The 47,785-nt window shown below is 40.0% G+C and carries 46 protein-coding genes, 2 tRNA genes and 4 pseudogenes; 30 read left to right on the top strand and 22 right to left on the bottom strand.

Annotated features, from left to right (window positions below):
* On the top strand, positions 1-278 hold a 278-nt coding region (locus tag D3222_RS17480), incomplete at its 5' end, for an ISAs1 family transposase (protein ID WP_118987293.1).
* Positions 279-282: 4 nt separating this feature from the next.
* Here the strand turns inward: D3222_RS17480 and D3222_RS17485 are convergent.
* Positions 283-690 (bottom strand): POTRA domain-containing protein, encoded by a 408-nt coding sequence (locus tag D3222_RS17485; protein WP_157975348.1) that lies wholly within the window; start codon positions 688-690, stop codon positions 283-285.
* 207 nt (positions 691-897) lie between these two features.
* Here D3222_RS17485 and D3222_RS26995 point away from each other — a divergent pair, with 207 nt between their 5' ends.
* Positions 898-1,386: an IS66 family transposase gene (locus D3222_RS26995; RefSeq protein ID WP_157975349.1), complete on the top strand. Its 489-nt coding sequence runs from the start codon at positions 898-900 to the stop codon at positions 1,384-1,386.
* Positions 1,387-1,978: 592 nt separating this feature from the next.
* Here D3222_RS26995 and D3222_RS17495 read toward each other — a convergent pair.
* Together D3222_RS17495 and D3222_RS17505 are read right to left on the bottom strand one after the other, a co-directional pair.
* Positions 1,979-2,600 (bottom strand): annotated as a pseudogene (locus D3222_RS17495) (GDP-mannose 4,6-dehydratase); the annotation flags it as partial.
* 409 nt (positions 2,601-3,009) lie between these two features.
* Positions 3,010-3,138, bottom strand: a pseudogene (locus D3222_RS17505) (transposase domain-containing protein); the annotation flags it as partial.
* Between D3222_RS17505 and D3222_RS17510 the strand changes: the two are divergent.
* Positions 3,130-3,717 (top strand): annotated as a pseudogene (locus tag D3222_RS17510) (aldehyde dehydrogenase family protein); the annotation flags it as partial. The pseudogenes D3222_RS17505 and D3222_RS17510 sit on opposite strands and share 9 nt — an antisense overlap.
* Before the next feature lie 361 nt (positions 3,718-4,078).
* On the opposite strand, the gene D3222_RS17515 reads toward D3222_RS17510, so the two are convergent.
* Positions 4,079-4,738, bottom strand: a complete 660-nt coding sequence (locus tag D3222_RS17515; protein WP_118987296.1) for a response regulator transcription factor — start codon at positions 4,736-4,738, stop codon at positions 4,079-4,081.
* Positions 4,739-5,186: 448 nt separating this feature from the next.
* On the opposite strand from D3222_RS17515, the gene D3222_RS17520 reads away from it, so the two are divergent.
* A complete protein-coding gene (locus D3222_RS17520; RefSeq protein ID WP_118987297.1) occupies positions 5,187-6,680 on the top strand; it encodes an APC family permease in 1,494 nt (497 codons plus the stop codon).
* Positions 6,655-7,275 carry a DUF3156 family protein gene (locus tag D3222_RS17525; protein ID WP_232832561.1) on the top strand — a complete coding sequence of 207 codons (621 nt, stop codon included), beginning with the start codon at positions 6,655-6,657 and terminating at the stop codon, positions 7,273-7,275. Before D3222_RS17520 ends, D3222_RS17525 begins: the two co-directional genes overlap by 26 nt.
* A 73-nt stretch (positions 7,276-7,348) precedes the next feature.
* On the opposite strand, the gene D3222_RS17530 is transcribed toward D3222_RS17525, so the two are convergent.
* The 10 genes from D3222_RS17530 to D3222_RS26485 form a co-directional block, all read right to left on the bottom strand.
* A complete protein-coding gene (locus tag D3222_RS17530) occupies positions 7,349-8,797 on the bottom strand; it encodes a pyridoxal phosphate-dependent decarboxylase family protein (RefSeq protein WP_118987298.1) in 1,449 nt (482 codons plus the stop codon).
* A gap of 20 nt (positions 8,798-8,817) precedes the next feature.
* Positions 8,818-10,119, bottom strand: coding sequence for a SidA/IucD/PvdA family monooxygenase (locus D3222_RS17535; RefSeq protein ID WP_118987299.1), 1,302 nt, complete (start codon positions 10,117-10,119; stop codon positions 8,818-8,820).
* 2 nt (positions 10,120-10,121) lie between these two features.
* Positions 10,122-11,087 (bottom strand): ABC transporter substrate-binding protein, encoded by a 966-nt coding sequence (locus D3222_RS17540; protein ID WP_118987300.1) that lies wholly within the window; start codon positions 11,085-11,087, stop codon positions 10,122-10,124.
* 10 nt (positions 11,088-11,097) lie between these two features.
* The gene (locus D3222_RS17545; RefSeq protein WP_118987301.1) at positions 11,098-12,225 is read right to left on the bottom strand and encodes an NAD(P)/FAD-dependent oxidoreductase; all 1,128 of its coding nucleotides are present in this window, start codon (positions 12,223-12,225) and stop codon (positions 11,098-11,100) included.
* A gap of 2 nt (positions 12,226-12,227) precedes the next feature.
* Positions 12,228-13,721, bottom strand: a complete 1,494-nt coding sequence (locus D3222_RS17550) for a methionine--tRNA ligase (protein WP_157975350.1) — start codon at positions 13,719-13,721, stop codon at positions 12,228-12,230.
* 2 nt (positions 13,722-13,723) lie between these two features.
* Positions 13,724-14,092: a cupin domain-containing protein gene (locus D3222_RS17555; RefSeq protein WP_118987303.1), complete on the bottom strand. Its 369-nt coding sequence runs from the start codon at positions 14,090-14,092 to the stop codon at positions 13,724-13,726.
* On the bottom strand, positions 14,089-15,456 hold the full coding sequence (locus D3222_RS17560) for an aspartate aminotransferase family protein (RefSeq protein ID WP_118987304.1): 1,368 nt from the start codon (positions 15,454-15,456) through the stop codon (positions 14,089-14,091). Before D3222_RS17560 ends, D3222_RS17555 begins: the two co-directional genes overlap by 4 nt.
* A gap of 1 nt (position 15,457) precedes the next feature.
* Entirely contained in the window at positions 15,458-16,783 is a 1,326-nt protein-coding gene (locus D3222_RS17565; protein ID WP_118987305.1) for a lysine N(6)-hydroxylase/L-ornithine N(5)-oxygenase family protein, read from the bottom strand.
* A 52-nt stretch (positions 16,784-16,835) separates the two neighbouring features.
* Complete coding sequence (locus tag D3222_RS17570) at positions 16,836-17,795, bottom strand: LLM class oxidoreductase (protein WP_118987306.1); 960 nt, start codon at positions 17,793-17,795, stop codon at positions 16,836-16,838.
* Positions 17,796-18,013: 218 nt separating this feature from the next.
* Complete coding sequence (locus D3222_RS26485; RefSeq protein ID WP_255417043.1) at positions 18,014-18,145, bottom strand: hypothetical protein; 132 nt, start codon at positions 18,143-18,145, stop codon at positions 18,014-18,016.
* A gap of 53 nt (positions 18,146-18,198) precedes the next feature.
* Between D3222_RS26485 and D3222_RS17575 the strand changes: the two genes are divergently transcribed.
* The 12 genes from D3222_RS17575 (at position 18,199) to D3222_RS17625 (ending at position 28,990) form a co-directional block, all read left to right on the top strand.
* Entirely contained in the window at positions 18,199-19,137 is a 939-nt protein-coding gene (locus tag D3222_RS17575) for a LysR substrate-binding domain-containing protein (RefSeq protein ID WP_118987307.1), read from the top strand.
* Positions 19,138-19,447: 310 nt separating this feature from the next.
* Positions 19,448-20,071 (top strand): glutathione S-transferase family protein, encoded by a 624-nt coding sequence (locus D3222_RS17580; protein WP_118987308.1) that lies wholly within the window; start codon positions 19,448-19,450, stop codon positions 20,069-20,071.
* Between the two features lie 243 nt (positions 20,072-20,314).
* The gene (locus D3222_RS17585; protein WP_118987309.1) at positions 20,315-21,760 is read left to right on the top strand and encodes a 4-hydroxyphenylacetate 3-hydroxylase family protein; all 1,446 of its coding nucleotides are present in this window, start codon (positions 20,315-20,317) and stop codon (positions 21,758-21,760) included.
* Between the two features lie 482 nt (positions 21,761-22,242).
* The gene (locus tag D3222_RS17590; RefSeq protein ID WP_232832562.1) at positions 22,243-22,752 is read left to right on the top strand and encodes a hypothetical protein; all 510 of its coding nucleotides are present in this window, start codon (positions 22,243-22,245) and stop codon (positions 22,750-22,752) included.
* Complete coding sequence (locus D3222_RS26125; RefSeq protein ID WP_232832563.1) at positions 22,749-22,988, top strand: hypothetical protein; 240 nt, start codon at positions 22,749-22,751, stop codon at positions 22,986-22,988. Before D3222_RS17590 ends, D3222_RS26125 begins: the two co-directional genes overlap by 4 nt.
* Positions 22,989-23,092: 104 nt before the next feature.
* Positions 23,093-24,535 (top strand): alkaline phosphatase, encoded by a 1,443-nt coding sequence (gene phoA, locus D3222_RS17595; RefSeq protein ID WP_118987310.1) that lies wholly within the window; start codon positions 23,093-23,095, stop codon positions 24,533-24,535.
* Positions 24,536-25,136: 601 nt separating this feature from the next.
* A complete protein-coding gene (locus tag D3222_RS17605; RefSeq protein ID WP_198672851.1) occupies positions 25,137-25,979 on the top strand; it encodes a pentapeptide repeat-containing protein in 843 nt (280 codons plus the stop codon).
* Between the two features lie 171 nt (positions 25,980-26,150).
* A complete protein-coding gene (locus D3222_RS26130) occupies positions 26,151-27,251 on the top strand; it encodes a carbamoyltransferase N-terminal domain-containing protein (protein WP_232832564.1) in 1,101 nt (366 codons plus the stop codon).
* On the top strand, positions 27,223-27,729 hold the full coding sequence (locus tag D3222_RS26135; RefSeq protein WP_232832565.1) for a carbamoyltransferase C-terminal domain-containing protein: 507 nt from the start codon (positions 27,223-27,225) through the stop codon (positions 27,727-27,729). Before D3222_RS26130 ends, D3222_RS26135 begins: the two co-directional genes overlap by 29 nt.
* 30 nt (positions 27,730-27,759) lie before the next feature.
* Entirely contained in the window at positions 27,760-28,227 is a 468-nt protein-coding gene (locus tag D3222_RS17615) for a hypothetical protein (protein WP_118987312.1), read from the top strand.
* Positions 28,176-28,496 carry an aspartate/glutamate racemase family protein gene (locus D3222_RS17620; RefSeq protein WP_157975351.1) on the top strand — a complete coding sequence of 107 codons (321 nt, stop codon included), beginning with the start codon at positions 28,176-28,178 and terminating at the stop codon, positions 28,494-28,496. The genes D3222_RS17615 and D3222_RS17620 overlap by 52 nt, the downstream gene beginning before the upstream one ends.
* Before the next feature lie 227 nt (positions 28,497-28,723).
* Entirely contained in the window at positions 28,724-28,990 is a 267-nt protein-coding gene (locus tag D3222_RS17625) for a DUF1435 family protein (RefSeq protein WP_118987314.1), read from the top strand.
* Between the two features lie 53 nt (positions 28,991-29,043).
* Here the strand turns inward: D3222_RS17625 and D3222_RS17630 are convergent.
* The 3 genes from D3222_RS17630 to rsmC form a co-directional block, all read right to left on the bottom strand.
* Positions 29,044-29,130 (bottom strand) — tRNA-Leu (locus D3222_RS17630).
* A gap of 61 nt (positions 29,131-29,191) precedes the next feature.
* Positions 29,192-29,278, bottom strand: a tRNA-Leu gene (locus D3222_RS17635).
* A gap of 296 nt (positions 29,279-29,574) precedes the next feature.
* Positions 29,575-30,591: a 16S rRNA (guanine(1207)-N(2))-methyltransferase RsmC gene (gene rsmC / locus D3222_RS17640; protein ID WP_118987315.1), complete on the bottom strand. Its 1,017-nt coding sequence runs from the start codon at positions 30,589-30,591 to the stop codon at positions 29,575-29,577.
* 126 nt (positions 30,592-30,717) lie between these two features.
* Here rsmC and D3222_RS17645 point away from each other — a divergent pair, with 126 nt between their 5' ends.
* The 6 genes from D3222_RS17645 (at position 30,718) to D3222_RS17670 (ending at position 35,991) form a co-directional block, all read left to right on the top strand.
* The gene (locus D3222_RS17645) at positions 30,718-31,131 is read left to right on the top strand and encodes a DNA polymerase III subunit psi (protein ID WP_118987316.1); all 414 of its coding nucleotides are present in this window, start codon (positions 30,718-30,720) and stop codon (positions 31,129-31,131) included.
* Positions 31,100-31,546, top strand: coding sequence for a ribosomal protein S18-alanine N-acetyltransferase (gene rimI / locus D3222_RS17650; protein WP_118987317.1), 447 nt, complete (start codon positions 31,100-31,102; stop codon positions 31,544-31,546). Before D3222_RS17645 ends, rimI begins: the two co-directional genes overlap by 32 nt.
* Positions 31,547-31,701: 155 nt before the next feature.
* On the top strand, positions 31,702-33,291 hold the full coding sequence (gene prfC / locus D3222_RS17655; protein ID WP_118987318.1) for a peptide chain release factor 3: 1,590 nt from the start codon (positions 31,702-31,704) through the stop codon (positions 33,289-33,291).
* Between the two features lie 298 nt (positions 33,292-33,589).
* Complete coding sequence (locus tag D3222_RS17660) at positions 33,590-33,967, top strand: BON domain-containing protein (RefSeq protein WP_118987319.1); 378 nt, start codon at positions 33,590-33,592, stop codon at positions 33,965-33,967.
* 181 nt (positions 33,968-34,148) lie between these two features.
* Positions 34,149-35,213: a patatin-like phospholipase family protein gene (locus D3222_RS17665; protein ID WP_118987320.1), complete on the top strand. Its 1,065-nt coding sequence runs from the start codon at positions 34,149-34,151 to the stop codon at positions 35,211-35,213.
* A gap of 4 nt (positions 35,214-35,217) precedes the next feature.
* Positions 35,218-35,991, top strand: a complete 774-nt coding sequence (locus D3222_RS17670; RefSeq protein WP_118987321.1) for a TatD family hydrolase — start codon at positions 35,218-35,220, stop codon at positions 35,989-35,991.
* A gap of 1 nt (position 35,992) precedes the next feature.
* Here D3222_RS17670 and D3222_RS17675 read toward each other — a convergent pair whose 3' ends face one another.
* Positions 35,993-36,142 (bottom strand): hypothetical protein, encoded by a 150-nt coding sequence (locus tag D3222_RS17675; RefSeq protein ID WP_198672852.1) that lies wholly within the window; start codon positions 36,140-36,142, stop codon positions 35,993-35,995.
* Positions 36,143-36,909: 767 nt separating this feature from the next.
* On the opposite strand from D3222_RS17675, the gene D3222_RS17685 reads away from it, so the two are divergent.
* From D3222_RS17685 to deoD, 5 genes and pseudogenes are all read left to right on the top strand, one after another.
* A complete protein-coding gene (locus tag D3222_RS17685) occupies positions 36,910-38,175 on the top strand; it encodes a NupC/NupG family nucleoside CNT transporter (RefSeq protein WP_198672853.1) in 1,266 nt (421 codons plus the stop codon).
* Positions 38,176-38,652: 477 nt separating this feature from the next.
* Positions 38,653-39,432 (top strand): deoxyribose-phosphate aldolase, encoded by a 780-nt coding sequence (gene deoC / locus D3222_RS17690; protein WP_118987324.1) that lies wholly within the window; start codon positions 38,653-38,655, stop codon positions 39,430-39,432.
* Between the two features lie 120 nt (positions 39,433-39,552).
* Positions 39,553-39,651, top strand: a pseudogene (locus D3222_RS17695) (hypothetical protein); the annotation flags it as partial.
* A 26-nt stretch (positions 39,652-39,677) separates the two neighbouring features.
* The gene (deoB, locus tag D3222_RS17700; protein WP_118987325.1) at positions 39,678-40,901 is read left to right on the top strand and encodes a phosphopentomutase; all 1,224 of its coding nucleotides are present in this window, start codon (positions 39,678-39,680) and stop codon (positions 40,899-40,901) included.
* 82 nt (positions 40,902-40,983) lie between these two features.
* A complete protein-coding gene (deoD, locus tag D3222_RS17705; RefSeq protein WP_118987326.1) occupies positions 40,984-41,700 on the top strand; it encodes a purine-nucleoside phosphorylase in 717 nt (238 codons plus the stop codon).
* A 90-nt stretch (positions 41,701-41,790) separates the two neighbouring features.
* Here the strand turns inward: deoD and D3222_RS17710 are convergent, their stop codons facing one another.
* Both D3222_RS17710 and D3222_RS17715 read right to left on the bottom strand, forming a co-directional pair.
* Positions 41,791-42,945 carry a trans-sulfuration enzyme family protein gene (locus D3222_RS17710; RefSeq protein ID WP_118987327.1) on the bottom strand — a complete coding sequence of 385 codons (1,155 nt, stop codon included), beginning with the start codon at positions 42,943-42,945 and terminating at the stop codon, positions 41,791-41,793.
* A 17-nt stretch (positions 42,946-42,962) separates the two neighbouring features.
* A complete protein-coding gene (locus tag D3222_RS17715) occupies positions 42,963-44,330 on the bottom strand; it encodes a pyridoxal-phosphate dependent enzyme (RefSeq protein WP_118987328.1) in 1,368 nt (455 codons plus the stop codon).
* A 629-nt stretch (positions 44,331-44,959) separates the two neighbouring features.
* On the opposite strand from D3222_RS17715, the gene D3222_RS17720 reads away from it, so the two are divergent.
* Both D3222_RS17720 and D3222_RS17725 read left to right on the top strand, forming a co-directional pair.
* Positions 44,960-45,628, top strand: coding sequence for a hypothetical protein (locus tag D3222_RS17720; RefSeq protein ID WP_118987329.1), 669 nt, complete (start codon positions 44,960-44,962; stop codon positions 45,626-45,628).
* A gap of 1,261 nt (positions 45,629-46,889) precedes the next feature.
* Positions 46,890-47,102: a SymE family type I addiction module toxin gene (locus D3222_RS17725; protein WP_118987330.1), complete on the top strand. Its 213-nt coding sequence runs from the start codon at positions 46,890-46,892 to the stop codon at positions 47,100-47,102.
* Positions 47,103-47,193: 91 nt separating this feature from the next.
* On the opposite strand, the gene D3222_RS17730 is transcribed toward D3222_RS17725, so the two are convergent.
* Positions 47,194-47,535 carry a DUF6572 domain-containing protein gene (locus D3222_RS17730; protein ID WP_118987331.1) on the bottom strand — a complete coding sequence of 114 codons (342 nt, stop codon included), beginning with the start codon at positions 47,533-47,535 and terminating at the stop codon, positions 47,194-47,196.
* A 9-nt stretch (positions 47,536-47,544) separates the two neighbouring features.
* The coding region (locus D3222_RS17735; RefSeq protein WP_232832566.1) for a hypothetical protein at positions 47,545-47,785 on the bottom strand (241 nt) is incomplete at its 5' end.

The following is a 47,785-nucleotide window of genomic DNA, read 5'->3' on the forward strand; positions in this document are numbered from 1 at the left end:
GATCAGACCGTTTTAGGGAGGCGGTACGGGGTCATTGGGGTATTGAAAATCGCGTCCATTGGGTGCTTGACGTATCAATGAATGAAGATGCGTGTGCCATTCGTCGCGGCAATGCTGCCGAGATATTAGCGGGTATGCGGCACTTCTCGCTTAATATGCTACGTGCAGAAACCAGTGTAAAAGCCAGCATGCGACGCAAAGCAAACATGGCCAATATGAGCAGTGAGTATTTGGATAAAGTTTTAATTGCAGGTTTTCAGACATTGGGCAAGAAATGAACATTCATGCTCTTGCCCTGGTAATATACCCTTTTTCTATGTAATAATTAGATATCTTCTTAGTTAACAAGTTAATATCTTTAATTGATAGGCATTTAGGCATGTAAGATTTTACTAAGGAAATTTTTTCTGATTTAGATAGGTAGAAAGAATCTTTAAACTGAATATTATTAACAAAGTGACAAGATGGATCAATATTATGATTAGATTCAGATGGAAATTCATCATTATGAATAATATCTATATTATTTCCTAAATTTTCTTGTTTTTGTATTTCTTGTAATATATCCTTTTGTTTTTGATTAATAATATTTTGTTCTAAGGGACTAATATTCCCAGATATTGCCAAGGTTTTCTGAGAAAAGATCAAAGTTGAATATAATAATATTTTGATAATTTTTCCAGTGTGCATTTTATAATCTTTTAGCCAATTTAAGTTAAATAATAATATAGCCGACATTTCGGTAACAATTCACCAGCTTCAGGTTTTCGAACTGCCTAAAATTGCGCTGGTTATCACGGAATATCAGCTGTTCCACGGCCAGTGCCAGAGTCGTCATCGCTGTACATTGGCAGCGCTTCCAACCGATGCCCCTTCAGGGCAATGGGGGCACGTTTGATGAGCCACATTGCTGTCTTATCGGGGCAGTATCATCTGAGCATCAGTAAGATACATCGCTTGCTCCGGGAGAGTTATAGCTCATATTTCTCAACGGAGCCTATCTCCGAAGCACAAGGGAAGGTCAGTACGATGCTGAGGCCATTACACCAGGTATTGGGGTATCACGTAAAACAATCCGCAGTTATCCATATTGATGAAATACTCCACCAACGTAACGGAGAAGCGGCGACCTGTTGGGTTTGGTTGCTTAATGGAAGTAATACGGTTTATCAGAAAATCCGCGCCTACTGTAATGCAGAAACCGCTAAGTCTCTGCTGGGAGAAACAAAAGTCGGTGCGTTATCATCACTGCTCAGTGTGCTATCTATGACTGGCTGGAGCCTTCCTTGCATCAGTTCTGCTGGGCCTATGTCACCCGCAATCTGCAACAGATGGCTGATTACAGTGGTGACGGATTCCACTGGTACAGCCGGATGGCAAGGCTGAGGAAAAATTTGGTGGTGTGGCTGAAAAAAGTGAATAGGGACCGATATCACGATATTCAGGCAGGTGTACCTATCTTCTCAAACACGAAACCGGCTTATGGGTATTCCTATTCCTTAATCATCACGATGTACCGTTGACCAACAAATGAGGCTGAGCGTTGTTTGTGTGGCAGTGTGATCATGCGGAAAATTTGCTTTGGAATGAGTTCTCATCGTGGAGAGCGATACTGCTTCCAGCTGCTGTTGGTTGTGGAAACTTGTAGGAAGCGGAGATTATCTGCCCTGCATGTTATTATTGATATCGTCACGGCTGTGACACAAAAACAATCGTACCCGGATGTATTTAATCTGACTTCTGGCTAGTCAATAGATGACTGGTAAATGGTTACTAAATAACTTTCCAAAATGGTGCTACACCTTATCTACTAAAAACCATATGTATAACAATGGGTTGAATAAAACCACGTGTAGCGAAATTATGAAACCTTATTTAGAGATGTCCGAAATAACAATGCTTCTACAGTGTTTGAAGAAAGTGATTATACCAAATTATCATGCTACTCAAATTTCCTGCACAAAACGTCAACATCTCCTAATTTTTCTGGAAAATGATAAGGTTCATAATTGTTAGAACGATTAGTGATTATCGTTGGTAATCTATAAGTCCTATGCCATGCTCTAATCTACATGGTCGCTGGATGCTTTTGATGCCGAATATAGGCTACTTGGAGCATGAGTGGTTTTTTCGGTAAATAAAGGAAGGGGATAATTCTTTGGGAATTGATCTGGGTGAGTTAAATCACCATATACTTCATCAGTTGAAATATGGTGAAAAATAAAGCCGCTTTTTTTATCTTCTACAAGTTGTCGCCAATAATTTTTAGCGGCTTCTAGCAGAGTATACGTACTAATAATATTGGTTTGAATGAAATCACTTGGGCTATTGATTGAGCGGTCTATATGGCTTTCAGCAGCTAAATGCATAATCGCATCAGGTTGATACTTTGCTAAGATACTATCAATCGTATCATGATGACAGATATCTGAGTTTTCAAAAGAGTAACGAGGGTGATTGCTAACCTCGATAAGTGATTCTAAGTTGCTTACGCAAGTGAATTTATCGACGTTAATGACGCTATTGCTAGTATTTTTGAGAATGTGCTGAATTAATGTAAAGCCGGTGAAACCTGTTCCACCAGTAACTAATATTTTCATTTTTGATTTTTCAGTGAGTTCTTGGATTGATTTGATACCGAAATTTAGAAAGGAAGTTTTATCGAATATATTTAGGCAGTATTTAATTAAAGCTACCGTACTAGGTTGCGGCTCCCAGAGTGCCCATAATTAGTCATTATTTTTCTATCTTTATGATTCATAATAAATTTATCATCATAACAAAAACCAAAACCCCACCAATTTCTGTTAAGAGGCGGCGAGATTAGACATTCGATTCCTTAAGGTCAAGTAAATTAACCTTTTTCCAGCAATTCTCATTTTAAAATTTAGGGTGGATAATATACTGAATTGGGCTATGGAAGTGAAAATGATCAATATTTCATTCAAAAACCAGAAGTGAGAAGCTAGTGCTTTGATCCAGCGTAAGCGCTTATAAAGTAGTGAACTCTTATAACTCCTTAGTGGAGATCACAGCATTCCACGGCATCAGATCATCAACACTTTCTTCAGGAGCACGTTTGGGTAATTCCGTAAAGATATGCCGGAAGTAATAATGCGGATTGATATCATTGGCACGGCGGCGGAACGTTTCTACATTCCTGCAAGCCATATGGATGATGTGCTGAAACTGTTGTCTGAAAGACTTGCGGCAATGAAAATTGGCTCGCCTCTGGATGAATCAACAGAAATGGGGCCGCTGGCAAACAAAGCGCACTATAACAAGATTCTGTCCCTGTTTGAGCAAGCCCGTCAGGAAAGTAGTGAGATTGTTTACGGTGGTCATGCTCTGGCCGGACCGGGTTTCTTTGTGGCGCCAACGGTGATTCGTGCTAACAGCCCAGAAGATTCATTGATGAAGGAAGAGACATTTGGCCCTGTGGGGACTTTCCTCAGCTATAACGATGAGGAAGAGCTGATTGGATTGATGAACAGCACGCCATTTGGTTTAGCGGCGAGTTTGTGGACCAATGATCTCAGCAAAGCCATGCGCATGATCCCGCGTATCGAAGCGGGGATCGTTTGGGTCAATATGCATACATTCCTCGATCCGGCATTACCATTCGGTGGTACCAAATCCTCAGGTATCGGTCGTGAATTCGGTAGCGCTTTTATTGAGCACTATACTGAATTGAAATCCGTGATGGTTCGTTACTGATTTGATATTCGGATCAAAATAAGGAAGGCCCCTTGATTGAAAGGGGCCATTGTCAACGCTAAATCGTTTTCGTGCCAAATTGAAAGCAGCGGTTTATAAAAACGAAAATACACGGCAATTTCCTTCAAAAGCAACACAAAGGTTTATAAAAATGAAAATACACAGCAATAACCGCCGCAAATTGCAGATTTTATAAACCATGTTAAATACTGAACCACATCAATGGCTCCACATTTGCGTCACCCGTGAGTCAAATAAGGCTTCTATTCTACTCACCAAATGAGGCGAATAGTCATGTTATTTGACTCAATCTGAGCTTTTCGCCTTGTATCTTTACCAACATTGGGCGAATTTTTACCAATCACAAATAACGAGTAATAAACCCATTGGAAACCAGTTCGGTGCGATTAGTCACTTTGGTTTTGGCAAAGATATTACGCAAGTGAGTTTTAACAGTAGATAGGGAAATATTAAGTATCTGTGCAATACGTTTGTTACTTGATCCTTCTCTTATCAAATTAATAATTTCTTGCTCTTTAGCGGTCAGAATAGTTGATGTTTCAGGAAGTAAGTCTCTGACCGCTAATTCGATTAATGGCAAAATAGTACTGAGGCGGTTAAAGTCTCTTGGTGTAAATGGAGTGTTCCGTAATAAAGAGACGCCGGCAATAATTCGGTTGTGTTGACGGATAAATATTTCTGCAATGTCCTGTATATTATTTGGCAGCATAAATTCATGGTAATACTTATTATATTTGGTAAGTGTCTTTTGATCTATGCTAATTATATTAATATCATTTTGTTGATAATTATCCGGTTTTAATGGATCTAAATGCTGAAAATGAGCCAGATAATTCTGGTGAGTTTCGTCTGAAATATCATATAGAATGTAATTCTCAGGGCGTAATTCATTATCCACCAGATAGAATGCCGCAGCTGAGATGGGAACCAGATGTGCAATGGTGTTTAAACAACTGTGGATTAAAGCATTTTCACGGCTATTCGGTAGTACAGTAGACAAGAAAGTTCTCCTTTTAGAATAATGTCTAACTGGATAAATCAATACTGACGATTAATCAAATGCTAATTAAAATCTATAATCAACACAAAATAAACATATTAATAACGTGATATCGATTGCAATAAATGAAATTTCTCACCGTGATGATCACCTGTTAAGAATAGAGGTTTTGGTATATATCTGAAATAATTTCTTAATGCATTGATTAAGTGATCTGTTTTTTATTGATTGATATTTAAGTGATTATTTTTGCTTTTTGTTGTTTTCTGGTATTTTTCGTCACACCTTTTCGGCTATGAATCCCCCTTTAGGTATCGTTCTTAAGGACGATAGTCGGTATTCCGTTTCACTTTCTATAGTGTATTTATCCTCAATAAAGTTTACAAAAAATTCACAAATGAATCGCTGTGAGCGTTATTTTTACGGCCAGAAGTAAGAGGGAAAATGAATGAAGATGTCAACACGACTGACTTCACATATTGAAAAGGGAGTGGTGGGGTTTCCTACCACATTGGCAAGTTCCGTTGGGGTGATCATGGCAAGCCCGGTTATTCTGACCGTGACCAGTGGCTTTGGGATGGGTGGTGACACTTTCGTACTGGCAATGTTGATCAGTTTTATCATGATGCAGGCCCAAGTGACGACGTTTGCCGAGGCAGCGGCTATTTTGCCTACTTCCGGCTCTGTTTATGACTATATCTCTTGTGGCATGGGGCGGTTCTGGGCAATTACTGGCGCACTTTCGGCTTATTTGATTGTTCATATTTTTGCGGGTACAGCAGAAACGATCCTCTCCGGTATTATGGCATTAGTGAATTTTGACAGCCTTAATACGATGGTGGAAAGTCATAACGCTTCATGGATGGTCGGCGTTGGGCTCGTTATTACATTCGGATTACTTAATGCGTTGGGTATTGAAGCGTTCGGTAAAGTCGAAATTGTGCTGACATTCTGCATGTGGAGTACCTTGGTTATTTTCAGTATTTGCGGATTGTTAATGCCGTTTGCGGTGCCGCTGGAGAGTTGGTTTGGTGAGGGACTTAATTTAAGCGACCCCTTGGCGGTGCTGAGTTTGGTCGGTATGGCAATGTTTATGTTTGTTGGCTGTGAATTGGTGACACCAATGGCGCCGGAAATTAAAAATTCAGCCAAAGTTTTGCCGCGAGCAATGATGACGGGCCTGTGTGGGGTGGTTGTCTGTATGGGTCTATATGGAGCGTCAATCAGTCATCAGGTAGAAAATGTGCTGGTGGATGTAGAAAATAATGTTCGCTTGCTGGAAACGCCAATGGCCATTCCTGCTTTTGCCGGCCAGGTGATGGGGGATTTTGGTAAGTATTGGATCGGTATCGGCTTATTATTGGCGGGAGCGGCCACGATTAATACTCTAATGGCGGCGGTACCGCGTATTCTCTATGGTATGGCGTTGGATGGCGCATTGCCGCGTATTTTTACTTATCTACATCCACGGTTTAAAACGCCAATCTTTGGGATTTTGGTTGCGGTAATGATCCCCTGTTTGCATACCTTTATTATTCAAGGTGATTTGAACCGGATTATGCCTTTAGTATTAGCAGCAGTATGTGCCTGGTGTGTTGCTTATTTGCTGGTGACATGTTCTGTGATATTACTGCGTATTCGTAGACCTGATTTGCATCGTGCTTATAAATCACCGTTTTTCCCATTACCTCAAATTATCTCCAGTGTAGGCATTATTTTGGCGATTATTCACATTACACCTCCGGGAATGAATCCCGGTGATGTGTATATTCCATTTGCCATTATGTTGGGTCTGACCGCCAGCTATGCCCTGTTTTGGACGCTCTGTGTACAACGGGTAAATCCGTTTAAACCCGTACCCGTTGAGCAGGTACTTTCACATACTTTCGCTAAGGGTGAATTGCCGGGGGTGCAACTTGAGCCACTTCGTTCCCTTAATTAATGTTATTTGGCGGCGGTTGAATAAACCGCGCTATCCTGCTGGCTATCAGGCAGGCATAACGCTAAACCGGCTGGAACAGAATTTGTCACCTTACTATTGTGAGCGTTTATCAGCAGAAAGTTTGCAAGTAACGTTACCTAATGGATTGCATATTGAAGTTTGTGAAAAGCCGAAGACATTATTTCTGGCCTATATTGTTAGTTGTTGTTTTCGTTTGCAGGGAATCACTTCACTCAAGGAAAGAATCGTTATTAAAGCCAAGGTAAAGGGGATATTTCGGCGAAAAACCGTGACTTATTACTGTTGTCATGGTGCAGAGTTTGGGCAACGGATTATTGATTTACTTAATCAGTATCCATTAATTGGTGAAACGTTAGCGGAACTGGATTTTCGGGATCTTGTTTTGAATATTCATCAGGGGCAATGGCAATTCGAGGTGGAACATTTTGCCGCTTCCGAGGTTGTTAGCCGATTACCGGCCAGTCGTCGTTATTTACGTTTGACTTCTGAGCAGCGCTATTTGTTGCTCAGTACCTTGCTGATGTTTAGTCAGTTAATAGGAAAGCTAGATGGAAAAACAATAAGATACGAATAACACTTGTTTATTGTTAAATAAAAACCACCGATCTTCATTCAAGAGCCGGTGGTGATATGAGTGCAATAGATATTTACATTGGTACAGAATTTCTCGCTATATTTAAAGTATCGACAAGCTGATCAATATCTGATTTGCTGGATCTAAAGCTGGATATACAAAGGCGCAGGGCTTTTGTATTGGCAAAGGTAGTTATCGAGATCCAGCATTGATTAATCTCTAATACTTTTTCTAAAATTTTATTAACATCAAAATTCCCATTATCACGGATACAAATAACAGGTAAAACTGAGGGATTCAATATCTGCCAATCATTTTTCGCCAGTTGCGATCTTAAATAATCAGCAAGATTGATCTGATAATCGATCATATTGCTAAATCCATTGCGGCCAAGGATAGCCAGTGGCATAAATAATTTTAATCCGTTAAAACGTCGTGACCACTGAATAGAGTGAATGTAAGGATCAGAATTAATATCATCACTGACCGGCATATAATTGGTAGAGACAGCAAAAGGTGTTGTCAGAATATGTTTATCCGCACATATAAACATGCCAGTACCCATTGGGGCAGAAAGCCATTTATGAGCATCAATGGTAATGGAATCAGCTTGTTCAATCCCCTTGAGATGATGGGAATATTGATCACTTAACAGGATTGCGCCTGCCCATGCTGCATCAATGTGGAAGAACAGATGATATTTATTTGCTACAGTGGCAAGTTCTGGCAGCGGATCGATAATACCGGCATTTGTCGTTCCGGCGGTTCCAACAATCATGAAAGGTTTATTGCCGTTCGCTATATCATTATCAATAGCTTGGGTTAGACCTGAAATATTCATTTTTCCTGTATCATCAACCGCGATTAATCTTACTGCACTGTGTCCTAAGCCAGATTGTAATGCTATTTTTAACCAGGCAAGATGGCTATCGGAAGAGATATAAAAAATAGGTTGTCCCTTTATTGACTGTAAACCCTGTTGGGCATAATCGGGAAAATGTTTTGTCAGGGCACAAATAAGTGCAGTACAATTTGCTTCGGCACCACCGGTAGTAAATGTACCTCCGCTATTATCAGAGTTAAACCCTGCTAGTCCGCCAAAATATTTAATTAATTTTTCCTCTATTTCAACACAGGTCGGTGCATGACTCCAGACCGCTAATTGTGGATTATATAGCGCAGTGATGAAGTCCGAAATCACGCCCCAGAAAGTTGATGATGGATTAAATAGCCCAAAATAATGCGGGCTGGTGACATGAACAATACCTTTTCCCATAAGGTGTAATACATCATTTAAAACCTCTGTTGGTGAAAAATTGCCATCAAAGGTATATTTTGATAAAGCGTGGGAAATATCGGCTTTGGAAAGTGAAGGGTTAACCCCCATTGTGGGTAATTCAGCAATATGTTTATTAATCGAGTTTTTTAATAACTCAATTATGTCATTACGTTGATCGATGTCAGGAAATAGTGAAGAGATTATTTCCTGGCTGATATCCCATTTGTCATTTGTACCTATCATTTAATTTTCCCCTGTAAAGATTAAATAGCGTAATCATCAGTTGTTCCGGTATTCGCTTTAATGGACTCATATATTCTTTCTGCCCTTATCGCGACCGCAGAAAAAGATTGAGCATCGCTAATGCCATGAGTTCGTTCTGAAAGGCCATTGACATAAAGATGGGCGTCACCATAGTTTTTTAATTTCACTTTATAGTCACTATCGATGGTCAGTCCACCTTCAAAATCTTTTACCAAAAATTGATCGAATTTTGCCAGTAGATCAGGTAGAGGGTTTTGATAATATCCCGTACCTAACACGATAGCGTCAAAAATATGGTTAGTCTCTTCACCAGTAAATGTGTCTTTAATAACAATCTGGTATTCTTCGTGAGAGTGGTCAATAGTCATTATCTCTGAATTGACCATCATGCGAAGACGCTCTTTGCCAATCACTTCATCTTCATACATAATTGAAAATAGCGATTGGCTCTCATCAACATCAATACCTGAATAGTTTGTACTTTTAACATGTTCAAAAAATACTTTTTTGTTTTCCGGGCTTAAAGATTTAAAGTATTCGATGTTTTCTGGTAAAAACACCAGATTGGGAAATTGACCTAGTTGCGCGATCTTAAAGCCGATTGAACGATGCAGCGAGAGAATTTCAATATCGTCCTTTTTATTGATTAAATCAGCAATGACTTCACCGGCACTTTGACCAGAACCAATAACCATCCATCTTCTAGGTATATTATTCTGGAAATTATTTATTCTTTCTAAATATGCAGAGGTATGAAAAACATGATCACCCAGAAAGTTATCAAACATTTTTGGCGTAAATGGTGTTGATCCGCTTGATAATATGAGCGTATTAGTCACATACTCAAAATCTTCCCCAGAGACGCTAAAGCCATTCAGTAATCCACTGTTGATAACCGGATATATATGAGTCACGTTTTTTTTGTATTGCACATAACTTTCCAGTTTTTGTCCAACCCAGATCATGTAATCTGACCATTCAAAGCGACTTGCTGGACGACCTAATAAGCCAAATTTAAACAGGCGATTTTTTTCTTTCAAATACATGGCAAAACTATAAGGACTTTGTGGGTTTCTCGGGGTCACTAAATCCCGATAAACATGATGATTAATATCTGTGCCTGGTAATAATAAATTAGGATGCCAGGCGCAAGAATCTGCTTTTTCAAGTGCTAAGAAATTATTTTGCAATTGATGCTGATGTTCGATTTTTTTCTCATCAAATATACACGCTAATGCGAGACTAGCGGGTCCAAAGCCAATGCTGAGTACATCTATAAATTTTTCATTATTGGTATTCATTGTTAAGCTCTCGAATTAATGGGTAAAATATAGCGTGGCTTCATCGTGGAATTCTCATTCATCCATAAACATAATTTAGCGGCTGAGCATTCCCCTTTAATGAACTTAATATGGCCGAGGATTGTCTGGAATGTCTCTTTTTGCAAACGATGTAATAAGTTATTGGGAACCGTTAATTGATGAGCAATCTCCAATGCTGCAAAGGTTTCAAGAAAGAAGATGTTAGGAAATTGGTCATATTGTTGGATATAGCGTTGGATACAGGATTCCAATGGGTTAATGAATTCGACTGGAGCAAACCCGATACCGGTAATTTGTCCATTTTCCACATTTTCTGGCAAATTAAGTTGTTTGCATGCAGCATCATCCGTCAGGATAATTTTTCCATTTCTCTTTTCAGAGAAATAATTATGAAGAAATTTTTCACTTTTACCGATGGTACCAATAAAAATAATTTTATCGGTATTGTCATTGGGTTTTACCGCAGTATCGTTTTTGCCCAACATTCTGCGAATATCCTCTGCCAGATTATCACTATATTTTGAGCCATCGGTTTTTATTTCATAATAGCGATCTCCATCTTCTTTTGTTAATGCAGTAAGTGCATGGGCAATATTTTTATTATTGAAGCAAATTCTGAATATATTGCTATTTCTTATGGTCAAGGTGGTTTCAGTTGCAGTAGGTAACAGAACAGGAATGTTATGATGTGAGTAGACTTCCGCCGCACCTATTGCCGCGTTACTTGAGAAGTGACCTATGACCATATCGACATTGTTCTCAATATTATATTTCGCTGCTTTAGTGCCTCCTTCAATTGAGCCATAATCTTCACTGAGGATAAATTTCAATGTGCTATTGTTATGTAGATCTTTAAATATCTCAATAGCACGCATGACAGTTAACGCATGTATTGATCTCTTAGGATCTAAAATGGCGGAAATGCCACAAATAAGCTTGCTATTCATTTTATTTATCTTAATCAGTGAATCGTGAATAGGAGAAAACCTGATTTTTTTGTTTGAGAAAATCAGTCGAAAGCTCGGTTGGCAATAGATTTAATGTAATAATTTCAGACACCGCTAAAGCAATTTTATATCCTATGCCACAGAAGCCTGCCGCAGCAAAACATCTCTTTTCTTCATCTATAAAGTCAAGAATAGGGCGTTCATCTGGCGTATATGAATCATATCCTTTAATTATAGAGAGAATATTGGTTGGATCATGTTTAAATTTTGATTTTAGGAGCCTTTCGCTGATGTCGTTTTCAATAATATTATCATTATATTCTATATCTTCTGGTATCTCGGCAGCGTTTCTAATCTTAGATCCAGCTTGATAGAAATATTCAGTGAGTGGCACGATATGTGTGCCGGTTTCAGTATCTATAATTGGCATATTGGTACTGTAGGAGGTACGAATATTTGCCAGAGGAATACTTTTAGCATTAACTGGCAGCTTATACGCCAGTGTTTTTGTCCATGCACCGATGGCTAAAACAATATAGTCCGCTTCAATGGTTGAGTGAGCAAGTTGAACGATGGCTTTGCCATTTTCGGTTGTTATGGCATGTACTTTGGTATTTTCTAATACTAGATTCCCCGTATCTCTAACAACTTGTGCTAAGTTTGAGGCGGCATTTCTAATATAGCCAAATCCGCCTTTTGGCTCAAAAAGGATAATTCGGTTGTTATGTTTGGAATAACAACCATTGGTTAATTCGAAAGCTTTTTCGGCGGATATGATCTCCAAAGGATAAAGACTATCGCTATAATCTCTGATACTTGCTTTGACTAATTCAATGTTGTTTTGATTGAGTTCGGCGGCATAAATAATACCTGTCTGTTTGAGCGTTTTTTTAAATATTTTTCCTACCTGACTCTCTTGCATTAGCTTAACACTTCTTCGTGTGAGTCTGGCAATTTCATGATCAGGATCATGTACGCGGAATAATGCACCGGAGAATTTAGTCGCTCCATTACCGCCAATCGTCTCTTGCTCAATGAGGGAGACATTGAGTCCTTTCAATGCCAAGTTGGCAGCAACTGTTGCGCCAATTATTCCCCCTCCGATAACGGTAATTTGTGTGGTTTTATCTGTTTGCATAATCAAATACCTGGTCTTGACAAATTTAACAATGAACAGAAAGCCTCTATATCGTGGTGAGTAATATATTCTTTTAATTTTTTGGATGTTTTTGGTATTATTGGTTCAGACAAAATTGAAAATAAAATAGCAAGATTTTTGTCCAAAATATTGTAATTTAATTTTGCGTTTAATAAATCTAACATCTCCATTAATTCAGCCGCAATTTCCTTAATCGAGAAATTATCGTATCTGGAATAGGTTTGCCATCTTTCGACAATTTTTGTTTCTGATTCTGACAATACGATAGGGTTAGTGATATTATCAGAATTCATTTTTTCCAAATTATCAGATATTTTTGGCAGCAGATAATTAAAGATATGATTCCGCCATGTCCAGAACTCTTCTACGACAAAGTTTTCAGAAGAGTGTTCTGGCGATATCAGAGAGACATAGAGCCTGACACTATCAGAACAGGCATTTTTGACGATATCTTTCACCCAAATCGCATGATTACGGCTGGTTGAAAAATCTTTTCCATCCAATTTTAAGAAAAAGTTGGTATAGAAAGCATGTTTAAAGCGTAATTCGTCGTTCAATAATATTTGAGCCGGGTACGCAAGAATATGGCTGTAAGAACAATCCATACCTAAAAAATTGACCATGCAAGTATTATCATCGTAAATAAGGTCGTAAGGACTATCTGCATCGGTGTTTTTTTTAGAAAGTTCTTTCAGTGTTGCTAAATATCCGGCTAGCCCCATAAACCAGGTATGAATACGGTGATTTTCATCAGAATAGAGTTTCAGCCCTGATTCATCGGGGCGAGTCACGCCCCACTCTTTTATACCATGCGCAAAAACTTCCTCGACCCATGCTGTTAATTGTGGCCTCATAGGAGAACTAAGAATTTTCTCTTTTAATTTCTCGGCAATCACCGGTAGTAATAGAAAATTGCGCTCAACATGTTTATAAACAACTTTTTCATTGCACAAAATACAACGCAAATTTTTCATTTCAAATGCGTCCGGTGCCATTGCACAAGATTCACATTGGCTTGGATCTGAGCTTTCACCACAATGATTACATTCACCTCTGGCAAAGGCTTCATAGCCCCATTTTTCACATTTTTCGCAATAAGGTTCTAAACTCACCTTTGGTGCAATAATGCCTTTATCTAAACAAGAGTGATAGAGCATCTTGACGGCATCTTCAAAATAGCGGTTATCGTATGACTCTAGCCAATGATCCAGTTTTATATCAATTAAGCTCAATGATTCCTGTATTTTTTTCGAATTCTCTTTTGCCAGTACCGGTGCACTTATGCCCGTTTCTTCTGCTTTGCGTTGTAAATAAGATTGATAATCATCTGAATAGGATATCAAATAACACTTTTCACCCTTTAAACGTTGAGTGCGAGTAAATATATCTGCGCTTAAAAATGGCCCGGCTATATGACCAACGTGCAGATCGCCATTTGGTGTTGGTGGCGTGATGGTGACAAGATATTTATTCATTATTAAGCCTGCTCTAACTTGGTAAGAAAGTTCAATGTACTTTCCTTGTCCCACCATATGGTATAAAAGTGGAAATCTTCCTGATTGTTGTTTATTACATGATGCTCAGAGTCTAATGGAATAAGAATTAAATCCCCTTTGGTGACAGGAAAATCTTCGTCATTTGTTCTTATAATGGCATTACCTTGGATAACAATAAATAATTCATATTCATTGTGGGAATGGCGGAAACTTTTAGTTTCTGGACGTACAATACACCATGCACCACCAAATGGCGCATTTAGCCCCTCCCATGGTAAAAGCCTTGAACCGTCCAGATCATATTCATGAACCATTGAATCCCAATCCATTTTACGAATAATATTCATCATACACCTTCCTCTAAGAGTTGAAATTCATTCATATAAGCTAAAAATGTATTTCGAAGAATCTCTATGGCTTCTTCAATGGTATCACTACTAATATTGAGTGGTGGAAAAAGGCGTAATACTGTATCGTTTCTCCCACCTAATTCTGTTATTAATCCTTTATTTAATGCTATTTTTTGAATATGTTTTGCCGTTATTTCACACGCTTTACCCGTTCTGGCGTTAAGAATTTCAATACCGAGCATCAAGCCTTTACCACGAACTTCACCAATGATGTTAAAATCATTTTTAAATTCAGCGAGATGGTTTTTAATTTGTATTGATTTCTGTTTAACGTTCTCCAGTAAATTGTCACGCTTTATTATTTCAATGGCTTTTGTACCTGAGGCGAATGCCAATTGATTTCCTCTAAAGGTGCCAATATGAATACCCGGCGTCCAATTATTGAAATCTTTCTTATAGAACATAAGGGAAGAGGGTAATCCTATTCCACTGGTGCCTTTGGAGGTAACAAATATATCAGGCTCGATACCGTATTGTTCAAAAGCATACCAGGTTCCGGTCCTGCCGCAACCGGTTTGGATCTCGTCAATAATAACCGGAATAGAATGGGCTTTTGAGACACGAATAACACTGTCCACGAATGATTTCTGTGCGGGATAAACGCCACCTTCACCTTGAATAAGCTCCAGAATAATTGCGGCAATATTTCCTAGCCCAGAGTTTGCATCATTTAAGGCGGATTCAAGATATAGTCCAGCATCAAGATGAGCTGAATTGAGCACCCAACTTTCTGAGGATTGAGATTCTGAGCCATAGGGGAAGAAATGGACGCCCGGCATTTTTCCCAGAATATTTTTCTTCATACTTCTATTGCCAGTAACGGCAATAGCGCCATTGGTACATCCATGATAGCCACCTCTGAAACTAATAATTTCTTCCGCCCCGGTCGCTATTTTTGCCAGCTTAATGGCGGCTTCAATGGCATCCGCACCTGTTGGCCCACAAAAATGTATTTTGTATTTGTTGCGCAGGCTTTCAGGTAGCATACTTAAATGCGCCTCGGTAAAAAGTTCTTTGGCAGGCGTAGGAAAATCCAAGCCCAGACAGAGTTTTGATACTTGTGCATTCACTTCGGCAATTAATTCAGGATGAGAGTGTCCCAAAGGCAAAGAGCCGGCGCCGGATAAAAAATCGATAAATACATTACCGTCGATATCCTGAACATAACAGCCATCGCCTTTTTCTAGTGAAACTTGAATCCTTTTAGGGTATGACACGGCACTTGATTCTTGCTCTAGCTGTTTTGCTAATGCGATTTTTGAAAAGGGGCCTGGTATTGTGGTGTGAATATTAACCTTATTCATTTTAAGCCTCGATTTTATTTTTATTATGAATAGATTTTTTAATTTTTATATTTTTTTCGATAGAATCAATAATGTGTTTGGATCTGATAGAAACTAAACTCAATGAGCCGGCATCACCTAAGCCGTGTGAAGATTCACATAATCCGTTTAGATAAATGCCTATATCGGTAGAATTAATCAGATCTATCTTGTAATCCCTGCTTATTATGATTCCGTTATGGCTATTTTTACTCATTAATGGATAGAGTTCGGCAAGAAGAGGTGGACAAATTTCCTGATATTCTTCCATACCAATATCTTTAAAACCTGTGGCGGAGATAACCATATCGACATCTATTTGATAGGTTTCTTCTAACCCGTGATTTTTTACTATCTGTAATGAAACAATGGAATCTTTCACGCTAGATTCAACAATATCCGCAGAGTTATGAATTTTGATTTTATGCTGACCAAAATATTTATCTCTATAGATAGTTCGATAAAGTTCGTCGAGAACATCACCATCGGAGGCAGAGTAGTTTGTCAGATTTAAATCTCTTTTTAATCTCGCTTTATGCTCCTCTTTACTGTTGAAGAAGGTATCTACGAATTCAGGAAAATAAACTTCGCCTGTAAATGGCGAGGTATCTTTTAGTCGGTAGCCAAATTTCCTTGATACACCGTGAATTTCAAGGCGAGGAAACTTATTGGCTAAAAATATCATTATTTCTATGGCAGATTGACTGCCACCGACTACAGCAATACTTTTTATTTTTCCACTGGAAATATCACCGATAATTTTGTTGAATTCTGCACCGTGAATTAAATGGTTATGGCCAAGTTGTCGCAGGGATAAAGGAATATAGGGTGTTCTTCCTGTTCCGACTATCAGGTTTTTACATTGATAGGTTTCTCCTCCGTTTGTTTTGACTTCAATGATTGTATTTTTACCATGATAATTATCAATAATTTTAACGGATATTATCAATGTTGAATAGCGAACGGATTTATCAAAATGTTTTGCCGCCCATTTGATATAGTCACGGTATTCATAACGATATGGAAAATATAATCCTAAGTTTAAATGCTCAAATAACCTGTTATTTTCAAACAGGTAATTGATAAATGAATAGTGGCTTTTGGGGTTTCTTGGCGTCGCAAGATCCCGTAAAGGGTGGTTTTGGATATCAGAGTTTGCTAATAACAGCCCGGCTTGCCATTCGCATGATGGCTCTTTTTCAAAGAACAGCACTTTTTTATGGGGTAATTCTTCCTCCAGTGTGATAGCCAATGAAATATTGGATGGCCCAAATCCTACGCCTATGATATCGTATTCCACCTGGTTCATGTAAAATTCCTTAAATATTTAAATTTTTATTAGTAATAATTTTTTTATTTTTTTAGATAAAAGCAGGTAATACTTCTTCGCCGATTTCTTGAATAACCTCTTTAGGGGACCTTTTGCCATACTGAATGCCAAGAGCCGCGTGATTAACACCGACTTCTTGCCACTCTTCCAATAATTCAATTAATCCCAGGCGCCCGGTTTTCAGGGTAAACCCGCCATTCGTGGGTGTTCTGGGATAATATTTATCCTCAACTAAATCAATCCATTCATTAGTTAAGTGTGGTTTGAATATATTTCCAGGGATATTTTTTCTAAATTCGCTAATATTCTTACCGAGTCTGGCGACGCCCTCTTTATTATGAGTTTGAATAGGATAGGTAAACCATCCATCTGAATTTTCCGCGATCCATTTGATATCTTGTTGCCCACGCCCAGTGACTATCAGGGGGATAAAATCATTAACCGCTTTAGGTATTAGGCGTAAATTCCCATCGATATAACCTAATGGACTGTTAATGGTGCGATGTTTGTTATCTAATAGTGCCCTGAACATATTGATTGATTCGACAAATCGCATTCCTTTTTCATTATAAGGTATGTTATAGGCAGGAAATTCTGACATTCTGTCTCCTGCGGCGACACCCAGTATTAAGCGGCCATTTGATAATTGATCGATAGACGTCGCTTTCTTGGCTAAATCGATTGGGTGTCGCAGTGTAAATATGGCACTGCCGAAACCGATGGCGATTTTGTTGGTTAATGCGGCTAGCCAGGCAGCATAGACAAATGGATCGAAGCCCTGACCTATATCGCTAAAATTGGGATCGAACAGCGGAATATCTCTCAGCCAAATTGCGGAAAAGTTTTGTTTTTCTATTTCACGAATGAGATCGATTTCAGGTTTAATATCAGCTTCTTGATTTAACGCTTTGAGAGGTAAAAACATGCCGATGCTGATTTTGTTCTCCTTGAATAAATTGGTATATGTCTTATGCTTTGAATAATTGAACATAATAAATCCTCAATGCTATTTTAACTTTTAGCTGACTTGAATAATTATTTCAGTTATTAATAATTATTGAGAAACTAGCATTAAAAGTAAGTGAATTAAAGCTATATTATTTAAACGACAGCTGTAGTTTTTCTAAATTTGCATGTCTTATTTCTGTTTACATTTACCGTTTTTCTGTATGGGTGTTGAAGTTCAGTTTTATATATACCTTATGGATTTCAAGGTGCATCGCGACGGCAAGGGAGAGAATCCCCGGTAGCATAGCGAACTATGTGACCGGGGTGAGCGAGTGCAGCCAACAAAGAGGCAACTTGAAAGATAACGGGTATATTGATATCTGTAGTTAGCATGGTAGTATCTTTGTCATATAGAGGACATACAGTGTACACTGGAGAATAAAAATATGAGCTCTATTTTGCCTCTGTTAGCTCTCAGAGCTTTTACTGAAGTTGGTCGGCGGGGAAGTGTTAAAGCCGCAGCGGCTGCAATGGGTGTATCACCTGGGGCGGTCAGTCAACAGATTCGTATTTTGGAGGATAGAATTGGTTTTGCGCTGTTTTTAAGAACATCTAAAGGTATAAAGCTTACTGCTAAAGCAGATCGGGTTTATGAGACGTTATTACTTTCGTTTGATAATATCGATAAATCTATTAAGTCTCTTAAAGCAATGCAGTTCGAACATAAGGTCTCTATAAATACCACTTCGTCATTCGCCGCATCGTGGCTGATTCCCAGACTAAAAGATTTCAATGAGAAATATCCTAATATTGAAGTTAATATAGAAGCTTCCAATGAATTGGTAGACCTAAAAAGAAGTTCTACAGACATTGCGGTGCGGCATGGGCTTGGTAATTACCCAAGTTTAATATCCACCAGGTTAATTGCGCCGGTATTAATTCCCGTGGGTACGCCGGAACTTTTAGGATCAGGACCGCCGATAAAACATGTTGAAGATTGTCTGAATTATCCTTTGTTACAGGATTCAGATAGATCTGATTGGCACTTGTGGTTAAAAGCACACGGAATTAATGAAGAGACGAAAGCAAGACAGGGCTCCAGTTTTGAAGATGATTTTTTACTGGCTCGCGCCGCTTTAACCGGTCAGGGTTTAGCATTGGTGCCAGAATTTTGCGTTGAAGAGGAGCTACTTTCTGGTCGGCTTAAAGTTGCACTAGAAAAAAAATGGCCTTCCCGATTTGCTTATTATGCGGTGACATTGCCAGAAACTCTATTCCGACCTGAAATTGTTAATATTATTGATTGGCTTGTTGAGCAGTCTGATTTGTCTGACGATTGCGAGGAAGAATGTTCATTGGCTTGGAACCAAGCTGAGTCATTGTGATATGTAATTGCGGTTTTTCACTATTAATTGATCCACAAGAAGATAAATAGCTTTCTTGCGTACTTTGATGTTCGCACTCTTTACCGACAACACAATAAATCAATAAATTTAATTTATGCGTGTAGAAACGAACACCGTGATATTCATTTCCAATTTCTGAAAATTAATGGTACTTTCATTTACTTAGCGGTATAGAGAGAAATGAGAGAAATTGAATGCTGGTTCTCTATAGCAGAGCAATATTTTAAATGCGAGTGATATTTTAGCCGTTAAATTATTACGCGTTTTTCTTGAGCGGAGATATAGAGAGATGATCTACTTATACACTGATAGTTCTCCAAATGGATATAAGATTACAATTGCTTTGGAAGAGTTGGGATTGCCATACATATTAAAGCATGTACGAATTGAACAGGGTGAAAATAGGGAGCCTGAGTTTTTACAGTTAAACCCTCACGGGCGTATACCTGTGCTTGTTGATGAAAGTACTGATACGACTCTTTTTGAATCGTCGGCGATTCTGCTTTATCTGGCATCGAAAACTCAGCAACTGTTGCCTGAGGATTTTAAAAGCCGTTGGGAAGCGATTACGTGGCTAACATTTCATTCTTCCAGCGTCGGGCCGATATTGGGACAACGGGTTCATTTTGAATTATTTGCAACTGAAAAAAATCATATGGCCATACAACGATATCATCGCTTAACGGAAGAGGCTTTCTCTACGCTGAATAAACGGCTTAGTGATCGCCCCTTTTTCGCCGGAGATGAATACTCGATTGCTGATATTGCCAATTTTGGCTGGACCCATATCGCCAGAATTATTGACTTTGATTTTAGTCATCATGAATATTTAAGTGCCTGGCATGATCGTATTGCTTTAAGGCCCGCGGTACAGCGGGGGATTATGATACCGGAGCCGGCAGCGGGTCCTTAATGCGTTGATGCAGTGGGAAGATGAATTGCATGCTTAGGTATCAAATTAAGATAGAGATCACAGATAATCAGGTAAATTTACTGAAATCTTTTATCGAATCATGGTTATTCAATCTATACTGAATATGTAGAAAATAATAGATAGGAAAATTTAAATGGCAATGCCCAACAATAGGGCGGGGAATTGCCATGCTTTTGAAGATCGATTTATTTAAAATCAATTCTATTTCGGAGGAAATTGTTAATGTCTAGGACCGGTGAGGAATATATTGAAAGCCTGCGTGATGGAAGAACTATTTTTCTGAATGGAGAAAAGATCACTAATCACGTGGATCACCCTGCTTTTCGGAATGTAATTAGAACCGTAGCTTCACTTTATGATTATCAGGCAGCACATGCTGATCGGATGACGTTCGAAGCGCCTGGTGGTAAGCGCGTTGGTTTATATTGGGAACTTCCTACTACCCGAGAGAAATTAATTGCCAGAGGTGAGGCTGCGTATGCTTGGGCAATGCAGAGTTGTGGTTGGTTAGGTAGAAGCCCAGATCATGTTTCTGCCGCTCTTGCCGGAATGATGACTTACCTGGAAGTATTTGAGGAATATTCCAAGGATAGGGCCGAGGCGTTAAAAAATTACTATTCATATGCCCGTGATAAAGATATTTATTTGGCTTTTACGTTAGTCAATCCACAAGGTGATCGATCCAAAACGCCCAGTGAACATATAAAAAACGTATTTCATACTCTTGGTGTATTGGAGGAAAAACCGCAAGGAATAATTGTTCGCGGGGCAAAGATGTTAGGAACAGCAGCCGTCCTTGCGGAAGAAGTTGTTGTTGGCGTGTTTAATCCGCTCAAAGAGGGCGTTGATGATAAATATGCTCTGTCTTTTGCATTACCGTTGAATACTAAGGGAATAAAAATTCTCTCCAGAAAATCCTATGAAATAGGCAGTAATAAATTTGATTCTCCTTTAGCGCATCAGTTTGACGAGAATGATGCGGTCGTTTATTTCGACGATGTTTTTGTTCCGTGGGAAAGAGTTTTTATTTATAGAAATACGGATATGTGCCGCCGACAATTTCAGGCAACTGGCGCTGACGTTTTAATGGATGTTCAGGGTATGGCTAGGTATGCCGTTAAGCTGCATTTCTTAACGGGTTTGGCTCATCAGCTTACCGAAGCTACAGGTGTCAATGAGTTTCCTGCCGTCCGTGAGTCATTAGCTGAACTTGCTTGCTATGCTACTAATATTGAAGGGCTCTTTCGTGGTTTGATTAGTAATCCTGATCGGCATAATGAGTACTATATTCCCAATCGATTACAACTATATGCTTGCCAGGTTGCATTGCAGTCAACTTACCCAAAGGTGATAGAAAGCATCAGAAATCTTTCAGGTGGTGGTGTGATTATGTTACCGTCAAATTATACTGACTTAGCAAACCCAGAAATCCGTGACTTAATAGAAAAAATACAATATTCAACCCTACTGGCACCCATTGAACGCGTGAAATTACTGAAATTGGTGTGGGATGCTATCGGTTCTGAGTTTGCATCACGTCATACTCAATATGAGATGTTCTATTCAGGAGCGCATCATATTGCTTTATCTCGTCTTTATGACGAATATGATTGGGATTTTGCTAAGAATATGAGCCGAGGGATTTTAGATTCTATTGATGTTAGTTGAGTTCTGTATTTAATTCAGATGCAACTAGCTTATTTTATTTTTATCAAATTTGAAGGGGCGGGATAGATTATATCCCGTTTTTTTGTTATTTAATCTTTTAAAAGATGAGATGATATTGACCAATATCATCTCAGTATGTTGAATTATTTATATATCCATCCGTAAATTATTTCATCATGTTAGAGAATTATTTCTCTGAAAGGCTTTAACATATACCTAATAGATTTCGAGTTGCAGTGCGGCGGCAAGTGAACAAATCCCCAGGAGCATAGATAACGATGTGACTGGGGTGAGTGAAAGCAGCCAACAAAGCAGCAGCTTGAAAGATGAAGGGTATATTTATATATTGTTAATGGAAGTTAATACACAATTTATACTATTAATAATAGTAATTGTTCTTATTCTTAAATAAGGACTTAGTGCATGATTTGCCGTGTCAAAAAATTGAATACCAATAATCAACAATTAAAAAAGAGAAAAAAATGAAAATAAACATAATGATATGTGATCTTACGGCTTCCTTTAATGTCTTTGCCTCTCAGTGTCACCAAATAAAATTTCAGCAAGATCAGCAAGCAATAGCCGGAAATTTTAATTCTCAAGGAGTTGCATGTATTGAGTTTAAAATTCAGCCTGAACATTATATACAGGGATCGGCACAGGGTATGCAGAAATTGGTGGTGCGGAAGGGGAATCAACAACATATTCGCACGCTGTTTACTGATAACCCGGTGGATGCCCGTCAGTCAATTGGCTTTACTGTTCCTCAGGCAGGAAAATATCGGTTGGCAGCCAAGGGCAAAGCAGGGGAACCGTGGCAGCTTACCTTGTCATTTCCACCTTATATCCCCAGGGATAATGATTATAGGCAGCAGCTAGAGAGCCCGCGCCTGAAACAACTCCAAATTGAAGTCGTACAAGGAAAAGGTACTCGTGCCTTCTGGCGGGAAATAACTCGCAACGGGGCGCCGTTGATTGAAGATAATGGTTGATCCGTGAATTTGCCAAAGTGGAGAAAAAACCACTGCGTTTCTATTTACAGGCGGGATTGTTTGAAACCCATGTGGGGGAATTGGAAGGCATTTTATATAATAATCGTCGCATGAAAGAGACGTTATTACAGCAGGGTTATCCAGTTGAATCCAGTGAAGTTTCTAGTGGTCACAATTATATTTCGTGGTGTGAAACTTTGTACCATGTAACACGGTCGTTAGTAGCGGAATGGTGAATTAATTCTATTTTCTTCACATAACTGTCACATAGTTTATTTAGTATCCCTTTATCAGATAACGGTAATTTTTACTCCGATTGCATTTTAATAAGGAAACCTTAATGTCAAACAAGTATAAGAAAAGTTTGGTTGCAGTCATGGTCTCAGCCTTAATTTCAGGTATCAGCTTACCGGTATCGGCGGCTGATGATCAAAATGCTAATCAAATTATGGCGGAAGATCGGGCGGTAAAAGGTGATATTACGGAATTTGGTGGTGCTCGCCGTATGACTCGGAACCAGACTGAGGCATTAAAAGCAGCGATAAATAACCATAAGGCTAAGAACGTTATTTTGTTTATTGGTGATGGTATGGGGGATTCTGAGATTACTATTGCCCGTAACTATGCGGAGGGTGCGGGTGGATTTTTCAAAGGAATTGATGCCTTGCCATTTACCGGCCAATACACTCACTATTCTCTGGATAAAAAGAGTCGTAAACCCAACTATGCGACTGACTCAGCGGCTTCTGCCACCGCCTGGGCTTCAGGTGTAAAAACCTATAATGGCGCATTGGGTGTTGATGTGTTTGGTAAAGATCACCAAACTCTGCTTGAGCTGGCAAAAGCGAATGGTAAAGCGACAGGTAACGTCACAACGGCTAGAGTGCAGGATGCCACACCGGCGGCACAGTATGCGCATATCACTAACCGTGATTGTTATGGCCCGCAAGAGACGACGGAAAAATGTCCAACTAATGCGTTAGAAAATGGCGGGCGTGGTTCGATCACGGAGCAATTACTAGCGGCTCGTGCTGATGTCACATTAGGTGGAGGCGCCAAGATTTTCGCCCAGAAATCGGTTGCTGCTGCTGGCAAGGATAAAACGTTGGAACAGCAGATACAGGAACAGGGTTATCAGTTGGTCAGGGATGCTAAGTCACTGGCATCTGTTACCGAAGCGAATCAGAAAAAACCGCTGTTGGGCCTGTTCCATGAAGGCAATATGGACATTGCCTGGGAAGGACCTAAGGCGGTTTATCACGGTAATATTGATAATCCTCCGGTGACGTGTAAAGCCAACTCGAAACGGAATCCTGATGCGCCGACGTTGGCACAGATGACGGAGAAAGCCATTGATCTGTTAAAAGAAAATAAGAATGGTTTCTTCCTGCAAGTGGAGAGTGCTTCTATTGATAAGCAGGATCACAAAGCTAACCCTTGTGGGCAGATTGGTGAAACCGTCGTATTGGATGAAGCGGTGCAAGTTGGTTTGAAATATGCGCGTGAGCATGGCGATACATTAGTGATTGTCACTGCTGATCATGCTCACTCCAGCCAGATTATTGAAGCTGATATCAAATCTCTGGGGCTGACTCAGGCATTAATCACGAAAGATGGTTCGGTGATGGCGGTTAGCTATGGTACTTCTGAGGGTAAGGAACAGGAACATACGGGTACTCAGCTACGAGTGGCTGCTTATGGTCCTCAGGCAGCCAATGTTGTAGGTCTGACTGACCAGACAGATCTGTTCTTCACGATACGTGATGCGATGGAGTTAAAATGATTGTGTCAGGTGATGCTTTGCGTGGTTGAGGAATAAAGAGTTAAGGCCGGATAGAATCCGGTCTTAATTTTTTTCTTCTTTTTAGTGTATATTTTTCTCTAATCATACCAGTAGGGAAAATACGGTTTTTAACTAAATAAAGTTATTTAGAGATATACTCTAAATTTGATGAATAAAGTAGTGATATGGAAAAAGCCATTAAAGTTAGTGATGCGATTTTAAAAAAATAATTAGGCTGTATATAACTACTTTGCATATGCGCAAAATGTAAACTTTTTCCTAATAATGCCCATAAGCAGGAAATTGGATATAGAATTGAAAGTAAAATTACCATTGAGGATAACTATATATACCTAATAGATTTCGAGTTGCAGCGCGGCGGCAAATGAACGAATCCCCAGGAGCATAGATAACGATGTGACTGGGGTGAGTGAGCGCAGCCAACAAAGAGGCAACTTGAAGGATAACGGGTATAAAATGTTCCATTGAACGATGTCCTTTAATATTAATATTGTTTTTGTAAAATTCTATATAATAGCTAAAAAAACAACTTGCTAGTATATTTTCAGTAATCAAAATTGAAGATTTCATTGGAAAATCATTGGCCGAAATTCGTTTCTATCATACAATTTATGGTTTAGATAGCGTGATAGCCCGTATGAATCATCGTATTGTGAGAAACTTTAATATGTTTGAATCTAGTTTAGATATTTCAGAAGAAACAGGTATAATTGAAGATAGAAAATTTAATAATTTGGACTGGATTAATGAACATCAACCAGATTTAGTGTTTAAAGGCTGTGTTATCACTGATTCGAAATTTTCAGGTGCAAATTTAAATGGCTTACGTTTAATAAATTGTCAAGTATTTAACTGTGACTTTAGTGAAGCCAATATTTCAAATGGTGAATTTGAAAATACATTATTTTATAATAAAGATAGTCAAAAAGGTTGTGATTTTCATAGTGCAGACTTACGTAGTTCAAAGTTTGTTTGCTGTGATATTTCAACAAGTAATTTTTATCGTGCTGAGCTATTTGATATAACAATTGATAGGTGTCAGGCGCAAGGATGTCATTTTGAGCTTGCCGACTTTACAAAAGTAGTCAGTAGAAAAGTTATATTCAGCTCAGCGACATTAATAAAATCAAACTTTAAATATTCAGATTTTGAAGGAGTATATCTTGAAAAGTGCGATTTATCAGAAAGCAATTTAGTTTCAGTTGTATTGTCAGGAGTAAACCTTGAAGGTTCAAATCTAACTAATACTATTTTTTCTCCATCACGGTATGATGGATTATCAATATTTAAAGCTGATTTAAGGAACGCGGAAATATCTAATATAGACGTGAGAGCATTAGATTTTTCTGGCGTTGAGATATTTGAATGGCAAATGATTCCTTTGATGGAAGAAATGGGGTTTATCATTCACCCAGATAATTAAAATAGAAAAGGCAACTCAGGTGATGCTAGTTGGGATAAAAAATATTCTCCTTTTTAACTTATGTACTGTAGATGTCTCTGATTATTTAACTGTTAACACTCTTTGAATATTTGCTGATTTTGCTATTGTCCGCATCTTAGGAGTTGAATATTAATAGGAGTTAGGTGATAAATGAAAATAAGATATATAACTTCGCTTAAAATAAATCAGTTAGAGCTAGTATTTATTCTTAAACCTGAAAAAATAGGGTGTGATGCTATGAATATAATTGGTATCTCTGCAAATTTTCATGATTCTTCTTGTGCACTGATCAGCGATGGAAAATTAATAGCTGCTGTTTCAGAAGAGCGATTTTCCAGATTCAAAAATGATTCTCGACTACCAATTAGAGCCTTTAGATATTGTTTAGAGGAAGGATGCGTTAATATTACAGACATCGACTGTATCGCTTATTATGAAAACCCTTATAAGAAGTTGTCTAGGCAGCTTGCCTCCAATTTCAACTTTTCTGCTACTAACGGTCTTCATTGGTTGGACTGCCACAAGCCATTTCGTGATATTACTGAAGTATTAGGGTATGAGAAAGAGATCAGATTCTACGATCATCACATGGCACATGCCGCCGGAAGCTATCTATTTTCTGGTTTTACTGACTCGGCTATATTAACTTCTGATGGTGTAGGAGAATGGGAAACCTCTACTTTTGGTTATGCACAAGGCGATAACATCAATTTGTTCGAGAAAATTGAATATCCAAATTCAGTTGGTCTTTTTTATAGCACTATTACTAACTATTTAGGATTCAGAGTACTCAGTGGTGAATATAAAGTCATGGGATTAGCACCTTATGGTAAACCAATATATACCAATAAGTTGCGAGAAATGTTCAGTATGGCGAAAAAGTTCAGTTTTAAGCTAAACATGAAGTTCTTTGATTTTAGCCAGATAAATAGAATGTACACGGATGTTTTTATCGACTTGATTGGTTTTCCCCCAAGAGAGCAAGAATCTGTGATGCTACAACATCACATGGATTTAGCGAAAAGTTTGCAAGTGGTGTTGGAAGAGATTCTCATCAAGCAAATTCATGATTTGCGGGAAAATGTAGATTCAATAAACTTATGTCTGTCAGGAGGTGTAGCTCTAAACTGTGTTGCGACACATGCCATCCGTAAAACTGGACTATTTAATAATATCTTTATTCCTCCTGCTGCTGGAGATTCCGGATCCAAGAGATCCTTCTATGCGAGATCGGCTAAATGCATTGGTTAAAAAGAGAGAAGGATTTAGGCCATTTGCGCCAGCTCTTTTGGAAGAGGAAGCCGCAAATCATATTGAATTATCAATTCCAACACCATTTATGCTTGAAACTTGTCAGGTAACTTCAAATCTCAGTTTACCCGCAGTCACACATGTTGATGGCTCTTGCCGACCACAAACAGTTACTGCTGATACTAATCCAAAGTTTCATTCTTTACTGAAGGCGTTTTATAACGCGACGAATTGCCCAATATTGGTGAATACTTCATTCAATGTGAGGGGGGAACCAATCGTTTGTACTCCACTTGATGCGGTAAGGTGTTTTGGGAATTCAGGAATTGATGTTTTAGTATTGGAAGATTTTATTATTGAGAGAACGATGCTTCCGGAAGCATTTTCTAAGATGGCGGAAATAGAGTTTAGTTTTATTCAACCACCACAAGATCTATTTACAGGGCAATCTATAGAAGCCATCTATACCTTTATCTAGAATAAACTTACGTTTTTAGGAAAAAATAATATGAATCAATCTAACGTTAATACTGAAAAATTAGCGGAGTTTCTTTCAGATAATCAAGAAAATGCTTTGGAAGTTATGCGGTTGGCTCAAATCTATTTGATGAGTGAAGAGCAAAACAGTAATGATACGGTATTTTACAATAATATCCCTTCATGCAATGAAAGTGTTGATGGATATACTGCTATCGGTACATGGCATCCAACGAAAATTGATGATGAGGTGGTTTTTGTAAGACGCGAACAATCTGATTCCATTTTTTGGGAGAGTTCACAGCAGCAACTGACGGTGAGTAAAACGAAAGGTGTGAAAAGGGTATGTTTTATCGGTGAGTCTGCGGCGCTTGGCATGTTTTTCTCACCTTATATTACACCGGCTAAAACGTTATCTCACTTGCTTAATCAATATTCTGATATTGAATGGGAAGTTATCGATCTGGCAAGGAGTTGCATGAAACACCGGGACAGCTAGAAAATGCTCTCCTTACTCAAGTTAAGAATATGATCAAGGAAGAGCGGGTAACTGCCATAGTATTAGGTTGTACCGGCATGATGGGGATGGCAAAGTACTTATCCAAAGAAATGAAGGCCGTAGGAATGCCGATTCAAGTAATTGATCCTACGGCAGTTGCATTGGGTTATCTACAGATGATGATAAGAGCTGGTCTTACCCACAGTCGTTTGGAATATCCAAAGTTGGATTTAAGAGAAAGGGGGATTAGTTGCATTAAGCGGCCTTAGTTCGTAATTCTGTGTAACTACCATCCCATTATTAAGTGCTTGAGTTAGTGCTTTGTAATATTCTCAAACCACAATGTTTCAACTCTGCCAGTATGTTGAATTGGAATAGTTTGAACTGTTACAAGATATTGATTTGATCTGCCAGATTAGCAATTGCAACTGACTTGTACTTCACACTTTTTTGTATATGATATTGGTAATCATTATCATTTGTCTGGGTGCAAGTTATGATTAGGATGAAAGACAGAGAGAGATCCCTTTTCTGGCAGGGTATCACCAGTTTGTGGGGAATCGGTTTATCTAGCCTGGCGGGCATGCTATTCGTCATCGTCAATCCCGGCATCGAGCAGTTCAAAATTGGTGTGGTATTAGCGATGCTGCTGACACTATTTATGCTGCTAAACCAGAAGTCACGCCATTTCTTGTTAATACCATCAGGGTTTGCTGTGTTATGTGCCTTATTGGCTGGAATACATGGATTTGGTTGTTTCTGATGTTTTATACAAGAGAAAATAGTCAGGAAGCGCGATAGAGAAAATGAACAGATTGGTGCGAAAGGAGGGACTTGAACCCTCACGTCCGTAAGGACACTAACACCTGAAGCTAGCGCGTCTACCAATTCCGCCACCCTCGCAGGTACTGTCATTTGATTTTTTTATTGCCGAATTTAGAATTTAATCAGCGGCTGTCTGATTTGGTGCGAAGGGGGGGACTTGAACCCCCACGTCCGTAAGGACACTAACACCTGAAGCTAGCGCGTCTACCAATTCCGCCACCCTCGCAAATTCAGACACTATCAATATGTCGATTGATAGCATGGAGGCGAATTCTAGAGGTTTTTTAGCCTACGTCAATCATTATTTATTATATACCCGTCATCTTTCAAGTTGCCTCTTTGTTGGCTGCACTCGCTCCCCCCGGTCACATAGTTCTCTATGCTCCCGGGGATTCACTCCCTTGCCGTCGCGATGCATCTTGAAATCCATAGGGTATAGCGCTGTATGATTGCCGTAAAAATCATCATCCTTCTATTATTTCAAAGATAGCCTGTCCTTGAACCAAGGACAGGCTGAGTAAATTAGAATTTTTTCGTTGCTTGATAAACTTTAAATTTACCTGTCTGAGCAATGACTTCATGATTGCCAAAAGTTTTATCCAGTAAATCGGGATAAGGCAGGAAAGCGTTGGCAACAATCCGCAGTTTGCCGCCGGGTTTAAGGTAATTAGGCGCTTGGCGGATCAGGTCATCTGCTGCTTGTAAATTGGTTTTTAGCCCGTCATGGAAGGGGGGATTAGAGATAATCCAATTGAATTTATCTTCAAGATTGGAATAAACGTTACTGACAACCACGTTACCTTCCAGTTTATTGGCTTTTAAGGTTGCTTTACTGGAGGCAATCGCTGCTGCATTAACATCACTGAGAGTCAGTGCTAACTCAGGGTTTTTCTTACCCAGCACGGCGGCCAGAACACCCGCCCCGCATGCGATATCCAGTAAGCTGCCGGAGAGCGGTTTGTCAAAAGTGGAAAGTAGTAACCGGCTGCCAACATCCAGTTCATCCTGGCTGAATACACCCGGTAACGTATTCACTATGACGTTTTCCACCTGATAACTGTTCCACCAGTTATCTTGTTCGAACTGCACTTCATGTTCCAGCTGGCCGTAGAACAGGCTGCAACGACGGGCACTATCGATTTTTTGAAACGTTGCCATGCCGTCCATCAGTTTGTCTACACTACGTACTCCGCTACGATTTTCACCGACAATGAAAATATTGATACCTTTTGGCAAAACAGAGAACAGGCTGCGTAATTGAAAACGAGCTTCCTGCTTACTTTTAGGCCAGTAGTAGATCAGGGTGTCACAACCCTGAGTAAATGCTTTTTCGGCTACCAAGCCAAACCAGGCATGATCACCCAGAGTGCGGATCAGTGATTGCCAGTGATGATATTGGTTAGTGTGCACTCGCACACTGGCAGCATCAATTTGGGTTGCCAGTGTATCCTGAATATCACCGGCGAAGAGCAGGTGATGAGAGCTAAATTGCTCACGGTGACGCAAAATAACTTCACTGGCGGGGGTTAACGCAGACATTTGTCTATAAGCTCCTTATGTTCTGTGCTCAAGTATCAGATGGTGATAAATTTCAACCCAATATTGGCGCAGATCGTGGCCTCTGATAACATGTTACCGATTATTTTTTACAGCAGGTGAATAGATATGGTAACCCGGCGCGATAGGTTATTAGCTCAATTGGGGATTACCCAATGGACCTTACGTAACCCTGCGGTTTTGCAAGGTGAATTAGCTGTTCACTTACCTGACACCACCCGTCTGCTGATTATTACCAATGACCACATTGATTTAACTAATTCATTATTAATAGATATTTTCACCGCTATGGGGTTGGATAAATCCTCTGTTTACTGCATTACAACAAATAATGTTGCGATGTTACCGGAACAGGTTAAGTGCCCATATTGGTTGCTGGGTGTGGATATTACACTATCATGGCCGGGAATTTCTTTGAGAAGCCCGGCATTAAATGATTTATATTGTGATGGACAGGCAAAACGTTCTCTTTGGCAACAGATTTTTCAACATGAACAACATTTCTCTATTAACTCCCGCTGATCTCCCGTCCGCTTTTCTGGTTGAGAAAGCCAGCCACGCGTTCCCGTGGAGTGAAAAAACATTTTTTGGCAATCAAGGGGAGCGGTATTTGAATTATAAAATAGCGATTAATGAACAACTTATTGGCTTTGCCATAACCCAATTGGTATTAGATGAAGCAACCCTATTTAATATTGCGATTCATCCTGACTACCAAGGTAAGGGTTATGGTAAGGCATTATTAGCGTATTTAATATCAATTTTGCCGGGTAAAGGCGTGAATACCTTATGGCTTGAAGTCAGACAATCGAATCATTCTGCTATTAGGTTGTATGAACAATCAGGGTTTAACCAAGTCTCTGTTCGTCAGCATTACTATCCTACTGCGACAGGTAAAGAAGATGCCATCATCATGGCATTACCGCTGTTTGCGTAATCGTGTTATGAAATTGATTGATTGTTTATAACACCAATTTCAGCGAAAATGAGCGCCAATTTTTCATTCACCCACGGGTTTGGCAACTGTTCTCCTTGAGGGGAAGCGTCTGATGTTGAGTACAAGCCCGTATATAAAGCAGAAGATTGTTATTGATGTCAAATTCCCCTTTTCAGCAGGAAGTCGCTAAACGGCGAACTTTTGCTATCATTTCTCACCCTGACGCAGGGAAAACGACGATTACTGAAAAAGTATTGCTGTTTGGACAGGCGATTCAGAAAGCCGGTACGGTGAAAGGTCGTGGTTCAAATCAGCACGCGAAATCCGACTGGATGGAAATGGAGAAACAGCGTGGTATTTCCATTACCACTTCCGTGATGCAGTTTCCTTATCAAGATTGCTTGGTTAACCTGTTGGATACGCCAGGGCATGAAGATTTCTCCGAAGATACTTATCGTACATTGACGGCGGTTGACTGTTGCTTGATGGTCATTGATGCCGCTAAAGGGGTTGAGGATCGGACACGTAAATTGATGGAAGTGACCCGTCTGCGCGATACTCCGATTCTAACGTTCATGAACAAGCTTGACCGCGATATCCGTGATCCGATGGAACTGATGGATGAAGTGGAAAATGAGTTGAATATCGCTTGTTGCCCGATCACCTGGCCGATTGGGTGCGGTAAGTCTTTTAAAGGGGTTTATCACCTCTATCTTGATGAAATTTACCTGTATCAGACCGGAAAGGGGCACACTATTCAGGAAGTCCGCGCAATTAAGGGGCTGAATAATCCTGAACTGGATGCCGCGATTGGTGAAGATCTGGCTGAACAATTGCGTCAGGAACTGGAATTGGTGCAGGGGGCTTCTCATGAGTTTGATCATCAGGCATTTTTGCAAGGTGAACTGACACCGGTATTTTTCGGTACTGCACTGGGTAACTTCGGCGTTAATCACATGCTGGATGGTTTGGTTAAATGGGCGCCAGCGCCGATGCCGCGTCAAACAGATGCTCGCGAAGTTTCTGCTCAGGAAGATAAATTTACCGGGTTTATCTTTAAGATTCAGGCCAATATGGACCCTAAACACCGTGACCGTGTGGCTTTCTTACGTGTTGTGTCAGGTAAATATGAAAAAGGCATGAAGCTGCATCAGGTAAGAATTAAGAAAGATGTGGTGATTTCTGATGCGCTGACATTTATGGCGGGTGATCGCACTCATGTGGATCATGCCTATCCGGGAGATATTATCGGTTTGCATAACCACGGGACCATTCAGATTGGTGATACCTTTACTCAAGGGGAAAATCTGAAATTTACCGGTATTCCTAACTTTGCTCCAGAATTGTTCCGTCGTATTCGCTTGCGTGATCCTTTGAAACAGAAGCAACTGCTGAAAGGATTGGTTCAATTATCCGAGGAAGGTGCTGTACAGGTATTCCGTCCACTGGCAAATAACGATTTGATTGTGGGAGCCGTTGGTATTCTCCAGTTTGATGTGGTTGTTGCCCGTTTAAAAAGTGAATACAACGTTGAAGCTTTATATGAGCCGGTAAACGTCTCAACGGCTCGCTGGGTTGAGTGTCATGACGCTAAGAAGCTGGAAGAGTTTAAGCGTAAGAGTGAGCAAAACCTGGCGTTCGATGGTGGTGATAATCTGACCTATATTGCTCCAACGATGGTTAACCTAAATTTGACCCGTGAACGTTATCCTGACATCAATTTCCGTAAGACACGGGAACATTAATATTTTTAAGGCTAACAATAAGTTAGCCTTTTTCTTTACAAAAATATATGTAACACAAGAATAATTTATAATTTAGTCGGTAAGATTCGTCTTATTTTATAGCGCTTTGCTTTATTTTCCTGTTATTATTTCCTTGGTCTTTACTGTATTGATGTTCTTATTTTCCAATTTACTGGAAATGATAACCTGTTTTTAATTCTAATACGGATTGTGATTCTGCTGGGATTACGTGGTGTAAAGACAGTATTGAACGGCTTTATAGATTCAGAAATCTAACCGACAATAAGGAAGGTATAGAATGAAGAATGTTAAATTGGCTCACTGGTTAGTGGCTATTGCCTTGGGTACCACTTTAGTTAGCAATAGTGTACTGGCGGAGGAGTCTTTTAAAAATAAAGCGACACAAGCACTCGATAGTGCTGGTCAGAAAATCGATGATTCAATGAAAAACATCGATGGTTATATGGGTGATAGTGCTACCACAGCGAAGATTAAAAGTGAGTTGTTGGCGGCAAAAGGGATCAACAGTAGTGATATTTCTGTAAAAACAGAGGAGAGAGTCGTTTATATTTCTGGTTTTGTGAAAAGCGAGAAACAATCCAGAGAAATTGTAGAGATTATCTCTAAAGTGAAAGGGGTCAAGTCGATTCAAAACGGTCTGACCATAAAAAAATAATATATTTTATTAATTGAGTGGTTGTTTTCCATTCAAATGATTGACTTTGCACTAACCGGATATGCGCCCTCACCAGGGGTACTTTTATCAGAATATTGACTACGTAGCACCATAATATAATGACGGATAATAACTTTCCAAGTTATGCTCTCTATCCGTCATTTATTTTTTTGGGGGTTGTGTGGGGAAACGTATACCGATAACGTTGGGAAATATTGATCTATTATCCTATAAATATAAGTCGTCTATTAAATCTGGAAAGGTTGCACTTGTTTGTGAAGGTGGAGGACAACGCGGCATTTTTACCGCAGGTGTGCTGGATGAATTTATGCGTGTCGAATTCAACCCGTTTGATCTACTGCTGGGTACTTCGGCAGGTGCTCAGAACCTTTCAGCTTATATTTGTGGACAGCGTGGATATGCCCGGCGAGCTATCAACCGCTATACAACCAATCCTACCTTCTTTAATCCTTTGCGTTTTGTCCGGGGTGGTCATTTAGTTGATTTAGATTGGTTTATGCAGACCGCCTATCAAGAACTACCATTGGATATTCCGACAGCTTTACGCAAATTTGAGGCTGGATGTGAATTTTATGTGTGTGCATGTCGTTCAGATAATTTTGAACCTACTTATTTCCATCCTAATGAAAAGAGTTGGCTGGAAGTGATTAAGGCATCAAGCGCTATTCCTGGGTTTTATCGCAATGGTGTGACAATCGATGATGTTGTTTATTATGATGGCGGTATCAGTGATGCTATTCCGGTGGAAGAGGCGTATCGGCGAGGTGCTGATACCATCGTGGTGATCCGCACGGTCCCTTCACAGCTCTATTACACGCCTGATTGGGTACAACGGATGAAACGCCGGTTGGGGGATAGCAGCTTGCAAAAGATGGTACGGATGCTACAACAACACGCTAAAAGCTATCACCGCACCCAGAAATTTATTGAAAATCCACCTGATGATGTACAGATTTTTGAGATCTATCCACCTGCACCATTAACTACCAGTGCATTAGGTAGCCGTTTGCCAGCACTTAGCCGGGATTATCATCTTGGGCGTCGTTGTGGCCGCTATTTCCTGGCGACGGTGGGTCATCTGTTTGTTGGTAATAAGTTTAATCTTGCTAAGGACAACAAAGAGAGTTTAAACCGTAACGCCTTGTACCAGAGCGAAGAAAATAGCACGTTGGTTACGTTGTCGGCCACCTTAGCCGCATCGTCAGAACAGATTAATAACGGATAGTTTCATGTTTATTGATACCCACTGCCATTTTGATTTTCCTCCGTTTCGTGATGATGAACAGCAGAGCCTGCAACGGGCGGCACAGGCTGGCGTGGATAGAATGATTGTCCCTGCTATTAGTAGCGCGAATTTGCAACAGGTATCTGAATTGGCTTGTTCTTATCCTGCGATTTATGCTGCATTGGGTTTGCATCCTCTTTATATCGATCAACATCAGGAAGCGCATCTTGCGGATCTGGAACAATGTCTAAAACAGAAACATGCAAAGTTGGTGGCGGTTGGGGAGATTGGGCTCGATCTCTATATGACTGAACCCCAATTTGAAAAACAGAAAATGTTATTGGGCACTCAATTGCGGTTAGCAAAACAGTATGAATTGCCGGTTATCCTTCATTCTCGAAAAAGCCATGATCAACTGGCAGCGATCCTAAGAAGAATCAACCTTCCCCGTACCGGTGTAGTACACGGATTTGCGGGTAGCTTATCACAGGCGGAGACTTTTATCGGTTTGGGATATTACATTGGGGTAGGGGGAACCATGACTTATGAAAGAGCGCGGAAAACACGTCGCGTAATGGCTGAACTCCCGTTAACGTCTCTGGTGCTGGAAACCGATGCTCCGGATATGCCGCTTTTCGGTTTTCAGGGAGAACCTAACCGGCCGGAAAAAATTGCCGGAGTTTTTGCTTCGTTATGTGAGCTCCGTCGTGAATCTCCTGATGAAATAGCTCGTCAACTTTATCATAACAGTATTGAGTTATTTGGATTGGTTATATGATTTACAGAGTGATTTTAACTACTTCCATGATTCTTTTCGCGTTATTTGCAACACGAACCAGATGACTAATATCATGAGCGTTATCATTAGAGTGTACGAGTCGATGTTTTAAGAATTCTTTCAAACGTTCTTCTAGCATATTGGCTTTCATTATATTTCACCTGCTTAAGCATATAATATGTTTTATATTTTCTGTTTTGACTTTGAGCATCATAATTCTTGTCCATTTTATATAGCTAAAATGCAGAAGAAAAATAACTATACCTAATAGATTTCGAGTTGCAGCGAGGCGGCAAGTGAACGAATCCCCAGGAGCATAGATAACGATGTGACTGGGGTGAGTGAAAGCAGCCAACAAAGCAGCAGCTTGAAAGATGAAGGGTATAAATATTAGTATTTAAGTCGTTAATAGAAGTTTATTAACCGTTATAGGTTGGATACTATAGAGTTAATTGTTTTTATACGATTGTTTAATTGTTATTCGAAAATGAATTGTTGTCTCCATGGAGGAATGACTCGTCATTTAGACATGGGCTTATTTCCTTAGATTTATTTTTGAAACATTGCTTCGTCTGCTTATCTATAGATGTGAATATATATGGCAGAGTTGTTGTCTGCGGATCATAACTACCATACTTTAATTGCGCTTACCTGATAATTATTTCTTAATTGTTGATTATTTTGCCATTCCGAGATTAGATTATCTATTGCAGATTATTTCCTCAAGTTTGTGTGATTTACATCACATTTATCATTTTTTTATTGCTTTTTTCAGTAGATATTTGTGATGTCAATAGCTTGTTCATTCCGATGACTGAGTATAATCAGCGCCGACTTAGCGTCAGTGAACGATTTACGTTCAACTGACATATTTAATTTATTATTAAGTGAACAGGGATTCTTCCAATGCAACTCTTTATGAGCCTGGTCGGGATGGTAGTGCTGATCTTGATCGCAGTACTCTTTTCCAGTAATTATCGCGCTATTAAACTTCGTACTGTCCTTGGCGCCTTTTTGATTCAGATCGCTATCGGTGCTTTTGTACTTTATGTTTCCGCAGGCAAGAAAATATTAATGGGTATGTCTGAGGGAGTTTCCAGTGTCATCCAGTTTGGTCAACAAGGAATGGATTTTATTTTTGGTGGATTAGTTTCCACCAAAATGTTTGAACTGTTTGGTAGTGGTGGATTTGTTTTCGCCCTGCGTGTACTGCCTATTATTGTTTTCTTCTCTTCATTGATTGCTGTGTTGTACTACATTGGTGTTATGCAGCTCGTTATCAAAATATTGGGTGGTGGCTTGCAAAAAATTCTCGGAACTTCACGTACAGAATCTTTGTCTGCGACAGCGAATATTTTCGTGGGCCAAACTGAGGCGCCACTGGTTGTTCGCCCTTACATTGCTACCATGACTCAATCTGAACTGTTTGCGGTAATGTGTGGTGGCTTGGCATCCGTTGCGGGTTCGGTATTGGCCGGTTATGCATCAATGGGCGTACCTTTGGAGTATCTGATTGCGGCTTCCTTTATGGCGGCGCCAGGTGGCCTGTTGTTCGCTAAATTGATGGTGCCTGAAACTGAAAAGCCACATGACACTGTTGATGCTATGTCACTGGTCGCTGAAGAGGAACGCCCTGCTAACATCATTGATGCAGCCGCCTCTGGTGCCGCTTCTGGTATGCAATTAGCGTTGAACGTCGGTGCAATGTTATTGGCGTTTGTGGCCCTGATTGCATTGTTGAATGGTATTCTCGGTGGTATCGGTGGTTGGTTTAATTATCCACAACTTTCTCTTGAACTGGTGTTGGGATGGGTTTGTGCGCCGATTGCTTACCTGATTGGTGTTCCGTGGAGTGAAGCTACAGTGGCGGGTTCTTTCATCGGTCAAAAACTGGTTGTGAACGAATTCGTTGCCTTTATGAACTTCGGCGCCTATTTAAAACCGGATGATGTGGTGATGGCGGCGGGCTTGCCGGTGCTGTCAGAGCACACCAAAGCGATTATCTCCTTCGCACTGTGTGGTTTCGCTAACCTTTCTTCCGTTGCTATTCTGTTAGGTGGCTTGGGCGGTATGGCACCGAATCGTCGCGGTGATGTTGCTCGTTTGGGGATGAAAGCGGTTATAGCGGGTACACTATCCAACTTAATGAGTGCAACGATTGCCGGTTTCTTCTTGGCTCTGTAACGTTGTTGAAATAGGCAGGTGGGATAATCCCGCCTGCAATCTATTTTCCTACCGGTTTATCTTCATACTCTGTGTTTGCTAGACGTGAGTTATATTTTTTGTCGTGTATTATCTGGTGATAAGCAAGTTGGGTTTGCCGGTAAATCCCATGATAAATATAGTTTTATGTGATAAAAATCACATTTGAAATTATTTTCTTGCAAATTACATGTAATTAGTGTGATTTTTGGCACAATTTTTTGAACCTTGAAATGTTCAAATATAAGATATGCCAATATTTCAAGGATCAAGGCGAGGCTCGCATTAAGGACCATAAGCCGAAGAGAGCATAATGCGGTGAAAGGGAGTTCAATAGTCGCTGTAGGCATACCATCGCGACATCTTTAAGGAACCAAGTCCGCTCGCCAACAAACAATCGTTTAACAGAATGTGTGGCTCTAGCAGAAGCTAGCCGCGATAATAACGTTGGAGAGTTTTATGACCGATTTAACCGCAGCGGCGCAACGGGCGCTGAGTTTGATGGATTTAACGACACTCAATGATAACGATACAGATGAAAAAGTGACGGCACTTTGTCATCAGGCGAAAAGCCCGGCGGGTAATACTGCGGCTATCTGTATCTACCCTCGTTTTATTCCTCTGGCACGTAAGGTATTACGTGAACAGGGCACACCTAAAATCCGCATTGCAACAGTGACAAACTTCCCACACGGTAATGACGATATTGACATCGCCGTAGCTGAAACTCGAGCGGCTATTGCTTATGGGGCTGATGAGGTTGACGTGGTTTTCCCATACCGTGCATTGATGGCCGGTAATGAGCAAGTCGGTTTTGACATGGTAAAAGCGTGTAAAACCGCCTGTGCGGAAGCGGGAGTGCTGCTAAAAGTTATTATTGAAACCGGTGAACTGAAAGAGCCATCTCTGATCCGTAAGGCGTCTGAAATTTCAATCAACGCTGGCGCTGATTTTATCAAAACGTCTACGGGTAAAGTACCGGTTAACGCGACATTGGCAAGTGCTGAAATCATGATAAAGGTGATTCATGAGATGGGCGTGGGTGAAACGGTTGGTTTCAAACCCGCTGGTGGCGTGCGCACCGCTGAAGAGGCTGCACAATATCTGGCATTAGCTGACCATATCATGGGTGACAAATGGGCTGATGCCCGTCATTTTCGTTTTGGGGCTTCCAGCTTGTTGGGCAGTTTGCTAGGCACTCTGGGGCATCAGAATCAAGAGCAAAGCAGCAATTATTGATAATCGAGTATCGCATCAGTCAGTGTGTAACCACTGAATTTTTCCCGATTTTAATCACAATTGGAGAATACTTTGTTTCTGGCACAGGAAATTATCCGTAAAAAACGTGATGGATATCCACTGAATGAAATGGATACCCGTGCTATAGGGATGTCTGTAGTTTCCCTTGGTGGAGGGCGCCGTAAGGCAACAGATAGCATTGATTATAGTGTGGGTATAGTGTGATTTGACGCAGGAGAAAATTTATGAAACGTACATTCATCATGGTATTGGATTCTTTTGGCATTGGCGCCAGTAAAGATGCCGAAGAATTTGGTGATAAAGGATCTAACACTTTGGGGCACATTGCAGAAGCGTGTGCCCGTGGTGATGCTGATGTTGGTCGCAAAGGGCCTCTACATTTGCCGCATTTAAGCCGCTTAGGTTTAGGTAAAGCGACTGAGGAGTCCTGTGGAACTTTCCCTGTCGGTTTGGATAAAGACGCAGATATTATTGGTGCTTACGCTTATGCCAGTGAACTCTCTTCCGGTAAAGATACACCATCAGGTCATTGGGAAATTGCCGGTGTCCCGGTGCTGTTTGACTGGGGTTATTTCAACGATGAAGAAAACAGCTTTCCGCAGGCATTGTTGGATAAACTGGTAGAGCGTGCAAATCTACCGGGTTATCTCGGTAACTGCCACTCTTCTGGTACGGTTATTCTGGATAAATTGGGTGAAGAGCATATGAAAACGGGTAAACCGATTTTCTATACCTCTGCTGACTCGGTATTCCAGATTGCTTGCCACGAAGAGACTTTCGGTTTAGATCGTCTGTACGAGTTGTGTGAAATCGCCCGTGAAGAATTGACTGATGGCGATTACAATATTGGCCGGGTTATTGCGCGTCCATTTGTTGGAGACAAGGCGGGTAATTTCCAGCGTACCGGTAATCGTCACGACTTAGCTGTAGAGCCACCTGCTCCTACCGTGCTGAAAAAATTGGTCGATGAGAAAAATGGCGAAGTCGTTTCTATCGGTAAAATTGCCGATATCTATGCAAACGTCGGCATTACGCAAAAAGTAAAAGCGACCGGCATTGATGCATTGTTTGATGCAACGCTGGTGGCAATGGAAAAAGCGGGTGACAACACTATCGTATTCACTAACTTTGTCGATTTCGACTCTTCTTATGGTCATCGTCGTGATGTTCCGGGTTATGCGGCGGCATTGGAACTGTTTGACCGTCGTCTGCCTGAAATGCTGAAACTGGTGAAAGATGATGACATTTTAATCCTGACCGCCGACCACGGTTGTGACCCTACATGGTCTGGTACTGACCACACTCGTGAGCACATTCCGGTGCTGATTTATGGACCAAAAGTACAACCTGGTTCATTGGGTCACCGTGAAACTTTTGCTGATATTGGACAGACAGTCGCTAAATATTTTGAACTGTCGCCAATGGAATATGGCAAATCAATGCTCTGACCTACTTATTGGATTGGCTGCTTTTGGGCAGCCATATATCACTAAAATAACCAGTAAATAAAAAAATATAAGGAACTTAATTATGGCTACTCCCCATATTAATGCTGAGATGGGTGATTTTGCAGACGTTGTTCTGATGCCTGGCGATCCATTACGTGCGAAATATATTGCTGAAACTTTTCTGGAAAATGTGCGGCAGGTAAACGATGTACGCGGTATGTTGGGGTTTACCGGTACTTATAAAGGCCGCCCGATTTCTGTGATGGGGCATGGTATGGGTATTCCATCCTGCTCTATCTATGCCAAAGAGCTGATCACCGATTTTGGCGCTAAAGTCCTTATCCGTGTAGGTTCCTGTGGTTCAGTACGTCAAGATGTTCAATTGCGTGATGTGATTATTGGCATGGGGGCATGTACGGATTCCAAAGTTAACCGTATACGTTTTAAAGATCACGATTTTGCGGCGATTGCTGATTTCGATCTGGTCCGTAACGCCGTTGATGCGGCTAAAGCAAAAAACATCAATGTGCGTGTAGGTAACATCTTCTCGGTTGAATTATTCTATACGCCAGATCCACAACTGTTTGATATAATGGAAAAATATGGCATTCTGGGTGTGGAAATGGAGGCTGCGGGTTTTTACGGTGTTGCGGCTGAATATGGCGCAAAAGCACTGACTATCTGTACCGTCTCTGACCACATCCGTACTCATGAAAAACTGACTGCCGAGGAACGCCAGACGACTTTCAATGAAATGATTGAAATTGCACTGGAATCCGTTTTGTTGGGTGATAAATAATTCCGGTTTTGCATTTACTCTTGATTGCATAAAAAGAATCGTTTTTTATTTAATGCCAGCCAGTTGAAAGAATTGGCTGGCATTGCTCTTTTATTGAGTGGCTTTTTCCAACGCTTGAGCTAAATCGGCGATAAGATCCTCTGCATCCTCTATACCCACGGAAATACGTATCAACTGTGGTGTGATCCCGGAAGCAAGGCGTTTTTCTAATGGAATAGACGCGTGAGTCATACTAAATGGTTGGCTGATCAGACTCTCCACCCCGCCTAGGCTTTCTGCCAGTGTAAATAGTTTTAGCTCTTGAATCAGCCGGCGGGCATAATCATCATCACCTTTTAAGTGAACAGAAATCATACCACCAAAACCTTTCATTTGACGTTTCGCCAGCTCATGCTGTGGATGGGAAGTGAGGCCGGGATAGAAGACGGTTTCGATCTGAGGCTGTTGCTCCAGCCAGTATGCGATCTTTGATGCACTGTCAATGTGGCGCTGCATACGCAGAGCAAGTGTCCGCATTCCGCGCAGCACCAGGAAACTACTGAATGGATCGAGTACGCCACCGACAGAGTTTTGCAGAAAACCAAGTTTTTCTGCCAGTTCTGCATTTTTTCCGACGACTGCCAGCCCTGCGATCACATCAGAGTGGCCGTTTAAATATTTAGTGGCGGAGTGCACGACGATATCAAATCCCAAATCAAGTGGGCGTTGGAGATATGGTGAGGCGAAAGTGTTATCTGAAACACTAATAATACCGTGGCGTTGCGCTATTTGTGCGATAGCCGTCAGATCGGCCAGTTTCAGCAAGGGATTGGTGGGTGTCTCCACCCAAATCATTTTTGTGTCGGGACGAATGGCTGCTTCAAGGCCGGTAGTATCATTGGCTTCTACATAAGTGACACGCAAACCGGCGCTGCGGCGACGTACTTTTTCGAGTAGCCGGTAGGTGCCACCGTACAGATCATCGACTGCCACCAAATGGCTATCTTTATCCAAGAGTTCTAGCACTGTGGAACTGGCAGCCAGCCCTGAACTAAAAGCGTAGCCTCGGCTACCGTTTTCCAGTTCGGCTATCGCGCTTTCCAGAGCATCACGTGTCGGATTGCCACTGCGGGAATATTCATAACCCGTGTGCTGGCCGGGGGCTGATTGGGCGTAAGTCGATGTTGCATAAATTGCCGGCATTACCGCGCCAGTGTGATCCGGTGTGTAGCCGGCGTGAACAGTTTTAGTATCGAACTTGGTCATAAAGTCATTCCTAAAAATCAATTAAGTTGCTGACGCCATGCGTTCAGCACATCTGTGCGAGTTACCAGCCCAAGAAAGCGGCTATTATCGACGATCAGCGCCACATGTCCGGCGTCGAAAGTTGCCATCAATTGTTGTAGAGAAGCGTTCTTATCCAACGTTTTCACCTGATGAGTCATGGCGTGACTAGCGGGCAGGCTAAAATTGCGTGGATCAGCCTGCACGGTGTGCATCAAATCCCACTCATCAATAATGCCGACCACTTGCTCTCCTTCCAGCACCGGTAATTGAGAAATCTCATACAAGCGCATGCGGGTATGAGCGGTTTTCAACGTATCCTCTGGCGATATAAAAACCGTAGCACCATCCTGATAGCGGTAAGTAATATAATCGCTGAGATCGTGTTGTAGCACACGTGATTGGAATCCCTGTTCTAGCATCCAATAATCATTAAACATTTTTGACAGATACTTGTTTCCACTGTCACACGCTAGCGTAACCACACGTTTGGGGGTGGTTTGCGCACGGCAGTAGCGCAGTGCGGCGGCGAGCAAGGTTCCGCTGGAAGAGCCCGCCAGTACACCTTCCTTTAGCAACAGATCACGGGCACTGGAAAAAGCTTCTGTATCACTGACGCGGTATGCATGATGCACTCGACTAAAATTACCCAGAGGAGGGACAAAATCTTCGCCGATGCCTTCCACCTGCCAGCTCCCGGCCTCACCATATTTGCCGTGTTCGATATAGTCCACCAGGATAGAACCATTTGGGTCTGCCAGAACAAACTCAGTTTCCGGCGAAACTTGAGCGAAATAGTGACTCAAGCCGCCAAGCGTGCCACCGGACCCGACACCGATCACCACTGCATCGACATTGTGGTCCATTTGCTGCCAGATTTCCGGCCCGGTAGTAGTAGTGTGCGCTGCTGAATTAGCCGGATTATTGAACTGATCGATATAATAAGCACCGGTGATCTCTTGCGCCAGACGTAGGGCATAATCTTGATAGTACTCTGGATGGCCTTTACTGACATCAGAACGGGTCAGACGTACATCGGTACCCAGTGCACGCAGATGAAACACCTTCTCCCGGCTCATCTTATCTGGAACAACCAGAATCAATTTATAGCCTTTCAAGGCGGCAACTAATGCCAATCCGATGCCGGTATTACCAGCCGTGGCTTCGATAATAGTACCACCAGGTTGAAGTAGCCCTTGTTCTTCCGCCTGCTCGATCATGGAAAGAGCAACGCGATCTTTAATAGAGCCACCGGGATTTTGATTCTCCAGCTTAATAAATAATTGACATGGGCCGGTATTCAGATGCGTTAGCTCCAGCAATGGGGTATTGCCAATCATATCGAGAACAGAGCGTGATGTGGTCATATCATATCCAGATAATCCGTTGTATTCAGATAGTTATGGAGGATAACTCTGTATATGTATTTGTTTGAAAGAATGAATAGCAACCATATATAGCCAAAAGGAATATATTAGTTTTATTTTAGATGTGCAGAAGTATAGACGTTTAGATTTCCTGATTTATTAAAGTGTGAGGTAAATAAAATCATTTAATTTACAGGCGCTATGATTTTTTATCGGCAATTTATACATCGATAACTTAGTTATTAATCTAAGAAGTATTTAGGTTTTAAAAATATTCCATGAACAAGATAATGGCTATTTTCATCTTGTTTCTTGGAGTCTCTGTTGTAATTTTAAAATAACAAATAGCTAGAAACTCAGCTTTATTTAAAAGTTTTTTTGAAGATTTTGTTCCAGAGGTGCTCTCAGTTGCCGGAAAGATAATGTTGGAGCGATTATATTTAATGAACTTTTCTTAAAGAGCTTGAAGAGAATTATGAAATAGAACCTGTTTTTTATAATTCACGAATTTATTTATCAGCAGAGCAACGAGGTAATATAATTGATGATTTTTATCCACGTTTTCATTTCTTTTGTCAAAAAGAGTTAGTCATAAATTTACATAGAAAGGTCTTTAGAATTGAAAAAAAGTGGATTCATTCAATACAGAAGAAATTCAATTGTTATTTAGAACTAAAGAGAATAACTTTCATACCACAGATAATATCAATGCCAATGAATACTATAAGAAAAAATTTATGCGATTCATGAAAGGATCTCGAAATAGTAAAAATTATATTCAGAACTTGATTATACAAAAAATAAAAGAACTATTAAATCATGCTGAGATCTCTTTTAATGAAAGATACTTTAAAGCTGATTATATCTTTCATGATTTTATCACTGTTAATAAAAATTTATTACATCCTCTGGTGTTAATAGATGCTCGAATTCCAGCGCATTCTGCTGATAGTAAATCCAAAATGTTTTTGGAAAAAGGGATTAAGGAAATACTTGCTTCAATAGTTAATGTTGATATTCATAATAAAACGATTTTTATCAATGAGCATTCACTTGTAAAGAGTCAGTCGGCCCTTGAGGAAAAATGCGAATTTATGAAAAATATATCAAAACTTTATAATGAATCTTTTTATTTGTTTGATAATATTGAAAAAGTATGTCTTAGTCGATATAACTCGAATAGAATTCCCAGGATCATCGGTAATCAGAAAATAGATAATATTGAATATGCCTTGGAAGGTGAAAGTTTAGTGAATAGAGTATGTAATCCGATTGAAACAGTTTTACCCTATTTTTAAAATGATTTTCACCATCATCAGCTAACTTCTGAAAAGCCTTAGTGTTTACATACCCCTGAACTGATTCAAAACATTTAACAGGATTAACGGGGTTTTGAAAATGATTTAAAAAATGTGCTTTAATCTTAATACCATTAGCTAATTTATTACCTTCTTTGATTTTAAACCTAAAAAATAAAATACAGGAAAAAGAAAAACGAAAAAACTGAATGCCAATTTAATGAGAATGGGGAGGGTAAATAGGGGCTATAAAACGTAAATACCATTCATTAAATATTTTCTAGCGATCGTAAAATCCTTTTTATCGGTGATTAGTCAGCTAAGGGGTAAAAAACAGATACCCCATTAATGACAGCTTTTTAAAAGCTACAGAGTGACTAAAAGCAGCCTATTTACTGCTATAACCATTTAAAAATACGAATGTAGAGAAATTAAAATTTTATATAAAATATTGATTTAAAACAATAAATACTGATTTTTAGCAGAGAAATTAATGACATTCAATCGAAATCCATTAACCATTAACGGGAAGGTTAAAAAAGTGAGCATGACAGGGAAAGTTTTTTAATGAACTGAAATTTAGACGTTTTCTAACCATCATTTTAAAAAGTAAGCTATAAAAATAATGCAATAAAAAAGAGATAAAACGGTTAATTTGGTAGGATTTAAGCCATGAAAAAGGAGGGTTTATCCGAGAAAACATTAAGGGGTATCTTTAATATAGTTAGGTAAAAAACACTCAGGATTACCAGTAAAACAGAGCCAGTAAAAATAGAATGCGGAAAGGACAAAAATAACTGTTAAAACCTTATGCCGATTAAAGCCGGAGATTAAAAACATGACTTTTAATAGTAGTTTAAAACCTGTATATCATAAAGCTATCAGTGAAAAATGGAAGGTAATCGTATGAGTAATTTAATCAGATAATCTATTTTCCCAAAGGAGCCGACTTTAATAACATTTTCAACGGTTAATAAACTTTGCCATAAAACAGTTAAATAATCGATCATAAAAAATTCAAATGAATGATTTAACAGCATACGAATCGGGTTAATTGCAGTGTTATTATTTTTTATTTATTCAGTAAAACTGAAAAATATGCTGGATTAAACGGCTTTACACTGTTTAAACCATTCTGGTTTACGATTTTATTTAAACTGTGCTTCTTTTTATGTTTTTAATGTGCTCTGGGATTAAAATCAATTCATATCGTTAATTTCCAAACTATTTTCGTGCTTTGTTAACGCTTAAATAGAGTTAGATGGTTATCCAACATTTGGGGTGCGGTTCACAAGGCCGGGATCGCTATCCACTCAAATCGTCCTTCAACTCCATGACCCGTTATTACAGCCAGCATCCCAGCTTGCATCTTAAGGGCAACTGGCTGGAAGAAGCGGGCTTTGCCACCGGACAGGCGGTGCAGGTGAGAGTTGAACGGGGACAATTGGTTATTCAGGTTGTTACGGAAGACTGAGTTTGCAGCTGGAAAGTTAAAAAGGATCGAAATTAGCGCAGTGAGCAAGCCCTCTGCGCTAATTTGGTCATTGAGACATATAATTAATTTTTTAAATGACCTCACTTTCCTCATAAGTTAATTCTATGTTAATGGAAGATAATATTTCGTTTACTCTCTCCATAAAATCAATACATTCCTGAGGAATCCTGTACTGGAAAAACACTTTAAACGTTATATTTCTACCCTGAGCATCTGGGAGTTTTTCGTACATTTCTCCGCTTTCAACAAATGCAATATATCTATTAATTTTTTCTTGCAATTTAAAGAGGTGTTCATTAATACAAGATGACCATTGCAAATGATCAGTTATAACCAAGATTACCTGCTGGGAAGCTATATCCTCTTGGGTCATTGTAATTAAATCAATTTTATTTATATCTTCTACAGACATATAGCCTCCTTAATCATCCTTTGCTTTTGGCCTTACTATTTCAACTTCTGTCGGTGGTATCTTAGTTCCACTTTCAAATCCCGGCCTACCTTTCCCAACAACTGTACCTCCGCCCTCTTTGAGTTCTGGAAAACCTGTCTTTTGATTCTTTGTTAATGGTGCAGTTTGAGAGCTTTTACATTCTATGCACTTGATAGATCCATCTCTATCTTTAGCCATAATATCAACCCTAACTTTTGTCCCTTTGTTT

This window comes from Photorhabdus sp. CRCIA-P01 (assembly GCF_003545805.1).
GTDB classification, from domain to species: domain Bacteria; phylum Pseudomonadota; class Gammaproteobacteria; order Enterobacterales; family Enterobacteriaceae; genus Photorhabdus; species Photorhabdus antumapuensis.

Excerpts from the sequence above, each read along its gene's own strand:
- D3222_RS17660 (WP_118987319.1), top strand. The coding sequence starts at position 33,590 with ATGAAGAATGTTAAATTGGCTCACTGGTTAGTGGCTATTGCCTTGGGT.
- D3222_RS17555 (WP_118987303.1), bottom strand. The coding sequence starts at position 14,092 with ATGATGAATATTATTCGTAAAATGGATTGGGATTCAATGGTTCATGAA.
- D3222_RS17580 (WP_118987308.1), top strand. The coding sequence starts at position 19,448 with ATGATCTACTTATACACTGATAGTTCTCCAAATGGATATAAGATTACA.
- D3222_RS17575 (WP_118987307.1), top strand. The coding sequence starts at position 18,199 with ATGAGCTCTATTTTGCCTCTGTTAGCTCTCAGAGCTTTTACTGAAGTT.
- D3222_RS17540 (WP_118987300.1), bottom strand. The coding sequence starts at position 11,087 with ATGAATAGCAAGCTTATTTGTGGCATTTCCGCCATTTTAGATCCTAAG.
- D3222_RS17530 (WP_118987298.1), bottom strand. The coding sequence starts at position 8,797 with ATGATAGGTACAAATGACAAATGGGATATCAGCCAGGAAATAATCTCT.
- D3222_RS17620 (WP_157975351.1), top strand. The coding sequence starts at position 28,176 with ATGGGAAGTTATCGATCTGGCAAGGAGTTGCATGAAACACCGGGACAG.
- phoA (WP_118987310.1), top strand. The coding sequence starts at position 23,093 with ATGTCAAACAAGTATAAGAAAAGTTTGGTTGCAGTCATGGTCTCAGCC.
- D3222_RS17520 (WP_118987297.1), top strand. The coding sequence starts at position 5,187 with ATGAAGATGTCAACACGACTGACTTCACATATTGAAAAGGGAGTGGTG.
- D3222_RS17485 (WP_157975348.1), bottom strand. The coding sequence starts at position 690 with ATGCACACTGGAAAAATTATCAAAATATTATTATATTCAACTTTGATC.
- deoC (WP_118987324.1), top strand. The coding sequence starts at position 38,653 with ATGACCGATTTAACCGCAGCGGCGCAACGGGCGCTGAGTTTGATGGAT.
- D3222_RS17670 (WP_118987321.1), top strand. The coding sequence starts at position 35,218 with ATGTTTATTGATACCCACTGCCATTTTGATTTTCCTCCGTTTCGTGAT.
- D3222_RS17710 (WP_118987327.1), bottom strand. The coding sequence starts at position 42,945 with ATGACCAAGTTCGATACTAAAACTGTTCACGCCGGCTACACACCGGAT.
- D3222_RS17570 (WP_118987306.1), bottom strand. The coding sequence starts at position 17,795 with ATGTTCAATTATTCAAAGCATAAGACATATACCAATTTATTCAAGGAG.
- D3222_RS26995 (WP_157975349.1), top strand. The coding sequence starts at position 898 with ATGAGCCACATTGCTGTCTTATCGGGGCAGTATCATCTGAGCATCAGT.
- D3222_RS17645 (WP_118987316.1), top strand. The coding sequence starts at position 30,718 with ATGGTAACCCGGCGCGATAGGTTATTAGCTCAATTGGGGATTACCCAA.
- rimI (WP_118987317.1), top strand. The coding sequence starts at position 31,100 with ATGAACAACATTTCTCTATTAACTCCCGCTGATCTCCCGTCCGCTTTT.
- D3222_RS17685 (WP_198672853.1), top strand. The coding sequence starts at position 36,910 with ATGAGCCTGGTCGGGATGGTAGTGCTGATCTTGATCGCAGTACTCTTT.
- D3222_RS17545 (WP_118987301.1), bottom strand. The coding sequence starts at position 12,225 with ATGCAAACAGATAAAACCACACAAATTACCGTTATCGGAGGGGGAATA.
- D3222_RS17615 (WP_118987312.1), top strand. The coding sequence starts at position 27,760 with ATGAATCAATCTAACGTTAATACTGAAAAATTAGCGGAGTTTCTTTCA.
- D3222_RS17675 (WP_198672852.1), bottom strand. The coding sequence starts at position 36,142 with ATGAAAGCCAATATGCTAGAAGAACGTTTGAAAGAATTCTTAAAACAT.
- D3222_RS26135 (WP_232832565.1), top strand. The coding sequence starts at position 27,223 with ATGCGAGATCGGCTAAATGCATTGGTTAAAAAGAGAGAAGGATTTAGG.
- D3222_RS26130 (WP_232832564.1), top strand. The coding sequence starts at position 26,151 with ATGAAAATAAGATATATAACTTCGCTTAAAATAAATCAGTTAGAGCTA.
- D3222_RS17725 (WP_118987330.1), top strand. The coding sequence starts at position 46,890 with ATGGTTATCCAACATTTGGGGTGCGGTTCACAAGGCCGGGATCGCTAT.
- D3222_RS17535 (WP_118987299.1), bottom strand. The coding sequence starts at position 10,119 with ATGAATACCAATAATGAAAAATTTATAGATGTACTCAGCATTGGCTTT.
- D3222_RS17550 (WP_157975350.1), bottom strand. The coding sequence starts at position 13,721 with ATGAATAAATATCTTGTCACCATCACGCCACCAACACCAAATGGCGAT.
- deoD (WP_118987326.1), top strand. The coding sequence starts at position 40,984 with ATGGCTACTCCCCATATTAATGCTGAGATGGGTGATTTTGCAGACGTT.
- rsmC (WP_118987315.1), bottom strand. The coding sequence starts at position 30,591 with ATGTCTGCGTTAACCCCCGCCAGTGAAGTTATTTTGCGTCACCGTGAG.
- D3222_RS17565 (WP_118987305.1), bottom strand. The coding sequence starts at position 16,783 with ATGAACCAGGTGGAATACGATATCATAGGCGTAGGATTTGGGCCATCC.
- D3222_RS17730 (WP_118987331.1), bottom strand. The coding sequence starts at position 47,535 with ATGTCTGTAGAAGATATAAATAAAATTGATTTAATTACAATGACCCAA.
- prfC (WP_118987318.1), top strand. The coding sequence starts at position 31,702 with ATGTCAAATTCCCCTTTTCAGCAGGAAGTCGCTAAACGGCGAACTTTT.
- D3222_RS17560 (WP_118987304.1), bottom strand. The coding sequence starts at position 15,456 with ATGAATAAGGTTAATATTCACACCACAATACCAGGCCCCTTTTCAAAA.
- D3222_RS17625 (WP_118987314.1), top strand. The coding sequence starts at position 28,724 with ATGATTAGGATGAAAGACAGAGAGAGATCCCTTTTCTGGCAGGGTATC.
- D3222_RS17590 (WP_232832562.1), top strand. The coding sequence starts at position 22,243 with ATGAAAATAAACATAATGATATGTGATCTTACGGCTTCCTTTAATGTC.
- D3222_RS17715 (WP_118987328.1), bottom strand. The coding sequence starts at position 44,330 with ATGACCACATCACGCTCTGTTCTCGATATGATTGGCAATACCCCATTG.
- D3222_RS17585 (WP_118987309.1), top strand. The coding sequence starts at position 20,315 with ATGTCTAGGACCGGTGAGGAATATATTGAAAGCCTGCGTGATGGAAGA.
- D3222_RS26485 (WP_255417043.1), bottom strand. The coding sequence starts at position 18,145 with ATGCTAACTACAGATATCAATATACCCGTTATCTTTCAAGTTGCCTCT.
- deoB (WP_118987325.1), top strand. The coding sequence starts at position 39,678 with ATGAAACGTACATTCATCATGGTATTGGATTCTTTTGGCATTGGCGCC.